Annotated in this window: 55 protein-coding genes and 2 pseudogenes (1 of these 57 running past the window's edge); 32 read left to right on the top strand and 25 right to left on the bottom strand. The window is 70.4% G+C overall.

Annotation, left to right across the window (positions count from 1 at the left end):
• The 3 genes in view from DEJ32_RS16325 to glgX are tightly spaced (at most 39 nt apart) and all read right to left on the bottom strand, a layout consistent with a single transcriptional unit that may run on beyond the window.
• Positions 1-164, bottom strand: partial view of a hypothetical protein gene (locus DEJ32_RS16325; RefSeq protein WP_181419503.1) — the 5' portion only. It extends 10 nt beyond the left edge of the window; only the first 164 of its 174 coding nucleotides appear in the window; its start codon is at positions 162-164; its stop codon lies beyond the left edge, outside the window.
• Between the two features lie 39 nt (positions 165-203).
• Complete coding sequence (locus tag DEJ32_RS13680; RefSeq protein WP_110825628.1) at positions 204-1,091, bottom strand: SDR family oxidoreductase; 888 nt, start codon at positions 1,089-1,091, stop codon at positions 204-206.
• Positions 1,092-1,125: 34 nt separating this feature from the next.
• Complete coding sequence (gene glgX / locus DEJ32_RS13675) at positions 1,126-3,144, bottom strand: glycogen debranching protein GlgX (RefSeq protein WP_110901657.1); 2,019 nt, start codon at positions 3,142-3,144, stop codon at positions 1,126-1,128.
• 137 nt (positions 3,145-3,281) lie between these two features.
• Here glgX and DEJ32_RS13670 point away from each other — a divergent pair, with 137 nt between their 5' ends.
• On the top strand, positions 3,282-4,289 hold the full coding sequence (locus DEJ32_RS13670) for an AraC family transcriptional regulator (RefSeq protein ID WP_220033031.1): 1,008 nt from the start codon (positions 3,282-3,284) through the stop codon (positions 4,287-4,289).
• Positions 4,290-4,372: 83 nt separating this feature from the next.
• On the opposite strand, the gene DEJ32_RS13665 is transcribed toward DEJ32_RS13670, so the two are convergent.
• From DEJ32_RS13665 to DEJ32_RS13655, 3 genes are read right to left on the bottom strand one after another with little or no spacing between them, the layout of a single operon-like run.
• A complete protein-coding gene (locus DEJ32_RS13665) occupies positions 4,373-5,146 on the bottom strand; it encodes a copper homeostasis protein CutC (RefSeq protein ID WP_110901656.1) in 774 nt (257 codons plus the stop codon).
• Positions 5,143-6,681, bottom strand: coding sequence for a M81 family metallopeptidase (locus DEJ32_RS13660; RefSeq protein ID WP_110901655.1), 1,539 nt, complete (start codon positions 6,679-6,681; stop codon positions 5,143-5,145). Before DEJ32_RS13660 ends, DEJ32_RS13665 begins: the two co-directional genes overlap by 4 nt.
• Positions 6,674-7,858 carry an ROK family transcriptional regulator gene (locus DEJ32_RS13655; RefSeq protein ID WP_110901654.1) on the bottom strand — a complete coding sequence of 395 codons (1,185 nt, stop codon included), beginning with the start codon at positions 7,856-7,858 and terminating at the stop codon, positions 6,674-6,676. Before DEJ32_RS13655 ends, DEJ32_RS13660 begins: the two co-directional genes overlap by 8 nt.
• Positions 7,859-8,046: 188 nt before the next feature.
• Here DEJ32_RS13655 and DEJ32_RS13650 point away from each other — a divergent pair, with 188 nt between their 5' ends.
• The 5 genes from DEJ32_RS13650 (at position 8,047) to DEJ32_RS13630 (ending at position 14,446) form a co-directional block, all read left to right on the top strand.
• Positions 8,047-9,843, top strand: a complete 1,797-nt coding sequence (locus tag DEJ32_RS13650) for a peptide ABC transporter substrate-binding protein (protein ID WP_110901653.1) — start codon at positions 8,047-8,049, stop codon at positions 9,841-9,843.
• 94 nt (positions 9,844-9,937) lie between these two features.
• A complete protein-coding gene (locus tag DEJ32_RS13645; protein WP_110825622.1) occupies positions 9,938-10,897 on the top strand; it encodes an ABC transporter permease in 960 nt (319 codons plus the stop codon).
• Entirely contained in the window at positions 10,894-11,790 is an 897-nt protein-coding gene (locus DEJ32_RS13640) for an ABC transporter permease (RefSeq protein ID WP_110901652.1), read from the top strand. The genes DEJ32_RS13645 and DEJ32_RS13640 overlap by 4 nt, the downstream gene beginning before the upstream one ends.
• The gene (locus tag DEJ32_RS13635; protein WP_110901651.1) at positions 11,787-13,532 is read left to right on the top strand and encodes an ABC transporter ATP-binding protein; all 1,746 of its coding nucleotides are present in this window, start codon (positions 11,787-11,789) and stop codon (positions 13,530-13,532) included. Before DEJ32_RS13640 ends, DEJ32_RS13635 begins: the two co-directional genes overlap by 4 nt.
• Positions 13,529-14,446: an ROK family protein gene (locus DEJ32_RS13630; RefSeq protein WP_110901650.1), complete on the top strand. Its 918-nt coding sequence runs from the start codon at positions 13,529-13,531 to the stop codon at positions 14,444-14,446. Before DEJ32_RS13635 ends, DEJ32_RS13630 begins: the two co-directional genes overlap by 4 nt.
• A 15-nt stretch (positions 14,447-14,461) precedes the next feature.
• On the opposite strand, the gene DEJ32_RS13625 is transcribed toward DEJ32_RS13630, so the two are convergent.
• Positions 14,462-15,664 carry an ATP-binding protein gene (locus DEJ32_RS13625; protein WP_110891200.1) on the bottom strand — a complete coding sequence of 401 codons (1,203 nt, stop codon included), beginning with the start codon at positions 15,662-15,664 and terminating at the stop codon, positions 14,462-14,464.
• Positions 15,665-15,810: 146 nt separating this feature from the next.
• On the opposite strand from DEJ32_RS13625, the gene DEJ32_RS13620 reads away from it, so the two are divergent.
• Positions 15,811-16,536 (top strand): phosphatase PAP2 family protein, encoded by a 726-nt coding sequence (locus DEJ32_RS13620; RefSeq protein ID WP_110901649.1) that lies wholly within the window; start codon positions 15,811-15,813, stop codon positions 16,534-16,536.
• On the opposite strand, the gene DEJ32_RS13615 is transcribed toward DEJ32_RS13620, so the two are convergent.
• Positions 16,517-16,975: an iron chaperone gene (locus tag DEJ32_RS13615; RefSeq protein WP_110901648.1), complete on the bottom strand. Its 459-nt coding sequence runs from the start codon at positions 16,973-16,975 to the stop codon at positions 16,517-16,519. The two genes, DEJ32_RS13620 and DEJ32_RS13615, sit on opposite strands and share 20 nt — an antisense overlap.
• Positions 16,976-17,029: 54 nt before the next feature.
• Here DEJ32_RS13615 and mgrA point away from each other — a divergent pair, with 54 nt between their 5' ends.
• The 6 genes from mgrA (at position 17,030) to DEJ32_RS13590 (ending at position 22,714) form a co-directional block, all read left to right on the top strand.
• Positions 17,030-18,073 (top strand): L-glyceraldehyde 3-phosphate reductase, encoded by a 1,044-nt coding sequence (gene mgrA / locus DEJ32_RS13610; protein WP_110825616.1) that lies wholly within the window; start codon positions 17,030-17,032, stop codon positions 18,071-18,073.
• 283 nt (positions 18,074-18,356) lie between these two features.
• Entirely contained in the window at positions 18,357-19,580 is a 1,224-nt protein-coding gene (locus tag DEJ32_RS13605) for an MFS transporter (protein WP_220032667.1), read from the top strand.
• A gap of 80 nt (positions 19,581-19,660) precedes the next feature.
• Complete coding sequence (locus DEJ32_RS16320) at positions 19,661-20,101, top strand: hypothetical protein (RefSeq protein WP_181420682.1); 441 nt, start codon at positions 19,661-19,663, stop codon at positions 20,099-20,101.
• A 52-nt stretch (positions 20,102-20,153) separates the two neighbouring features.
• Positions 20,154-20,759, top strand: coding sequence for a TetR family transcriptional regulator (locus DEJ32_RS16315; protein ID WP_181420681.1), 606 nt, complete (start codon positions 20,154-20,156; stop codon positions 20,757-20,759).
• 38 nt (positions 20,760-20,797) lie between these two features.
• The gene (locus DEJ32_RS13595) at positions 20,798-22,354 is read left to right on the top strand and encodes an FAD-dependent monooxygenase (protein ID WP_110901646.1); all 1,557 of its coding nucleotides are present in this window, start codon (positions 20,798-20,800) and stop codon (positions 22,352-22,354) included.
• Positions 22,355-22,357: 3 nt separating this feature from the next.
• Positions 22,358-22,714 carry a hypothetical protein gene (locus DEJ32_RS13590; protein ID WP_110891208.1) on the top strand — a complete coding sequence of 119 codons (357 nt, stop codon included), beginning with the start codon at positions 22,358-22,360 and terminating at the stop codon, positions 22,712-22,714.
• Between the two features lie 22 nt (positions 22,715-22,736).
• Here the strand turns inward: DEJ32_RS13590 and mnhG are convergent, their stop codons facing one another.
• From mnhG to DEJ32_RS13560, 6 genes are read right to left on the bottom strand one after another with little or no spacing between them, the layout of a single operon-like run.
• Positions 22,737-23,102 (bottom strand): monovalent cation/H(+) antiporter subunit G, encoded by a 366-nt coding sequence (mnhG, locus tag DEJ32_RS13585; protein WP_110901645.1) that lies wholly within the window; start codon positions 23,100-23,102, stop codon positions 22,737-22,739.
• Entirely contained in the window at positions 23,099-23,512 is a 414-nt protein-coding gene (locus DEJ32_RS13580) for a hypothetical protein (protein WP_110901644.1), read from the bottom strand. The genes mnhG and DEJ32_RS13580 overlap by 4 nt, the downstream gene beginning before the upstream one ends.
• On the bottom strand, positions 23,509-24,090 hold the full coding sequence (locus DEJ32_RS13575; RefSeq protein WP_110825608.1) for a Na+/H+ antiporter subunit E: 582 nt from the start codon (positions 24,088-24,090) through the stop codon (positions 23,509-23,511). Before DEJ32_RS13575 ends, DEJ32_RS13580 begins: the two co-directional genes overlap by 4 nt.
• Positions 24,087-25,820: a Na+/H+ antiporter subunit D gene (locus DEJ32_RS13570; RefSeq protein ID WP_110901643.1), complete on the bottom strand. Its 1,734-nt coding sequence runs from the start codon at positions 25,818-25,820 to the stop codon at positions 24,087-24,089. The genes DEJ32_RS13575 and DEJ32_RS13570 overlap by 4 nt, the downstream gene beginning before the upstream one ends.
• Positions 25,817-26,302, bottom strand: a complete 486-nt coding sequence (locus tag DEJ32_RS13565) for a Na(+)/H(+) antiporter subunit C (RefSeq protein WP_110901642.1) — start codon at positions 26,300-26,302, stop codon at positions 25,817-25,819. Before DEJ32_RS13565 ends, DEJ32_RS13570 begins: the two co-directional genes overlap by 4 nt.
• A complete protein-coding gene (locus DEJ32_RS13560) occupies positions 26,299-29,172 on the bottom strand; it encodes a Na+/H+ antiporter subunit A (protein ID WP_110901641.1) in 2,874 nt (957 codons plus the stop codon). The genes DEJ32_RS13565 and DEJ32_RS13560 overlap by 4 nt, the downstream gene beginning before the upstream one ends.
• Before the next feature lie 215 nt (positions 29,173-29,387).
• Here DEJ32_RS13560 and DEJ32_RS13555 point away from each other — a divergent pair, with 215 nt between their 5' ends.
• The 4 genes from DEJ32_RS13555 to DEJ32_RS13540 all read left to right on the top strand — a co-directional run bounded on the left by DEJ32_RS13555 (position 29,388) and on the right by DEJ32_RS13540 (position 33,211).
• Positions 29,388-30,008 carry a DedA family protein gene (locus DEJ32_RS13555; RefSeq protein WP_181420680.1) on the top strand — a complete coding sequence of 207 codons (621 nt, stop codon included), beginning with the start codon at positions 29,388-29,390 and terminating at the stop codon, positions 30,006-30,008.
• 94 nt (positions 30,009-30,102) lie between these two features.
• Complete coding sequence (locus DEJ32_RS13550) at positions 30,103-31,008, top strand: SMP-30/gluconolactonase/LRE family protein (protein ID WP_309146432.1); 906 nt, start codon at positions 30,103-30,105, stop codon at positions 31,006-31,008.
• Positions 31,009-31,025: 17 nt separating this feature from the next.
• Positions 31,026-32,177 carry a 23S rRNA (uracil(747)-C(5))-methyltransferase RlmC gene (gene rlmC / locus DEJ32_RS13545; protein WP_110825603.1) on the top strand — a complete coding sequence of 384 codons (1,152 nt, stop codon included), beginning with the start codon at positions 31,026-31,028 and terminating at the stop codon, positions 32,175-32,177.
• Between the two features lie 338 nt (positions 32,178-32,515).
• On the top strand, positions 32,516-33,211 hold the full coding sequence (locus DEJ32_RS13540) for a transglycosylase family protein (protein WP_110901639.1): 696 nt from the start codon (positions 32,516-32,518) through the stop codon (positions 33,209-33,211).
• A gap of 97 nt (positions 33,212-33,308) precedes the next feature.
• Here the strand turns inward: DEJ32_RS13540 and DEJ32_RS13535 are convergent, their stop codons facing one another.
• A complete protein-coding gene (locus DEJ32_RS13535) occupies positions 33,309-34,337 on the bottom strand; it encodes an LCP family protein (protein WP_110901638.1) in 1,029 nt (342 codons plus the stop codon).
• A gap of 81 nt (positions 34,338-34,418) precedes the next feature.
• Positions 34,419-34,832, bottom strand: a complete 414-nt coding sequence (locus tag DEJ32_RS13530) for a MarR family winged helix-turn-helix transcriptional regulator (protein WP_110891219.1) — start codon at positions 34,830-34,832, stop codon at positions 34,419-34,421.
• Positions 34,833-34,924: 92 nt separating this feature from the next.
• Here DEJ32_RS13530 and DEJ32_RS13525 point away from each other — a divergent pair, with 92 nt between their 5' ends.
• Positions 34,925-35,575 (top strand): GntR family transcriptional regulator, encoded by a 651-nt coding sequence (locus DEJ32_RS13525; RefSeq protein WP_110901637.1) that lies wholly within the window; start codon positions 34,925-34,927, stop codon positions 35,573-35,575.
• Positions 35,576-35,587: 12 nt separating this feature from the next.
• Here the strand turns inward: DEJ32_RS13525 and DEJ32_RS13520 are convergent, their stop codons facing one another.
• Positions 35,588-36,424 carry a YdcF family protein gene (locus DEJ32_RS13520; protein WP_181420679.1) on the bottom strand — a complete coding sequence of 279 codons (837 nt, stop codon included), beginning with the start codon at positions 36,422-36,424 and terminating at the stop codon, positions 35,588-35,590.
• 136 nt (positions 36,425-36,560) lie between these two features.
• On the opposite strand from DEJ32_RS13520, the gene DEJ32_RS13515 reads away from it, so the two are divergent.
• Positions 36,561-38,066: an LCP family protein gene (locus tag DEJ32_RS13515; protein ID WP_258369064.1), complete on the top strand. Its 1,506-nt coding sequence runs from the start codon at positions 36,561-36,563 to the stop codon at positions 38,064-38,066.
• A 61-nt stretch (positions 38,067-38,127) separates the two neighbouring features.
• Positions 38,128-38,910: an endonuclease/exonuclease/phosphatase family protein gene (locus DEJ32_RS13510; RefSeq protein ID WP_110901635.1), complete on the top strand. Its 783-nt coding sequence runs from the start codon at positions 38,128-38,130 to the stop codon at positions 38,908-38,910.
• Between the two features lie 22 nt (positions 38,911-38,932).
• Here DEJ32_RS13510 and DEJ32_RS13505 read toward each other — a convergent pair whose 3' ends face one another.
• On the bottom strand, positions 38,933-39,661 hold the full coding sequence (locus tag DEJ32_RS13505) for a hypothetical protein (protein ID WP_146234160.1): 729 nt from the start codon (positions 39,659-39,661) through the stop codon (positions 38,933-38,935).
• A gap of 144 nt (positions 39,662-39,805) precedes the next feature.
• On the opposite strand from DEJ32_RS13505, the gene DEJ32_RS13500 reads away from it, so the two are divergent.
• Together DEJ32_RS13500 and DEJ32_RS13495 are read left to right on the top strand one after the other, a co-directional pair.
• Entirely contained in the window at positions 39,806-40,012 is a 207-nt protein-coding gene (locus tag DEJ32_RS13500; RefSeq protein WP_110891225.1) for a hypothetical protein, read from the top strand.
• A 95-nt stretch (positions 40,013-40,107) separates the two neighbouring features.
• On the top strand, positions 40,108-41,019 hold the full coding sequence (locus tag DEJ32_RS13495) for an SDR family oxidoreductase (protein WP_110825594.1): 912 nt from the start codon (positions 40,108-40,110) through the stop codon (positions 41,017-41,019).
• 82 nt (positions 41,020-41,101) lie between these two features.
• On the opposite strand, the gene DEJ32_RS13490 is transcribed toward DEJ32_RS13495, so the two are convergent.
• Entirely contained in the window at positions 41,102-41,422 is a 321-nt protein-coding gene (locus DEJ32_RS13490; protein WP_110825593.1) for a hypothetical protein, read from the bottom strand.
• A gap of 208 nt (positions 41,423-41,630) precedes the next feature.
• Between DEJ32_RS13490 and DEJ32_RS13485 the strand changes: the two genes are divergently transcribed.
• Together DEJ32_RS13485 and DEJ32_RS13480 are read left to right on the top strand one after the other, a co-directional pair.
• Positions 41,631-42,323 (top strand): TetR/AcrR family transcriptional regulator, encoded by a 693-nt coding sequence (locus DEJ32_RS13485; RefSeq protein ID WP_181420678.1) that lies wholly within the window; start codon positions 41,631-41,633, stop codon positions 42,321-42,323.
• Between the two features lie 116 nt (positions 42,324-42,439).
• Positions 42,440-42,634, top strand: coding sequence for a DUF2795 domain-containing protein (locus DEJ32_RS13480; RefSeq protein ID WP_110825591.1), 195 nt, complete (start codon positions 42,440-42,442; stop codon positions 42,632-42,634).
• A 125-nt stretch (positions 42,635-42,759) separates the two neighbouring features.
• Here DEJ32_RS13480 and DEJ32_RS13475 read toward each other — a convergent pair whose 3' ends face one another.
• Together DEJ32_RS13475 and DEJ32_RS13470 are read right to left on the bottom strand one after the other, a co-directional pair.
• Positions 42,760-44,262, bottom strand: a complete 1,503-nt coding sequence (locus tag DEJ32_RS13475) for a threonine/serine exporter ThrE family protein (RefSeq protein WP_110891226.1) — start codon at positions 44,260-44,262, stop codon at positions 42,760-42,762.
• Positions 44,263-44,353: 91 nt separating this feature from the next.
• A complete protein-coding gene (locus DEJ32_RS13470) occupies positions 44,354-44,794 on the bottom strand; it encodes an OsmC family peroxiredoxin (protein WP_110825588.1) in 441 nt (146 codons plus the stop codon).
• 172 nt (positions 44,795-44,966) lie between these two features.
• On the opposite strand from DEJ32_RS13470, the gene DEJ32_RS13465 reads away from it, so the two are divergent.
• The 4 genes from DEJ32_RS13465 to DEJ32_RS16545 all read left to right on the top strand — a co-directional run bounded on the left by DEJ32_RS13465 (position 44,967) and on the right by DEJ32_RS16545 (position 48,433).
• On the top strand, positions 44,967-46,010 hold the full coding sequence (locus DEJ32_RS13465; protein ID WP_110901632.1) for an NAD(P)-dependent alcohol dehydrogenase: 1,044 nt from the start codon (positions 44,967-44,969) through the stop codon (positions 46,008-46,010).
• Positions 46,011-46,105: 95 nt separating this feature from the next.
• Positions 46,106-47,221, top strand: a complete 1,116-nt coding sequence (locus tag DEJ32_RS13460; RefSeq protein ID WP_110901670.1) for a type IV secretory system conjugative DNA transfer family protein — start codon at positions 46,106-46,108, stop codon at positions 47,219-47,221.
• 537 nt (positions 47,222-47,758) lie between these two features.
• A complete protein-coding gene (locus tag DEJ32_RS13455; protein ID WP_110901631.1) occupies positions 47,759-48,217 on the top strand; it encodes a hypothetical protein in 459 nt (152 codons plus the stop codon).
• An 84-nt stretch (positions 48,218-48,301) separates the two neighbouring features.
• On the top strand, positions 48,302-48,433 hold the full coding sequence (locus DEJ32_RS16545) for a hypothetical protein (protein ID WP_258369063.1): 132 nt from the start codon (positions 48,302-48,304) through the stop codon (positions 48,431-48,433).
• A gap of 163 nt (positions 48,434-48,596) precedes the next feature.
• On the opposite strand, the gene DEJ32_RS13450 is transcribed toward DEJ32_RS16545, so the two are convergent.
• The 3 genes and pseudogenes from DEJ32_RS13450 to DEJ32_RS16685 all read right to left on the bottom strand — a co-directional run.
• Positions 48,597-49,493, bottom strand: a complete 897-nt coding sequence (locus DEJ32_RS13450; RefSeq protein ID WP_146234159.1) for an exonuclease domain-containing protein — start codon at positions 49,491-49,493, stop codon at positions 48,597-48,599.
• A 55-nt stretch (positions 49,494-49,548) separates the two neighbouring features.
• Complete coding sequence (locus DEJ32_RS16690; protein ID WP_375342325.1) at positions 49,549-49,683, bottom strand: hypothetical protein; 135 nt, start codon at positions 49,681-49,683, stop codon at positions 49,549-49,551.
• Between the two features lie 117 nt (positions 49,684-49,800).
• Positions 49,801-50,462: pseudogene (locus DEJ32_RS16685) on the bottom strand (recombinase family protein); the annotation flags it as partial.
• Between DEJ32_RS16685 and DEJ32_RS13440 the strand changes: the two are divergent.
• Complete coding sequence (locus DEJ32_RS13440; RefSeq protein WP_181420677.1) at positions 50,461-52,047, top strand: SIR2 family protein; 1,587 nt, start codon at positions 50,461-50,463, stop codon at positions 52,045-52,047. The pseudogene DEJ32_RS16685 and the gene DEJ32_RS13440 sit on opposite strands and share 2 nt — an antisense overlap.
• 163 nt (positions 52,048-52,210) lie before the next feature.
• Here DEJ32_RS13440 and DEJ32_RS13435 read toward each other — a convergent pair whose 3' ends face one another.
• Positions 52,211-52,555: an Lsr2 family protein gene (locus DEJ32_RS13435; protein WP_110901628.1), complete on the bottom strand. Its 345-nt coding sequence runs from the start codon at positions 52,553-52,555 to the stop codon at positions 52,211-52,213.
• 154 nt (positions 52,556-52,709) lie between these two features.
• Here DEJ32_RS13435 and DEJ32_RS13430 point away from each other — a divergent pair.
• The 3 genes and pseudogenes from DEJ32_RS13430 to DEJ32_RS16405 all read left to right on the top strand — a co-directional run.
• A pseudogene (locus tag DEJ32_RS13430) lies at positions 52,710-53,707 on the top strand (YhcG family protein).
• Positions 53,708-54,099: 392 nt separating this feature from the next.
• On the top strand, positions 54,100-55,245 hold the full coding sequence (locus tag DEJ32_RS13425; RefSeq protein WP_181420676.1) for a GAF domain-containing SpoIIE family protein phosphatase: 1,146 nt from the start codon (positions 54,100-54,102) through the stop codon (positions 55,243-55,245).
• A 189-nt stretch (positions 55,246-55,434) separates the two neighbouring features.
• Positions 55,435-55,715: hypothetical protein (locus DEJ32_RS16405; protein ID WP_220033030.1), on the top strand; the 281-nt coding region annotated here is incomplete at its 3' end.

The raw sequence follows: 55,715 nt of genomic DNA, 5'->3' as shown, positions 1-55,715 counted from the left end.
GAGTCACCCTCGGCGGCGTCGTCCTCTTCGGGGTTGAAGTGCGACGCGTCGCCGACGAACCCGGCCGCGAGGCCCTCGGGCTCGTTGGGGACCGTGCCGTCGTCGCCCAGGCCGTCCGCCTTCGGCGTGCCCTCGGGGTCGTGCGCCGTGCTGTCGTTGCTCATCGTGTGCTCCTTCGCAGTGCTGGCCGGGTGCGACGACCGTCAGAAGGCGGGGGTGCCGCCGGCGATCGTGATCGTCGACCCGGACTGGTAGCTCGATTCTGGACTGACGAGGTGGACGTACGCCGCACCGAGCTCGGCCGGCTGACCCGGTCGGCCGAAGGGCGACTGCTGCCCGAAGGTCGAGACGGTCTCGGCGTCGTCGGAGCCCGGCTGCAGCGGGGTCCACACCGGACCGGGCGCGACCGAGTTGACCCGGATGCCCTTCGGTGCGAGTTGCTGGGCGACGGCCTCGGTGAAGAGCTTGATCGCGCCCTTCGACACCGCGTAGTCGATCTTGTCCGGCGACGGGGTCGATGCCTGGATCGAGCCCGTCGTGACGATCGTCGAGCCGGGCTCGAGGTGCGGCACGGCGGCCTTCGTCAGCCAGAACAGCGAGTAGATGTTCGTCTTGAAGGTCGAGTCGAACATCGACGTCTCGAGGGTGAGGATGTCGTCGTTGCTGTCCATCCGGCCCGCGACCATCACGAGCGTGTCGAGGCCGCCGAGCTCGTCGACGCCCTTCTGCACGAGGTCGATGCAGTACTGCTCGTCGGAGATGTCACCCGGGAACAGCACGGCCTTGCGGCCCTCGCCCTCGAGCAGGTCACGGACCTCCTCGGCGTCCTCCTGCTCGTCCGGCAGGTAGGACAGGACGAGGTCGGCGCCCTCGCGGGACAGCGCGATCGCGGCGGCGCGGCCGATGCCGGAGTCCGCCCCGGTCACGATGCCGCGGAAGCCCTCGAGCCGACCCTTGCCGACGTAGCTCTCCTCGCCGTGGTCCGGCTTCGGGTCCATCTTCCACGCGGCCCCCGGCAGCGACTGTTCCTGCTTCGGGAACGGCGGCACCGGGTAGAGGGTGGTCGGGTCCTTCTTCTCGTACTGGCTCATGGGGCCACTGTCCTCTCGGTCGGCTGACGGGGCTCTAGTGCAGTGCGGTGAACGAGGCGTCGCGGACGAGCAGGGTCGTCGCGTCGCCGTTCACGGCCTGGTCGGGGTCGCTCGACAGCCCGAGGGTCCAGGTGCCGCCGCCCGGACGTTCCGGCAGCGTGAACTCGACGGTCGTCTCCGAGGCGTTCAGCAGCACCGCGACCGAGTCGTCGCCCTCGCTGAGGACGAGGATCACGGCACGGTTGCCGCCGTCGGTCCAGTCGCCCTCCTCGAAGTCGTTCGCGTCGGCGCGGAGCACCTGCACGGTCGAGGGGGAGATGCCGGGCGCGGTGCGGTACCACTGCGGGCGCAGTGCGACGTGCTCCTTGCGGAACGCGATCGCGGCGGTGGTGAAGGCGAGCAGGTCCTGGTCCGCGGCCGCCCAGTCGAACCACGAGATCTCGTCGTCCTGGCAGTACGCGTTGTTGTTGCCGCCCTGCGAGCGGGCGATCTCGTCACCGCCCAGGATCATCGGCACGCCGGCCGAGAGCAGCAGGGTGCCGAGGAAGTTCCGGCGCTGGCGGTTGCGGTAGTCGTTCACGCTCTCGTCGTCGGTGGGGCCTTCGATGCCGCCGTTGAAGGAGGTGTTGTTGCTCTCGCCGTCGTTGTTGTCCTCGCCGTTCGCCTCGTTGTGCTTCTCGGCGTACATCGTGAGGTCGGCGAGCGTGAAGCCGTCGTGTGCGGTGACGAAGTCCACCGAGCAGAGCGGCGAGCGGCGCGACCCCTCGTACACGTCCGGGCTGCCGAGGACGCGCTGCACGGCGTCGCCGAGCGTGCCCTCGTCGCCGCGCCAGTAGCCGCGCAGGTCGTCGCGGTACTTCCCGTTCCACTCGGACCAGTCGGCCGGGAACCCGCCGACCTGGTAGCCCGCCGTGTCCCACGGCTCGGCGATCATCTTCACCTCGCGCAGGACCGGGTCCTGGTGGATGATGTCGAGGAACGCGGAGTGCTTCTCGGCCGCGCCGTCCTGGCGGGTGAGCGTCGTCGCGAGGTCGAACCGGAAGCCGTCGACGTGCATCTCCTCGACCCAGTACCGGAGCGAGTCGGTGATGAGCTGCAGCGCGGACGGGTGCGACACGTTGAGGCTGTTGCCCGTGCCGGTGGTGTCGAAGTAATTCGCCTCGTCGCCCTCGACCAGGCGGTAGTACGACTGGTTGTCGATGCCCTTGAAGGACAGCGTCGGGCCCATGTGGTTGCCCTCGGCGGTGTGGTTGTAGACGACGTCGAGGATGACCTCGAGGCCCGCGGCGTGCAGGGCCTTCACCATCTCCTTGAACTCCGCGACCTGCTGGCCGGCGGTGCCGGAGGCGGCGTACTCGTTGTGCGGGGCGAAGAAGCCGATGCTGTTGTAGCCCCAGTAGTTCCGGAGGCCCTTGTCCTGCAGGGTGGAGTCCTGCACGAACTGGTGGATCGGCAGCAGTTCGACGGCGGTGACGCCGAGGTCGGTCAGGTGCTTGATCGCGGCCGGGTGCGCGAGGCCCGCGTACGTGCCGCGGATCTCCTCGGGCACGTCGGGGTGCTGCTTCGTGAAGCCCTTGACGTGCACCTCGTAGACGATCGTGTCCGCGAACGGGGTGTCGAGGCGGGTGTCGCCCTCCCAGTCGAACGAGCGGTCGGCCACGACGGAGCGGGGCATGGCGGCGGCGGAGTCGGACTCGTCGATCTGGTCCGGCTCGTTCATGTCGTGGCCGAACAGCTCCTGGCCCCAGGCGTAGTCGCCGTCGATCGCCGTGGCGTACGGATCGAGGAGGAGCTTGGCCGGGTTGTGGCGCAGGCCGTTCGCCGGGTCCCAGGGGCCGTGCACGCGGAAGCCGTACTTCGTCCCGACGGTCACGTCCGGCACGACGTCGTGGAAGGTGTAGCCGGTGCGGTTCGTCAGCTCGGTCCGGTGCTCGGTGCCGTCGTCGTCGAAGCGGCAGAACTCGACGCGTTCGGCGGTGCTGGAGAAGACGGCGACGTTGGCGCCGCCCTCGACGAGGGTGACGCCGAGCGGGTTCCGTGTGGAAGAGGTCATGATCCGTTCTACCGGTCGCCGACTGAGCCCGCCGCCGATCCGCGTACCCCGGGCCCGGGCGTACCGCCCCGTGGCGACGGGCCTGGTCCGGCTCGGGGCCGCTCGCGATCGGTGCACGGGCATGGGAAGATCAGATCGTGACCCATCTCCACCCGGTACCGGGGAGCCCTGACGGGTTCCGTGCCGTGCGCCTCGAGGGCACCAGTGCGACCCGCCCCGCGGTCCTCGACGAGGCCTACGGCACCGGTGCCGGCATCGGGGACGAGCGGTCCGCGTTCCGGTACACCGGTGCGGGCGACGCCGACCTCACGCTGAGCGGCTCCGCGGTCGAGGGCCGGCGCTCCGGCACGATGGAGCCGCGACCGACGCACATCCTGTTCTGGATCGGCGACGGCACCGCGACGATCACGGACGAGGACGGCACCCGTGACGTGGTCCGGCCCGGCCGACCGTTCCTCCTCGCCGCCACCGCCCGCTACCGGTTCGAGGCCGCGACGAGCCGCGTCTCGATGATGCACCTGTCCGACCGGCTGCTCCGGGCGGCGCTCACCGCGGAGGGCACGCAGGTCGTCGGGCCGCTGCGGTTCCGCCGGACCACCGCGGACGCCGACCTGGCGGAGCTCCGGACCGTGCTGCAGTCCCTCGGGCGGACGATCACCGACCCGGACGTGGCCGGCAGGCAGCGGGCGGAGTTGAACGCCCGGGTCGCCCGGGTCGTCGTCGGCACCTTCCCGGTCGACGTGCCGGCGACCACGAGCAGCGAACGCCTGCGGGACGCCCTGACGTACATCCAGGAGCACGCGCACACCGTGGTCACGCTGGCGGACATCGCCGCCGCCGCGGGGATGAGCGCACGCGGACTCCAGCAGTCCTTCAACCGGTCGGTGGGCGTCTCCCCGCTCTCGCACCTGCGGAACGTCCGGCTCGACGCCGTGCACGACGAACTCGTGCGCTCGGAGCCGCTCACGGCGTCGGTCGCCGAGGTCGCACGGCGGTGGGGGTTCGCGCACCTGGGTCGGTTCTCCGGCGCGTACCGCGACCGCTTCGGCGAGCTGCCGAGTGCGTCCCTGCGTGCCGACCGCGGCGGCAGCGCGGACACCGACGGGGTGGTCGGCACCGGCACCGGCACCGGCGCCGGCTCCTGAACCGGCTCCTGGCTGCACCGGAGGCCGGGCGCGGTTCGTGTCGACCGGTCCCGGTCAGGGCACGCCGCCCGTCGCCAGCCCGGTCAGGCCCGGTACGCGTCCACCGCCGCCCGCGCTGCCCGGACGACCTCGGCGTCGGTCTCGAAGTGCCCGGTCCCGGTGTCCCCGGCGCCCATCGGGACGCCGCCGTGCGCGGTGTCGGCGAGGCGCTTGGCGGACAGGTGCACCGCCGCCGCCCCCGTGCCGAGCAGGACCGGGACGTCAGCGGGTGTGACCCCGGCGCCCGCCATCACCTGCACGTCCCCCGCCACGGCGACCATCCGCGTGATGGTGTCCGCGCCGACGAGTGCGGTCGCGGCGCCGCCCGAGGTGAGGACACGCGCGAAGCCGAGGTCGCCGAGGCACGCAGCCGCGGCCACGGGGTCGGCCGCGTGGTCGATCGCCCGGTGCAGGGTGACCTCCGCACCGGGCACTTCCGACCGGGCGACGTCGATGAACCGGGCGAGCGTGTCCGTGTCGAGCGTGCGGTCCCGGCGGAGCGCGCCGACGACGACGCCGGCGGCACCGGAGCGGAGGACGGCGACGAGCTCCCGCGCCATGAGGTCGACCTCGTTGGGGTCGTGCACGAACCCGCCCGGGCGGCAGCGCACCAGGACGTGCACCGGCGGTCCGACGGCGACGGCGGCCTCGACGAGCCCCTGCGAGGGCGTCAAGCCGCCGAGCTCGAGCGCGCTGCACAGCTCGACCCGGTCGGCTCCGGCAGCGCGCGCGATCGTGGCGCCGGTCGGTGAGGTGACGGCGATCTCGAGTGTCGGTGGCCTGGTCGGCGCCGGGGCCCGGCGGTCGTCGGTGCTCACGCGTGCACGAGCGGTCGGTCCGACGCGGGGATGATCCGGGCGTGCAGGTCCGGCGGCTCCGGGAACGTCCGGTCGAAGGGGAACACCGGCCGTTCGATCCGGTGGTGGCCCAGGCGTTCCAGGTCCTGGTCGACGCCACCGGGCGTGAGCGCGAGCATCCAGTCCGCGGCCATGTCGTACAGCTCGGGTTCGAGGTAGCCGATCTTCACGACGACCAGGTCGGCGCTCCGCGGGTCGAGGTCCAGGTCGGTGAAGTCGTGCTCGTGGTGGTACGGCTTCCGCAGCTCGGTGAGGACGGCGAAGACGCTGCCGACCTGCAGCACGACCTCGGTCCGGGCGTCCCGGTCGCCGTGCTTGACCGCGTGCACCCGTCCGGTCATCGTGAGCGGCCCGGCGTGCAGGTCGTCGACCTCGGCGCCGGCGGTCACGGTGACGGTCGCCCCGACGCCGGCCTCGACGCAGGCGGCGACCGCGGCGGGGCCGGGGACGCTGGCGTAGAGGACGACCGGGCCGTCGGCGCTCCGGAACTCCTCGCGGGCGAGCAGCTGCGTCAGCCCCCACGTCATGTCGCCCGAGCCGCCGGCGGTCGGGTTGTCGCCGGAGTCGGACACGAAGTACGGACGTGCGGCACCGGGGGCGAGGGCGGCGGCCAGGCACTCGTCGAACGTCCCGGTCGGGGCGACGAAGGCGAAGTCCTCGCGGGCGTCCCAGAACGCCCGCGCCAGACGCTCGGCACCGGCGGTGACGGTGGCCTCGTCCCACCCGGTGACGACGGTGACGGCACGGTTCCGCGGCTGGTCCGCCCAGGCGTACCCGACCCAGATCGCTGCGTCGAGCACGCCGTCGGTCGCCTCGACGTCGGTCACCTGTGCGTAGACGGACGCCGCGGGCTCGATCCGGGTGGAGGTCTTCTCGCCCGGCAGCAGGACCGGGACCGGAATCCACGCCTTCACCGGGCGCCGTGCTCCGGCCGGGCGGGTGGTGAGCACGTCGACCAGGTTGCGGACCGCGCGCTCCTTCGTCTCGAGGGCGTCCTCGTGCGGGGCCATCCGGTAGCAGGTGACGAGGTCGCACTGGTGGGCGAGCTCCCGCGAGACGTTGCCGTGCAGGTCCATCGACGCGGAGACGACGACGTCCGGTCCGACGACGGCGCGGATGCGCTCGAGCAGTGTCGCCTCGGCGTCGTCGAGCCCCTCGACCACCATGGCGCCGTGGATGTCGAACCACAGGCCGTCGATCGCGGTCTCGGCGGCGATCGCGGACAGCCGGTCGGTGATCTCGGTGCTGAGCTCCTCGAAGGACTCGCGGAGGACCACGCCACCGGGCAGCGCGTGCCCGATCAGTGCACCACGGAAGTCGGCCCGCTCGGACAGCGGCGCGAGGAAGTCGTAGCGCGCGACCACCTCGTCGCCGCGGTCCGGGTGGAAGGCGGCCGCCGGTGTGCGGGTCGGCGTGAACGTCGACGTCTCGATGGCCAGGCCGGCGATGGCGATGACCGGACGACGGGCGCCGGGGGTGGTTCCGGTGTCAGACACGGGTGCTCCTGTTCCTGGTGGTGCGCAGCGGGACGGGGGTGGACAGCTCCTCGAGCGACGCCGCCAGGCCGCGCTGCAGGGCGAACTGGCCGGCGCCGACGAGCCCGGCGTCGGCCCCGAGCGAGGCGCGCTCGATGACGAGGTGCTGTGTGACGAGCGGGTGGCAGCTCTCGTACAGCTGGCTCCGCACGGCGGCGACGAAGGGGTCGAGGGTGGAGAGGATGCCGCCGAGGGAGACGGCGTCCGGGTTGAAGAAGTTCACGTTCGCGGCGAGGACCTCGCCGAGGTACCGGCCCGCGAGCCGGACGGCACGGGTCGTCTCCGGGTGCGCCTCGGACGCCAGGCGGACGACGTCCTGGGTGGTCGCGACGTCGACCCCGGCCTCGCGGAGGATCCGCACGAGCGCGGCCCCGGATGCGACCGTCTCGAGGCACCCGGTGTTGCCGCACGAGCACGGGGTGTCACCGGCGGCGTCGATCCGCACGTGGGTGATGTCCCCGGCGGCACCGGTCGAGCCGCGGTACAGGTGCCCGTCGATGATGATCCCGGCGCCGATAGCCGACCCGGCCTTGACCGTGATCGCCTGGCGACGGGTGGCCGGCTGCACGGTCTGCTCGCCGGCGGCCATGCAGTTCGCGTCGTTGTCGATCGCGGCGGGCACCCCGAAGTGCTCGGTGAGCCACGCGGCGACGGGGAACCCGTTCCACCCCGGCATCCGGCTCGGCAGGTCGACGACCCCCGCCTCGACGTCGACGGGACCCGGGAGGCTCAACCCGACCCCGCGCAGACCGTCGCGTCCGCGTTCGGTCACGAGCGCGTCGAGGAGCTCCGCCAGCGAGGTCAGGCCGGCGGACGGGCCGTCGGCGAGGGCGAACGGGACGGTCGAGACGGACTCGAGCGCGCCTCCCGGCAGGACGATGCCGATCCGGACGTGCCCGCCACCGACGTCCGCGGCGACCGCGTACTCGTCCGTCCCGCCGATCCGGAGGACCTTGCGCGGGCGGCCGCCCGTGGAGACGTCGGTGCCCTCCTCGGCGAGGATGCCGTGCCCGAGGAGCTGACCGACCACGTGGGACACGGTCGACGGGGCGGCGCCGAGGAGTTGCGCGATCTCGGTGCGACTCGACGCCTGCCCGCTGGCGATGAGTTCGAGGACGCGGGAGCTGAGGTCCGGCACGACTTTCTCCAATCCGCGGCGACGGACGCGCTGACCGCCCGACCCGCCCGAGCCTACGGGGCGGACGGGTCGATCGACGCTTTCCGTCGATCCGCAGAAACACACTATTTACACGGGAACGTTTGTTTTTCCAACGACTTCGGCCATTGACTGTGCGGACCACGCCGACCCTCGCTCAAGGAGTCCACATGACCAAGCCCCGTCGCTGGGCCCTCTTCACCGGAGCCGCGCTCGCGGTGAGCGCACTGCTCGCCGGGTGTTCCGGAGGCGGTTCCGCCACCACCGGCACGAAGTCCGACGAGATCAACTACGCGTTGCCGGCGAACTTCACGCCGAACTGGATCCTGCCGATCGGCACCGCGGCGCACCTCAACACGAACAACGGCTCGATCGCGCAGTCGCTGTACGAGCGCTTGATCGCCTACGACGGGTCCACGGGCAAGATCGCGTGGAACAAGGCCGGGTCCGTCGCGACCGATGCCGACTTCGCCGACGACGGCAAGAGCGTCACGATCACGCTGGGGGACCGGCACTGGTCCGACGGCGAGGCGATCACGAGCCGCGACGTCGAGTTCTGGTTCAACCTCATCAAGGCGAACGCGCAGGACTGGGGCTCCTACTCCGAGGGCAAGGCCCCGGACAACTGGAGCTCGTTCACGACGGTCGACGACACGCACTTCACCATCGCGTTCGACCAGGCGTACAACCAGGACTGGATGCTCGCAAACCAGCTGAGCTACATCATCCCGCTGCCGCAGCACGCCTGGGACAAGACGAGCGCCTCGGCCGAGGTGACCGACGCCGACCGCACCCCGGCCGGCGCCAAGCAGGTGTGGAAGTACCTCAACACCGCCGCCGGCAAGATCGCCGACTACGACTCCGACCCACTGTGGAAGACGATCTCCGGCCCGTACGGCTTGTCGTCCTTCACGACCGCGGGGAAGGTCCAGCTCACCGCGAACGGCAAGTACGACGGTGGCGAGAAGGCGTCCATCACGACGGTCAACCTGCTGCCGTTCACCACCGCCGACGCCGAGACGAACGCGCTGCGCTCCGGAGCGGTCGACTACGGCTACATCAACGCCACCGACCTCGACCAGGAGGACTCCTTCACGGCGAAGGGCTACGAGGTCGACCCGTGGACCGGTTGGGCGATCACGTACATGCCGTACAACTTCAACAACCCGGACATGGGCGCCGTCTTCAAGCAGCTGTACGCCCGCCAGGCCGTGCAGATGTCGATCGACCAGGAAGCGCTGTCGAAGGTCGTCTTCAACGGCACCGCCACCTCGACGTACGGTCCGATCCCGCAGGCACAGGAGTCGGACTACGTCTCCGACGTGCAGGAGGACAACCCGTACCCGTTCAGCACGAAGAAGGCCAAGGCCTTGCTCACCAGCCACGGGTGGACCGCGAAGGGCGGCACCATGGTGTGCACCGACGCCGGCAGCGGCGCGGACCAGTGCGGCGAGGGCGTGGCCGAGGGCACGGAGTTCACGATGCAGGTGCTGTCGCAGTCCGGCTCCACCGTCACCGACAACATGATGAGCGCCGTCCAGTCGTCGCTCGCGAAGACCGGCATCGCCTTCACGATCAAGACCGCGCCGGTGTCGAGCGTCCTCTCGCAGACCCCGACCTGCACGTCGGACGAGGACAGCTGCGACTGGGACCTGTCGTTCTTCGGCACCGCGGGCAGCTGGTACTTCCCGGCGTACCCGACCGGTGAGTCGCTCTTCTCGACCGGTGGTTCGGCGAACTTCGGCAGCTACTCGAACGAGGAGGTCGACGCGCTCATCGACGCGACCACCACCTCGACCGACACGAGCGCCGTGCAGGACTACAGCGCCGCGGTCGCGAAGGACCTGCCGGTGATCTGGCTGCCGAGCCCGGACTACCAGATCTCCGTCAAGAAGAGCGGCCTGACCGGGTTCGACCAGGACTCGCTCGCGAACTTCCACCCCGCCCAGTGGAAGTGGAGCAAGTGAGCCGCTGACGCGGCCACTCCGGGAGGCTCGGTGCGCGCCCGTCGCGCACCGAGCCTCCCGGGTCCTCACCATCCACCCCGACGACGGAAGCAGCATGACCACTGCCCTCTACCTCACCCGCCGCGTCCTCCAGGCGCTCGCGGTGGTGCTCATCGTCACGATCGTCGTGTTCTGCCTGCTGCACGCGCTGCCCGGCGGACCCGCCCGCGGCGTGCTCGGCGTCGCGGCCACCCCCGCGCAGATCGCCGCGTTCAACCAGGCGCAGGGACTCGACCAGGCGCTCCCCGTGCAGTACCTCCGCTTCCTCGGGCGGCTGCTCACCGGCGACCTCGGCACCTCGTACACGCTCAACGAACCGGTGTCGCAGCTCATCCAGGAGCGCATCCCGAAGACCCTCGTGCTCACCGGGCTCTCGGCGGTGCTCGGGCTCGTCGTCGCCATCCCGGTCGGCATGTGGCAGGCAGCCCGACGCAACGGTGCGATCGACTACGCCGCCACCGCACTCGCCTTCGTGTTCTACTCGACGCCCGCGTTCTTCCTCGGGCTCGTGCTCATCGTCGTGTTCAGCCAGCAGCTGCCGTGGCTGCCGTCCCAGGCGCCGAGCGGCACGACCCTCGCCGAGGTGTTCCAGCAGCCGGCCGGACTCGTCCTGCCCGTGCTCACCGGCGCCCTCGCGATGATCGCCGTCTTCAGCCGGTACATGCGAGCCGCGACGCTGGAGAACCTGCAGGAGGACTACGTCCGCACCGCGCGCGCCGGAGGCTCGTCGACGGCGACGATCCTGCGGCGGCACGTGTTCCGGAACTCGCTGACCCCCGTGGTCGCGATGCTCGGCTACTACCTGCCGGTGCTGTTCGGCGGCGCGCTCGTCACCGAACAGCTGTTCAATTACCCCGGCATGGGGCTGCTGTTCTGGAACGCCGCCCAGACCTCGGACTACCCGACCCTGCTCGGCTGCGTCCTCGTGATCTCCGTCGCGACCGTCATCGGCACGCTGCTCGCGGACGTCGCCCAGTCCCTCATCGACCCCCGTGTGAAGGCAGGCCGCGCATGACCACCGTCCAGCTCGCGCCCGAGACCCCCGGCGCCCCCGTCACGGCCGCCGCCACCGGCTTCCGGCTCGCCGCGCGCCGGTTCCGCCACAAGACCCTCGCCGTGATCGGCCTGGTCGTGCTCGTCCTCATCGTGCTGTTCTGCTTCGTCGGGCCGTTCCTGTACCCGACCGACCAGACCCACACGATGCTCGAACAGGCGAACCAGCGCCCGGGCGGCGGCCACCTGCTGGGCACCGACGCCGTCGGGCACGACGTGCTCGGCCGGCTGATGTACGGGGGCACGGTGTCGCTGCTCGTCGGCATCGCCGCGGGTCTCCTGGCGACGGTCGTCGGCACGCTCTGGGGCTCGGTCGCCGGGTACGTCGGCGGCTGGGTCGATGCGACGATGATGCGCGTGGTCGACGCCGGCATCGCGATCCCGGCCCTGTTCATCCTCCTCGTCATCTCGGCGATCACGACCCCCGGCGTGTGGGGGCTCGTCGTGATCCTCGGGTTCGTGTCCTGGCTCGTGCCCTCCCGGCTCATCCGTGCCGAGACGCTGACGCTGAAGAACCGCGACTTCGTGCTCACCCTTCGCGCGATCGGCGGCTCGCACGCCCGCGCGATCGGTCGGCACCTGCTGCCGAACTCGGTCTCGACGATCGTCGTGGCCGCGACCTTCCAGGTGGCGGACGCGATCCTCCTGGTCGCCTACGTCTCCTACCTGGGGCTCGGCGTGCAGCCGCCGGCCACGGACTGGGGCGGCATGCTCTCGGCGGGCCTCACCGCCGCCTACTCCGGTCGCTGGTGGCTCATCGTGCCGCCGGGACTCGCCGTGATCCTCGTCGTCTGCGCGCTGAACGCGGTCGGCGACGGACTCCGGGACGCATTCGACGTGAAGGGCCGCGGATGACCGCCACCGAACCGATCCTGGCCGTCGAGGACCTCGGCGTGCACTTCCGCACCGAGTCCGGTGACGTGCACGCCGTGCAGGGCGTGTCCCTGACCGTGGCACCCGGCGAGACCCTCGCGCTCGTCGGTGAGTCCGGCTCCGGCAAGTCCACCGTGGCGCTCGCCGCGATGGGGCTGCTCTCCGGCAACGCGACCGTCACCGGCAGCGCCGTCGTCGACGGGCACCAGGTCGTCGGCGCCGCCGAGACGGCCCTCCGCGGGCTGCGGGGGAAGACCGTCTCGATGGTGTTCCAGGAGCCCGCGACCGCACTCGACCCGCTCACCCGGGTGGGCGCGCAGATCGCCGAGGTCATCCGGAACCACCGGCAGGTCTCCGCGGGGGACGCCGCCCGCCAGGCTGTCGACCTGCTCCGCCGTGTCGGCATCCCGTCGCCGGAGGAGCGCGCGAAGGCCTTCCCGTTCCAGCTCTCCGGCGGGCAGCGGCAGCGCGTCGTCATCGCGATGGCGATCGCGAACGAGCCGGCGCTCCTCATCGCGGACGAGCCGACCACCGCGCTCGACGTCACGGTGCAGGCCGAGATCCTGGAACTCCTCCGGGCGCTCGCCGCCGACACCGGCACCGGCGTGCTCCTCGTCACCCACAACATGGGCGTCGTCGCCGACTTCGCCGACCGGGTCGCGGTGATGCTGCGCGGGCGGATCGTCGAGACCGGCGGCGTCGAGGACGTGCTCCTCCGCCCGCAGCACGAGTACACCGAGCGGCTGCTCGCCGCGGTGCCGCGGCTCGAGACGGCGGCGTCGGCGCAGGACGCCGCCGGGTCGTCCGCACGCCGCCGAGAACCGCGGCGTGCCGAGGTCACCGAGGCGTCTCGCGTGCCCGACGCTGCCGCGCCATCGGACGGGAGGCCCGACCGCACCCCGGTGGTCGACCTGCGCGACGTGTCGGTCACCTTCGGCCGCGGCGCCCGCGCCGTGCACGCCCTCCGCGGCATCGACGTCGAGGTCCACGCGGGGGAGACCGTCGGTCTGGTCGGCGAGTCCGGCTCCGGCAAGTCGACCGCGGCCCGCGTCGCCCTCGGCCTCGTCCGACCCACCGCCGGCAGCGTCCGGCTGTTCGGGTCCGACCTCCGCCGCACCCGGGGCCGCGACCGCCGCGCGCTCCGGTCCGGCATCGGGGTCGTCCTGCAGGACCCGGTCGCCTCGCTCGACCCGCGCATGTCCGTCGCCGATTGCATCGCCGAACCGCTCGCCGTCCACCGCCGCGGGACGTCCTCGGCCGACCGACGCCGCCGGGTGGACGAGGTGCTCGACGCCGTCCGGCTGCCGCGCTCCCTCGCGACACGGGCCCCGCGGGAGCTCTCCGGCGGGCAGCGTCAGCGGGTCAGCCTCGCCCGGGCGCTCGTGCTCGACCCACGGCTGCTCGTCGCCGACGAACCGACCAGTGCGCTCGACGTCAGCGTGCAGGAGGCCGTGCTCGAGGTCCTCACCGAGCTGCAGGGCGACCTCGGCTTCGCGTGCCTGTTCGTCTCGCACGACCTCGCCGTCGTGCAGCAGTTCGCCGAGCGCGTCGTCGTGATGCGGGCCGGTGCCGTGGAGGAACAGGGGCCCACCACGTCGACGCTCCTGCACCCGACCACCGACTACACGCGACGGTTGCTCGCCGCGGTGCCCGTCCCCGACCCGGTGGTGCAACGGCAGCGCCGGGCCGAGCGCCTGGCCTCCCTCGCCGCGGTGGCACCGTGACGGGCGCGGTCCTCGCCGGCATCGACGTCGGCGGGACGAACACGAAGGTGCTCCTCGCCACCCCCGACCTCGGGGTCCTCGACCGCATCGACCTGCCGACTCCCGCGCACGACGGTGGGGACGCGATCCTCGACGCGGCCGAGGCGGCGGTGCGGTCCCTGCTCGACCGGCACCGGGCCTCCTTGGCGGGGGTCGGGGTGGGCGCCGCCGGTGTCGTCGACCCGACCACGGGCACCGTGCTCGTGACCGCGAACTCGTTCACGGGATGGGCCGGCTACGGCGTCACCGACGCCGTCGCCGCACGGCTCGGGGTCCCGGCGACCCTCGACAACGACGTGAACGCGTTCCTGCTCGGTGAGGTCGCCGCGGGGGCGGTCGCCGGGGAGCCCGACGTCCTCGGCATGACGCTCGGCACCGGGGTGGGCGGTGCGCTCGTCCTGGGCGGGACGCTGTTCGGCGGGCCGCACGGTGCCGCGGGGGAGATCGGCCACGTCCCCGGCTTCGGTGACACGGTCTGCACCTGCGGGGCGCGCGGGCACCTCGAGACCGTCGCCGGTGCCCGGGGCATCGCCGACCGGTACGCCGAGCGCACCGGTCGCCGGATCGGGACGCACGAGGTCGCCACGGCGGCCCGCGCGGGCGACCGGGACGCGCAGGACGTGTTCGCGACCGCGGGGTGGGGCATCGCCCGGGCCGTGCTGCTCACCGCCGGCATCCTCGACGTGACGACCGTCGTCATCGGCGGCGGGGTCGCCCGGTCGTGGGACCTCCTCGAACCGGCCGTCACGGCGGCGCTCGCGGCCGAGCCCCCGGTCAGCGGGGCGGCGATCCGCGTGGAGCAGTCGGTGCTCGGCGCCGACGCCGTGGCGCTCGGGGCGGCGGCGCAGGTGCGGCGGGTCGTGCTCGGGGGCTGACGCCTCAGCGCGGTTTCACGCCCGGACGGTGCGGTGGATGAAGTCGGCCATGCCGGGCACGGTGAAGGCGAGGTATCCCCGGTCCGGAGCGTAGACGTGCCCGTTCTTGATGAGCTCGTTCCGTGAGACCGAGAGGTCGCTCGTTCGTGTCTTCCCGGTACGCGTCACGAGGTCCTGGATCGCTGACGGCCGTCCGTCATCGACTGCCATGGCCTGCATGAGTTCGCGCTGCTTGGGCGTGGCCCGGTCCCAACGCGACTGGTAAAGCCCCTGATCGACTTCGTCCCGTGCTCGGAGCACTCCGGCCGCCGCCGATTCTGCATCGATGCGGTCCTCGACCGACCGTGCGTCCCACACGTGCTTGCCGCACGCCTGCGCGAAGTAGGGGTATCCCTGGATGGACTCGACCGCGAGGTCGAGCGCGTCGTCTGCCCACTCGACGCCTGCTCGCTCCGATGGGTCGGTCAAGGCGAACCGAGTCTCTGCGTCGGTGAGGAGGTCGAGCCGCCGGTAGTCGTACAGGCGTTCCGCGTAGCTCGTTGCGTCGGCGAGTACCGACGGCAGCGACGGTAGTCCGGTGCCGATGAAGAACACGGGCACCGGCCACGACTCCTGGCCGAGAGCGTGCAGTGCCAGGTTCACGGCGTTGAGGTCGTCCTTGGGCGCTTCCTGGAGTTCGTCGATCGCGATGAGGAGTCCCTGTCCGATCTCCCGGAACGCGAGGCCGACCTCTCGCAGGAGATCCTCGAGGTCACGCTCGAGGTCACCGCTGTCAGCGACACCAGCAGTCGGGGCGACGTCGAACCCGAAGTTGTAGGTGCCACTCGGATCGACGCTGATCTGGAAGGAGCGGAACGCACCCAGAGCACGTCGGAACTTCTCCGCCACGGCGGTTCCGAGAGACACCGTGCCGCGGAGCGTCGAGTGGAGCTGTCGGACGACACCTTGCTGGAGACTGCGTTGCCGAGACGCTTCGAGTTTGACGACCGACCAACGCCCGGTCTCGATCGCCCGACGGGCGACCTCGTTCAGCAGGACTGTCTTGCCGACTCCTCGAAGTCCGGAGACCACCACTGGCCGGGCGCCTTCGGCCGTCTCGAGCGTCTCTGCGAGGGTCCGCTCGATGCCGGCGAGCAGCGCATCGCGGCCGGCCAGTACCGGCGGGACGCGACCCGCGCCCGGCTTGAAGGGGTTGATGACGTGTGCACTGCCACTCACTCGGTAAGCCTATCTCAGTGCGTATAAGCAATCTCCTTATACGAGCTCAGAAGACCTTACCGGTTCCCCCCAGGGCTGAGCGCTCTCTGATCTCCGCCCGCTGGTCTCCCGGCTCGGCCCGGTCGGTCGACTGGGAGCATGGCCGGATGACCGATGCGCCGCTCGTGACGCCTGCCCGCCGGAAGCCCGCGCAGCGCGGCATCCTCGTCCCGACGCCCCATCCGCTCAGCACCATCGCGATCGCGGTCGGCGCGGTGGTCCTCATCACGATCGTCGGCTTCGTGCTCGGGGACGTCGACCTCGGGCTCGCGCGGGCGCTCAACGCGCTGCACGTCGGCGCGCTCGGGGCGTTCACGACCGCGGTCTACCACGTCATCAGCCCGGTGCCGGCGATCGGCATCACGATCGTGGTCACGGGCGTCGTCTGGCTCGTCCGTCGGGACGTGCGGCCGGCGGCGGCGTTCGCGGGGACGGTGGCGATCACCTGGGTGCCGTCCGACCTCGTGAAGGAGTTCGTGCAGCGGCCCCGTCCTGACACGTCCGCGCTCCCGCACCCCTTCGCGACGCAGCCGGACCCCTCGTACCCGAGCGGGCACACCGTCTTCGTCGTCGCGTTCGTGATCGCCCTGGCGTGGGTGCTCCGGGACACGCGGTGGCACCGACTCGCGGTGGTGCTCGGCTCGGTCGTCGTCATCGTGGTCGTGCTCGCGCTCACGATCGACGCGGTGCACTTCCCGACGGACACGGTCGCCTCGGTGCTGTGGGCGCTCGCCGTCGCGCCGGCCGCACGGCTCGTCTGGGTGGACCTGGCGATGCCGCGGCTCCCGGTGCTGCGCCGCGCCGAGTACGGGCTCAGCCGACCGCGCGCCTGATGAGCTCGGCGACGGTCCGCTCGTCGTCGAGCGAGAACTCCGGCGTCACCGAGAACGACGTCGGCCAGAACGACCCGTCGTCGAGCGCCGCCGCGTCCTGGAACCCGAGGGTGGAGTACCGCGCCTTGAACTTCGCAGCGTCCTGGAAGAAGAACACCACCGAGCCGTCCTTCGCGTACGCCGGCATCGCGTACCAGAGCTTCGGCGCGAGGTCGGGAGCGACCTCGAGCGCGATCCGGTGAATCCGCTCCGCCAGGCCGCGGTCCGGCTCGGGCATCGCGGCGATCTTGTCGACGACGGACTGCGCGTCGAGGGCGGCCTTCTCGGCCTTCGAGGTCCCGCGCTTGCGACTGGCCTTCACCTCGGCCGCGTGCTCGCGCATCGCGGCGCGCTCCTCCTCGGTGAAGGTGCTGTCCGAGGTCTCGTCGCGTGCTGCCATGGCGGGTCCCTTCGTCGGTGGGCATCACGGTAGCGCCGTGGCAGGCTCGGGTCCATGACCTACATCGCTGCCGACGACCGCTACGACTCGATGACGTACCGCCGCACCGGCCACTCCGGCCTCGACCTGCCGCTGCTGAGCCTCGGCTACTGGCACAACTTCGGCGACGACGTGCCCTTCGAGACGCAGCGCGCCGTCAGCCGCCGGGCGTTCGACCTCGGCATCACCCACCACGACCTCGCGAACAACTACGGCCCGCCCTACGGTGCCGCGGAGGTCAACTTCGGCCGGCTCATGCGCGAGGACTTCGCCCCGTACCGCGACGAGATGGTGATCTCGACCAAGGCCGGTTGGGACATGTGGCCCGGCCCGTACGGCCAGGGTGGCGGTTCCCGCAAGTACGTGCTCGCCTCGCTCGACCAGTCGCTGCGCCGGACCGGCCTCGACTACGTCGACGTCTTCTACTCGCACCGGCTCGACGCGTCCACGCCGCTCGAGGAGACGATGGGCGCCCTGCACACCGCCGTCCAGCAGGGCAAGGCGCTCTACGTCGGCATCTCCTCGTACGACGCCGACCGCACCCGCCAGGCTGCCGCGATCCTCCGGGACCTCGGCACGCCGCTGCTCATCCACCAGCCCTCGTACTCGATGCTCAACCGCTGGATCGAGACCGAGGGACTGCTCGACGCCGCCGGGGAACTCGGCTTCGGCGTGATCGGGTTCACCGCCCTCGCGCAGGGGCTCCTCACCGGCAAGTACCTGAACGGCGTGCCCGACGGCAGCCGGGCCGCAGCGGGGAAGTCGCTCGACCCGTCGACGATCACCCCGGAGGTCGTCGAGCACCTGAACGCGTTGAACGCCGTCGCGGAGGCGCGTGGGCAGAGCATGGCGCAACTCGCGCTCGCCTGGGCGCTCCGCGACGAGCGCGTGACCTCGCTCGTCATCGGGGCGTCGCGCGTCGAGCAGCTCGAGGACAACGTCGCGGCGCTCGCGAACACGACGTTCTCCGACGAGGAGCTCCGCACCATCGACGAGCACACCGTCGGCATCGCCGACGTCGACCTGTGGGCGGGCGCCCGCGCCGGCGAGGTCTCCTGATCCGACGCGGGCCGTCCCGCGCCGTTCCGAAGTGTCACCGACGCACCTGCATTTCGACACCTAGGACGCCGGGTGTCGACGACCGGTCGGAACGGATCGACCGCGGGAATCGCCGGACGGGAGGCTGGGCACCAGCCCGGAACGCGCCTCCCGTCCGGCGGGTACCCTGGACAGGCAATCCAGCAACAACCGTGTATCTACCGGACGCCGGCACCCCGGCGGACAGCGGCGGCACCCGATGGGTCCGCCCGACAGGGGCGGGCCGAGAAGGCACACCCCCACCATGCTCCAACCGCGTTCCACCAGCGCGTCCCTGATCACCCTCGCCGGGCGGTCCTACTTCCCCATCGCCTTCATCGCGCGGCTCCCGTTCGCGATGATGGTCGTCGGCGTCCTGACCCTCGTGGTCGCCGCTCGCGACTCGGTCGCCCTCGGTGGCGTCAACTCCGCGTCCGTCGGCATCGGCTCGGCGCTGTTCGGTCCGCTCGTCGGCGCCGCCGCGGACAAGTACGGCCAGCGGGCGGTGCTCGTCCCCGTCGGGCTCGCCAACGCGGTGCTGCTCGGGGCGCTCCCGTTCGTCGTGCAGAGCGCCGCGCCGGACCTCGCCGTCCTCGCGATGTCCTTCCTCATCGGTGCGAGCGCACCGCAGGTCGCGCCGATGTCGCGTACCCGGCTGGTCGCGATCATCCGCAACCGCATGGACCCGAAGCGGCACGAACGGGTCCTCAGCGGCACGATGGCCTACGAGTCCGCGGCCGACGAGACCGTCTTCATCGTCGGGCCGTTCCTGGTCGGTGTCCTCGCGAGCGCGATCGCGCCGTGGGTCGCCGTGGCCGGGGCCTCCGTGCTGACCTTCGTCTTCGTGACGGCGTTCGCGCTGCACCCCACCGGTCGGCTCACGATCGCGCACGCGTCCGACCCCCGTCCCGCGCCGGCCCGGGAGCTCCTCCGGCCCCGTCTGGTGGTCGTGGTCGTCGGCATCCTCGGCATCGGGTTCTTCTTCGGGTCGACCCTGACCTCGCTGACCGCGTTCATGGCCGACCACGGCGGGTCGTCGCGCGCCGGCCTGCTCTACGGGCTGATGGGCATCGGCTCGGCCGGGCTCGCGCTCGGGTCGGCGGCGTTCCCGCGGGCCTTCCGGCTCGGCTGGCGGTGGCTGGTGTTCGGCGCCGTGCTCCTGGGCTCGGCGATCGTCTTCGCGACCGCGGACTCCGTGCTCGCGGTCGGGATCGTCCTCGCGGTGATGGGCATCGGCATCGGTCCGACCCTCGTCACGCAGTACAGCCTCGGGTCCGACCGCTCGCCGGTGGGCCGGTCGGCGACGACCATGACGATCCTCGGCTCGGCGGTCATCGTCGGACAGTCGATCGCCTCGGCCGTGGTCGGTGAGGTCGCGGAGCGTGCGGGTACGCCCGCTGCGATGGCGTTCCCGGCGATCTCGGCAGCCGTGGTCGTGTTGGCCGCGGTGGCGAACCTGGTGCTGTCCCGTCGGGTCAGCGTGCGCTGACCCGAGGGCGCTCGGGTACCTGCGCCGGTTCTCAGCCGACGGGCCTCCTCCCGCAGAGCGGTCGTCGGGATGATGAGCCCGTGCGTCGCATCACGGTCGTGGGTCTCGGGTCCGTCCTCGCCGTCCTGGTCGCCGCGGGCGTCGTCGTGTGCGTCCCTGGCAGATCGGGGCCGTCCGCGCCGCTCCCACCGGCCGGCGCCTCGGCGAGCACGGTGGGCCGGGCCTTCCTGGACGCCGCCGTCCGCCGCGACTGCGACGGGATGCGGGCGCTGTCGAGCCCCGACGACACGAGCTGGTGCCCTGCGAGCCTGTGGGCCCGGTGGACCGGCGAGGGTGACCCGACCATGCACTCCTGGGGAGGACTCCGGGACGTCTCGGCTCCTGCCGACGCCGGCCGGTGCTTCGTGTACTCCCTCCGGGAGTCCGGGCTCGTCGGGATGGCGACGGGGGAGGGCACCTGGGGGTTCTGCGAGCGGCACACCCGGCACGGATGGCGGATCGTGTCCGAGGGCCAGGCCTAGTTGCCCATCAGGTAGATTTGCCCAATGGGCAAGTTCGGTCTACGTTGGCGGCATGGCAGACGAGGTCTCGTTCCGTGAGCAGAAGAAGGCAGCGATCCGTGACGCGTTGAGCGTGACGACAGTGCTGCTCGCCCGGGAGCACGGGCTCGACAACATCCGTGTCGAGGACATCGTCGGCAAGGTCGGGGTGTCGAGACGGACGTTCGGGAACTACTTCTCGAGCAAGGAAGACGCCATCGCAGACCGCCACGTGCAACGCGTCCGCGCGGCGGCCGTCGAGCTGCTGCAGCGGCCGCGCGAGGAGCCGCTGTGGACTGCTGTCACGGAGGCGCTGCTCGCTCCGTACGAGGCGGAAGAGACGACGGTCCCCTCGCAGGAGGAGCAGAGCGGGCTGCTCGCAGTGCTGTCGACGCCAGGCATGCAGTCCGCCGTCGACCGAGGTGCCCGCGCAGCGAACGCCGTCTTCACGAGCGCCATCGCGGCGCGCTCTGACGCAGCACCGGATGACCCCGTGCCGGGTCTGGTGTCCGCCGCGGCGCTGTCGACCCTGTTGACGACGCTGGAGTCCTGGGCGGCGCGCGCAGAGCCGCAACCCCTGCAGCCGTTCCTCCGAGCTGCGTTCCGACTCCTCGGCGACGGTTTCGACCACCTCCGCTGACCACTGTTCCCACGGATTCCGGCAGAAGGAAGATCACCATGTACGACGTCGTCATCGTCGGAGGCGGACCTGTGGGCGTCTTCGCCGCCTGCGAGCTGAAGCTCGCGGGTGCGAACCCCCTCGTCCTCGAACGCCTCCCCGAGATCAACCAGTGGGACAAGGCGCACGGCTTGACCGGACAGGTCATCCGACTCCTGGACCACCGCGGCTTGTTCGAGCAGTGCGCTGGGACGGCCGTCCCGGCGCCTGCGCCGAGCTTCTTCTTCGGAGCACTGCCCCTTCCCCTCCACGTGCTCGGCGACCACAACCCGATGTACCTGCTCCACATCAACCAGCGTGACCTCGAGCGCGTCCTGAACGACCGTGCGGCAGAACTCGGTGTCGAGATCCGTCGCGGCGTCGAGATGCGCTCCTTCGCGCAACACGACGACACCGTCACCGTCGACGTGGTCGACGCCGCGACCGGTGCGGAGCGGACCCTTTCGGCGCAGTACCTGGTGGGGAGTGACGGGGCGCGGAGCACTGTCCGGAAACGCTCCGGTATCGGCTTCCCCGGCAACACCGACGAGCACATCGTCGACCGCACAGCGCTCATCGCCCCGACTCCGCAGCTGACACCCGCCGGCCCCGGGAAGGTGCACGTCGCCGGTCTGGGGGAGATCGCCGAGAGCTTCCACCGCACCGAGACCGGCGTCGTCACCATCGCCCTCCGCGACCCGGAGCACCCGCTGGTCTACACCGCCGAATGGGAGGACCACCCCGACCGCAGCTTCCCCGGCGACGGAGCAGCCATGACGCTGGCCGAGATGGAGGACAGCCTGGAGCGCGTCCTCGGTGTCCGCGTCGACCTCCAGGCGCCGGCCGCCGGCGAGCCGACGTTGCTGCGCCGTCTGACCGGTCGGAACACCCGCGTCGCCGACCGCTACCGCGACCGGCGGGTGTTCCTGCTCGGTGACGCCGCACACGTGCACTCCGCCGCCGGCGGACCCGGCCTGAACCTCGCACTGCAGGACGCGGCGAACCTCGCCTGGAAACTCGCCGCCGTCCTCCACGGCTGGGCCCCCGCGGGTCTGCTCGACACCTACGAAACCGAGCGCCGCCCGCTCGGGCAACGCGTCTTCATGCAGACCCAAGCACAGACCGCGCTTATGGCGCCCGGCTCGGACGTCACCGCCCTCCGCGACCTGTTCGCCGAGATGCTCACCGACACGACCACCGTGCAGCGCATCGCAGACCTCCTCGCCGGGTCGGACGTCCGCTACGACATGGGTTCGATGGACCCCGACGGCCCCACCGGACGGTTCGCGCCGTCGACGACGGTCGAGCTCGTCGACGGGACCACCCGCAGGATCCCGGAACTGCTCCGCGACGCCCGCCCCGTCCTGCTCGACGCGACGGGCGGACACCGCGACACCATCGCCCCGTGGCATGACCGCGTCGACCACGTGCCACTGGCCACGACGCACGGACAGACCTCGATGCTGGTTCGACCCGACGGCTTCATCGCCTGGTCCGACACCGACCCTGCCTCCCTCACCGAGGCGCTCTCCGCCTGGTTCGGAACACCCGAGCACAACTCCACCGGAACGGTGTGAAGCGTGGACCTCGACGTCATCGGAGCCGCGATCGTCTCGATCAGCGGTGCGCTCTTCGCGACCGCTTCGATCTGGTGCCTGGTCGGCCTCTTCCTCAGGACCCGCGGGGAGTCCGTCCTCCCGGCAGCTTCCAGAGCCCACCTGTCCACGTCGGCATCGACGGTCGTCGCCGGGCTCGTGGTCCACGTCATCGGCTTCTTCCCCGAAGCCTTCGTGCTCGTCTACGCGGGTGCGACGTCGACGCTCGTCGCCGTCGCCGTCGCACGGACGGCGGAACGCACCACTCCCGCCCGGGTCGCGGGACCGGCACTCCTCACGGCGAGCGGGATCGTCACGCTCACGATCGGGCTGCTCATCTGACCGCTGCCGTCCGGGACGGCGGTCAGGCCTCGGTGTCGTCGACCAACAGGTCGTCGTGGCGGTAGTCGCCCGAACGCAGCCCGGCCCGGGCGATCATGTGCGTCGACACCGGCACGAGTGCGAGCTGGAACACCATCGCCGGCAGGACCACCCAGAGCGCCGTCCACGTCCACACGGCGACGACGACCGCCGCCAGACAGCAGGCGAGGCCGAGCACCTGCGGCTTCGACATCGCGTGCAGCCGGACCAGCGGGTCCGGGAAGCGCACGATGCCGATCGCCGCGGCCAGGGACAGCGATGCCCCGACGAGCAGCAGCGCGAGGGCGATCCAGGCGCGGATCCCGGCGGCGTCGAGGAACGCCTGGAGCATGTCCGTCATCTCGGTCATCGCTGGCCTCCTGCGGTGTGGCCGTGGTCGTCCTCGGCCGCTGCGTCGTCGGCCTGGCCGGCGACCGCCGCTTCGTCCGCTGCCTGGACGGCATGCTCCGGCGTGGTGGCGTTCATGCCCTCGTCCTCGGGGTCGGTGGAGGGCGTGACGGCCCGCGCGACGGCGACGGTCGCGAAGACACTGGTCGCGGCGATGACGACGAGCACGGGGACCGCGCTGAGGTCCTGCCGGATGACGATCGCCGCGGCGATGACGAGCAGCACGGTGGTGAGCACCATGTCCGACCCGATCATCCGGTCGAGGATCGTCGGTCCGCGCACGATCCGGCCGACCGCGAGCGCGAGGGTCGCGCCGAGGAGCAGCAGCACGAGGGCGACCCCGACGGCCATGACGACGACGGCGGCGCTCACCGGGTCACCTCCGGCAGCGGCTCGGACAGCTCGGACACGTCCTGCTGCGACCCGATCGCCCTGATGACGAGCGCCTCGATGGTCATCGCTTCCCGACGGGCGTGGTCCACCTGTCCGATGCGCTCGGTGTCGAGCACGTGCAGCAGCAGGCGTCGGCGCCGCAGGTCCTCGTCGATGACGTAGGAACCGGGGACGAGCGAGATCGCGATCGTCGACAGCGTGAACGTCATCTCCGAGGTGGTGTGCAGCTGCACGAGGACGATCGAGCTCTTCCGCACCCCTCGCGGCCGGACGGCGACCCAGGCGACCCGGAACGACGCCGCGACGACGTACCCGGCCCACACGACGAGGAACCGGAGCACGTGCAGGACGGAGAACCGTGCGGACAGCGGGACCGGTGGCAGCGGCAGCAGCTGCGTGACGAGCAGCGCGACGACGATCCCGCAGAGCAGGGTCAGCGGCGTCCAGTTGCCCCAGAGCAGCGCCCACAGCACGGTCAGGCCGGCGACCAGGGGCACGTCGTACCGCCAGGCCAGGGCCATCCGGCGCGCGTTCGTGTAGCGGCGGGCGTCGCTCATCGCTCGTCACCTCCGAGCACGGCCTGCACGTAGCGGTCGGGCGACTCGAGGGACTCGGCGGCGCGGGTCGCGTACCCGTAGAGCGGACCGGCGACGACCGTCAGGGCGACCGAGCCGAGGACGGCGACCGTCGTCACCGCGACCATCATCCGCGGGAGCGAGGACCGGGCGTGCTCGGAGGACGGGGCGTCGCCCGTGCTGTGGGCGTCGGACCGCGTCGGGTCGTCGAGGGTACCGATCGAACCGTCCCCGGCCGGGGCGCGGACGACCGCGCCGGGCACGCCGGCGGGGGCCGTGCCTCCCGTCCGCTCGTCCGTCGCGTCCTCGGGCACGGTGACCGGGGCGGGCTCGGGTGCCCGGAGGTGCTCGTGCGGCTCGGCGACGCTGGCGTGCGGTGCGGCCGCCTCGGCGGCGGGCTTCGGCCGCCAGAAGGCGGCGTCCCAGACGCGCATCAGCGCGTACAGGGTCAGGAGGCTCGTCACGACCCCGGCGCCGATGGTCACGTAGGCGAGTGGCGAGCCGTCCTCGGCTGCCGCGCGGAACAGGCCGAGCTTGCCGATGAAGCCGGAGAACGGCGGGATCCCGCCCAGGTTGAACGCGGGGACGAGGTAGAGCGCCGCGAGCAGCGGGGCCGCCGTGAGGAGACCGCCGAGTGACCGCGTCGACGTCGTGCCGCCGACCCGCTCCATGAGCCCGGAGACGAGGAACAGTGTCGTCTGCACGACGATGTGGTGCACCGTGTAGAAGACCGCCGCCGCGGTGCCGACCACCGACCCGAGCCCGATGCCCATCACCATGAAGCCGATGTGGCTGATCAGGGTGAACGACAGCAACCGTTTCACGTCCGTCTGCGACACCGCGCCGAGCACGCCGACGATCATCGTCAGCGTGGCGACCACGAGCAGGACCGTGTTCAGCTGGGGCCGGGGGAAGATGATCGTCTCCAGCCGGATGATCGCGTAGATGCCGACCTTCGTCAGCAGGCCCGCGAACACCGCCGTCACCGGCGCCGGGGCGGTCGGGTACGAGTCCGGCAGCCAGAACGCGAGCGGGAAGACCGCTGCCTTGATGCCGAACCCGATGAGCAGCATGGTGTGCAGCAGGAGCTGGACGTGGTCGGGCAGGTCGGCCACGCGCTCGCTGATCTGGGCGATGTTCACCGTGCCGGTCGCGCCGTAGACCAGGCCGATGGCGGCGAGGAAGATCGACGACGAGATGAGGCTCGTGATGATGTAGGTCGTGCCGGCGCGGACCCGCTGCACGCTGCCGCCGATGGTGATGAGCACGTAGCTCGCGACCAGGAGCATCTCGAACGCCACGTACAGGTTGAACAGGTCACCGGCGATGAACGAGTCGAGGACGCCCGCCGCGAGCACGAGGTACGTCGGGTAGAAGATCGTGACCGGTGCGTCCTCGTCGTCGTCCGCCAGACCCTGGCCGATCGAGAAGAGCAGGACGACGAGCAGCACCGACGCCGACACGGTCAGGAGCAGGGCGCTCAGGCGGTCGACCACGAGCGAGATCCCGTACGGCGCCTGCCACCCGCCGACCTGCACGACGATCGTGCCGTGGCGGTCGACGAGCACCATGAGCGTGACGGCGACCGCGACGGCGATGACGAGCACCGCGACCGTGATGGCGCGCTGCAGCTGCTGGTGCCGGAGCAGCCCGAGGGCGACGGCGGCCCCGAGGAGCGGGACGAGGACGAGGAGCGGGACGAGGGCGGTCACGGGCGGGCCTGCTCTCGGTCGGTGTCGTGGGGAGCGCTGACGTGCGGGTCGTCCTCGTCCTCGGGGGCCTTCGGGTCGCGCGGTGCGGCGTCGTCCTCCTCGGCGAGCTCCGGGTCGTCGTCGGCGGGGTCCTGGCGGTCCTGCCGGATCGCGACGTCGGCCTCGTCGACCTCGACCTCGTCGGCGCGGGACAGCCGCCAGGAGCGGTGGATGAGCGCGAGCAGGAACGCGCTCACCGCGAAGGTGATGACGATCGCGGTCAGGGCGAAGGCCTGGGGGAGCGGGTCGGCGATGCCGTCCGCCGACTTCCCGATCGGCGGGTCGCCCGCGGCACCCGACATCGTCAGGAGCAGCAGGTTCAGCGCGTTGCCGAGCAGCAGGAACCCGAGCAGCATCCGGGTCAGGGAGCGTTCGAGGAGCAGGTAGACGCCGCACGAGAACAGCACGGCCATCGCGATGACGAGGACGAGGGTGACGGTCATGCGTTGGTTCCCTCCATGGTGTCGGCGGCGGGTGTGCGGCGGTCCTCGATGCGCTGGCGGTCGACCTCGGCGCCGAGCGAGCGGAGGACGTCGAGCACGAGTCCGACGACGACGAGGTACACGCCGATGTCGAAGAACGTGGCGGTGACGAACTCGACGTGCCCGAGCACGGGGACGGTCGCCTCGAAGAACTCGGAGTACAGCGCCTCCTTGCCGGCGACCATCGGGACGATCGCCGTGACCGCCGCCGTGGCGACGCCGAGCCCGAGGAGTCGTCCGGCCCGGATCGGGGCCGCCGCGCCGAGTTCGGCCGGTCCGCCGGCGAGGTACCGGGCGGCCAGGGCGATGCCGGCCACCAGTCCGCCCGCGAACCCGCCACCGGCCGAGTTGTGCCCGGCGAAGAGCAGGTAGAGCGACAGCACGACGAGCCCGTGGAACAGCAGCCGGACGACGATGTCGAGCAGGGCGGAGCGGCCGGTGGGGATCGCTGCGCTCGTCGGCAGCCAGGCGCGCGGTTCCCCGTCGGCACGGTCGTCGCCGTTCGCCACCCCGGCCGGCATGTCCCGCAGGCGGGGCAGGGTGTCTTCGCGTGACTTCACGAAGATGAGGCTCGCGACCCCGGTCGCGGCGGCCACGACGACGGTGAGCTCGCCGAGTGTGTCCCATCCGCGGAGGTCGACCAGTGCGACGTTGACGACGTTGAGCCCGTGGCCGAACGAACTGGTCAGCGCGGGCAGGTCCGGCCACAGCGGTCGGGCGGTACGGGCCGAGGCGGCGACGATGACCACGGTCGCCAGGGTGACGCCGGCGAGGGCCGCGAACAGCGCCCGGAGGACCCGGAAGCGCGAGGGGTTGGCGGTGCCGATCTTCGGGGGCAGGCGTCGGAGCACGAGCACGAAGGCGATGAGGGTGACGGTCTCCACGACGAGCTGCGTCAACGCGAGGTCGACGGCGCCGTGCAGCAGGAACAGGATCGACGTCCCGTACCCGGTGACCCCGACCAGCACGGCGGCGGCGAACCGGGTCTTCGCGGCGAGCACGGACACCGCGGCGGCCGACATCACGACGACCACCGGGAGTTGCCCCCACGTGTCGGCGAAGCGGACGTGGAACTCCCACGGGCCGCCGACGACGAGGTTCAGCAGCGCGCCGGCGACGAAGACCGACAGGATCACCGTCAGGTAGTACGGCAGCGAGCCGCGCTGCAGGCTCGCGGTGAGCCAGGTCGCGAACCGGTCGAGTGCCCGCATCAGGCGGCGGTAGGTGCCCGACGCCGAGGGGGACCCGGCCAAGCGGTGCTGCACGGCCTCGACCCGGGCGCGGACGAGGAACAGCGCGATCCCGGCGACGAGCGTCAGCGCGGAGAGGCCGAGCGCGGGCTCGAGCCCGTGCCAGAGGGCCAGGTGCGGGACCTCGCCGGAGCCGTGCCGCGCGGTCTCGGCGGCGGACTCGAAGCCGTGCGCGACGAACGGGGTCGCGAGGCCGAGCACGAGTCCGGTGACGCCGAGCAGCGACGGGACGACCCCCATCCCGTGCAGGGCGTGCGGCTCGGTCTGCGGGACCCCGGCCTTGCGGGCGAAGGTGCCCCAGAAGAACCGGCAGGAGTACGCGACGGTCAGGGCCGAGCCGACGGTGATGCCCACGAGCGCGGTCCAGGCCCACACCGCGTCCGTGCCGTGCAGCTCCTCGACGAAGCCGGTGAGCACGGCCTCCTTCGCGACGAACCCGACGAGCGGCGGGATCCCGGACATCGACGCGAGCGCGAGCACGGCGACCGCGGCCAGCCAGGGGAGGCGTCGGCCCAGACCGCTGAGCTTCCCGAGGTCGCGGGTGCCGGCGACGTGGTCGACCGTCCCGACGACCAGGAACAGCGTCGACTTGAAGGTGGCGTGCGCCACGAGCAGCACGACGCCGCCGAGGGCGATCTCCGGCGCTCCCCACCCGGCGGCGAGCAGCAGGAAGCCGAGCTGGGCCACGGTGCCGTAGGCGAGCAGGAGCTTGAGGTCGGTCTGCCGGAGCGCCCGGTACCCGCCGACGAGCATCCCGAGCACACCGAGGATGGTGACCGTCTCACGCCAGCCGTCGAGCAGCGCGAACGCCGGGGCGAGGCGCGCGACGAGGTAGATCCCCGCCTTCACCATCGCCGCCGCGTGCAGGTACGCGCTCACCGGGGTCGGCGCGGCCATCGCCGCCGGCAGCCAGAAGTGGAACGGCACGATCGCGGACTTCGTCAGCGCGCCGACGAGCACGAGCACGACGGACACCGACACCGCGGTGCCGGTCGGGGGAGCGGCGATGATGCCGGACAGTGAGGTCGTCCCGGCGGCGACCGAGATCACCACGAGGCCCGCCAGCATCGCGAGCCCGCCCGCGGTGGTCACGACGAGCGCCTGCATGGCCGCTGCGCGACTGGCCCGCTTCACGGCGTCGTGGCCGATGAGCAGGTACGAGAAGACCGTCGTGGCCTCCCACAGGACGAACAGCACGATGACGTCGTCGGCGATCACCAGGCCGTACATCGACCCGGCGAACGCGGTCAGCACGCCCGCGAACCGACCGAGCCCGGGCTCGTCGGCGTCGAAGTACGAGGCGCAGTAGACGAGCACGAGTGCGCCGACCGCGGTGACGACCAGTGCGAGCACCCACGACAGGGCGTCCACCCGGAACGCGAGGTCGAGTGCGAGTTGCGGGATCCACCGCACCCGCTCCGTGACACCGCCGCCGAGTGCGGCAGGGGTCTGCGTCACCGTCAGGACGGCGGCGGCCGCGGGTGCGAGGGCGGCGACGAAGAAGACGCGGCGCCCGAGCAGGGGGGTGAGTGCGGGGACGACGAGTGCGATGACGCCGAACGCGATGAGGACGGTGGACAAGCGGACACCTCCTCGGGGGTCGGGCTGCAGTCCGGCTCTCTTGGTTCCTCACAGCCTACGGAGAGGCGGATGAGCAGAGCCTGTACGGGCGGACAGGATGGGCCGAGCCGGAGCAAACTGATCCCTTCCGCGCATCCGTCCGGTGCAGCCCGGCCTGCCGATCTGGGATGATCGGACGGACGGTGCCGATCTCGCGCGCCGCGGAGGGTGACCCGGTGGACGCAGCAGAACAGGTGGTGCTCCAACTCGTCGGCACCCCGTGGGCGTTCCTCGCCGTCGGTGTCGTGCTCGCCGTCGGCAGCGTCGCGGTGTTCCTGCCGAGCCAGGCGATGGTGGTGGCGATCGGCACGCTCCTGGTCGGTGGCGACGGCGGGCTCCTGCCGGTGCTCCTCCTCGTCGTCGCGGCGACGACCGGCATGGTGCTCGGTGACCTCGGGCTCTACCACCTGGCGCGCTCGGCGGACCTCGGATCGAAGTCCTGGTTCACGCGGCCGAAGGTCAGGAAGGCGCGGGAGGCCATCGACGAGCGCTACCGGTCGGCACCCGGGCGCATCGCGGTCCTCGGCCGGTTCATCCCGATGGGCCGGCTCACCACGAACCTCGTGGGTGCCGACAGCGGGCTCGACGCCCGGCGGTTCCTGCTCGCCTGCCTGCTCGCCGACGTCGTGTGGGCCGCGTACTGCGTCGCGATCGCGGCGGCGACCGGGAGCTGGAGCCGCGACCAGCCGTTCCTCGTGACGGTGGTGGCGGTCGTGGCGTCGATCCTCCTCGGACTCGGCATCTCCGCGGTCGAGAAGGCCCTGCGCCGGCGGAGCGAAGCGGTCGCCGCGCGCTGAGCGCGAGCGGCGGCCGACCAGCCGCGACGGACTGGATGCCGCACGGACGCGCGCCCGTAGCGTGGTGGGACCGTCCGCGTCCGGAGGAGGACCCGTGCCCGATCTGCGCACCGCCGAGCTCGTCCCCGACCCCACCGCGCTCGAGACCCTCGACACCGGCAGCACCTGGGCCGAGGGTCCGTGCTGGATCCCCGCGACCCGGACGCTCCGCTGGTCGGACATCCCCGGCGACCGGATCATGCAGTGGTCCGCGGCGGAGGGCACGGTGTCGGTGTACGCCGACGGCGTGGAGTACACGAACGGCCGGACCCTCGACCGGGACGGATCGGTGGTGCAGTGCTCGCACGGGCTGCGCCGGGTCGAGCGTGACCGGGACGGCACCGTGACCCCGATCACGTCGTCCTGGGGAGGGGTCCGCTACAACTCCCCGAACGACGTCGTCGTCACCCGGGACGGCAGCGTCTGGTTCACCGACCCCGCGTACGGCATCACCCAGCCCCGCGAGGGACACCCGGGCGTGCGGGAGTACGGCGACCACTGGGTGTTCCGCTGCGGACCCGCCGGCGAGGACCTCCGCCCGGTCGTCCTCGACGTCGACGAGCCGAACGGCCTGGCGTTCTCGCCCGACGAGCGCGTGCTGTACGTCGCGAGTTCGGACCGTACCCGCCCGGTGATCCGCGCGTACGACGTCGTGGTGGACGCCGACGCGGCCGGAGCCCCGGCCGTGCGGGTGAAGAACGGCCGCGACCTCGTGCGCTTCGCTCCGGACGAGGGCGTGCCGGACGGCATCCGCGTCGACGAAGCCGGACGGATCTGGTCGTCCTCCGCCCTCGGGGTGGTCATCAGCTCCGCCGACGGGGTCCGGATCGGGACGGTCCCGGTCCCCGAGGTCGTGTCGAACCTCTGCTTCGGCGGCGACGACGGCCGCACCCTCTTCATCACGGCGACGACCTCGGTGCACCGCATCCGGACCACGACCCGGGACGCCGCCCGCCGCTGACGTATCCTGACCCGGCCATGCAGTGCGACTACTTCGACCGCGGGGTGTGCCGGTCGTGCACCCTCATGGGTCAGCCATACGGCGACCAGGTGCTCGACAAGGAACTCCGGACGCGGGAGCTCCTCCACGACGCGGTCGAGGCCGCCGGCGGCCCGGGAGCGGTCGAGTGGCTCCCCGCGGTCACGAGTCCGGAGTCGGGGTACCGCAACAAGGCGAAGATGGTGGTCGGCGGCTCCGTGCAGCACCCCACCGTCGGGATCCTCGACGACCGCCAGCGTGGCGTCGACCTGCGGCACTGCGGGATCTGCACGCCGGGCATCCAGCGGGCGCTCCCGGTGCTCGCCGACTTCGTCTCGACCGCGGGGCTCATCCCGTACGACGTCCGCCAGCGCCGTGGTGAGCTGAAGTACGTGCTCGTCACCGAGTCGCCCGACGCCGAGCTCATGGTGCGCTTCGTCCTCCGCTCGGAGGGACAGCTCCCGCGCCTCCGCGACCATCTCGACGTGCTCCGACGGGTGCTGCCGCAGGCGGTCGTCGTGACCGCGAACCTCCTGCCGGAGCACAAGGCCGTCACGGAGGGGGACCGGGAGGTCGTGCTCACCGAGCAGCAGACCCTCCCGATGCGCCTCGGTCCCGTGACGATGCACCTGCGCCCGCAGAGCTTCTTCCAGACGAACACGGCCGTCGCGACGCAGCTGTACGCGCAGGCGTCCGCGTGGATCGACGAGGTCGACCCGGCGTCAATGTGGGACCTGTACTGCGGGGTCGGCGGGTTCGCCCTGCACGCGGCCCGGCCGGGTCGCGCGGTGACCGGCATCGAGACGAGCCGGGAGGCGATCGTGTCCGCCAAGCAGTCCGCCCGTGAGGCGGGTCTGGCCGACGTCCGGTTCGCCGCGGACGACGCCACGGCGCACGCCCTCCGCGCTCGTCCCGGCGCCACCCCGGAACTCGTGGTCGTGAACCCGCCCCGGCGCGGCATCGGTGCCGAGCTCGCGGGGTGGTTCGAGGCGTCGGACGTCCGGCACGTCGTGTACTCGAGTTGCAATCCGGTCACGCTCGCGCGTGACCTCGCGGCGATGCCGTCGTACCGGTTGCGGCGGGCGCGCGTGCTCGACATGTTCCCGCAGACGGGGCACCTCGAGGCCGTGACGCTGCTCTCGCGGGCCTGACGGCCGGGAGGCGCGGTGCGGGCCCGTCCGGGGCCTCCCGTCCGCCTCGCACATCGTCGGGCTGGGATTGCCAGGGAACTCGGAAGGTCGTGTACCCGGGTACACCCCGATCGCCGTAGGAGCGGCGATCGTGACACCCAGGTTCCGCCGAGGGGTACATACCACTGATGGGCAGAACCATTTGTCTCGGTTTGATAACGAGCCAGAGTTTCCTATGGTGGCCGACCGTGACACCGGCGCGGAGGCTGCCCCCGGTGACGCCATCAGACTGACCGCGATCGGTCGGGGTGGGCAGCCGGCGTCGGGAACGACGAGTGCGGCCCCGGTGGAGCAACGACATGAAGAACCACACCCGAACCCGCGCCCTCGTCGGCGGACTCGCCTTCGCCGGCCTCGCCGCGACGGGCGTCGGTCTCGCGGCTGCACCGGCGAGTGCGGCCAGCGGCTCGACCTGGGACGCCCTGGCAGCATGCGAGGCCAGCGGCAACTGGGCCGCGAACACCGGCAACGGCTACTACGGCGGACTGCAGTTCACGCAGAGCACCTGGGCCGCCAACGGCGGCACCGGCAGCCCGGCCGCCGCGAGCCGCGAGACGCAGATCGCGGTGGCCGAGAACGTCCTCGCCTCCCAGGGCTGGGGCGCATGGCCGGCCTGCTCCGCGAAGCTGGGCCTGAGCGGCACCACCGGCGTCGCTCCGGCACCGGTGCCGCAGCCGGCCGCGCCGGCACCGGCCCCCGCCGCCCCGGCGGCCCCCGCGCAGCAGGCGGCCCCGGCCCAGCCGGCGGCTCCCGCACCGGCCCCGGCTCCGAAGGCCGCCCCGAGCACGCCGGCTCCGTCGGCGACCTCGAGCAAGCCGGCCGCGGTGCCCACGAGCGGCAAGACCGTCAAGGTGGTGTCCGGCGACACGCTCGACACCATCGCGACGAAGCTCGGCATCGACGGTGGTTGGAAGCAGCTGTGGGCGGCGAACACGTCGACCATCGACGACGCCAACCTCATCTACGCGGGGCAGACCCTGCAGCTCCCGGCCTGACGTCCAGCGTCACGCAGCCGATCGGAAGCGCCCCACGACCTCGGTCGTGGGGCGCTTCGTCGTCCCCGGCCCGAAGGCCCCGGACGGCCGTGTCGCCTCAGCCGGTGGCCGCGGTCCGCCCTGCCGCGTGCCCCGCGAGCCACCCTTCGACGTCGTCGGACCGCAGGGCGATGGTGAGGCTGGTCAGTTCGGCACGGTCGACTTCGACGTAGCTCTGGCCGTCCGGGCTGGTGCCACCCCCGGCGGTCGGGAGCGTGAACGTCTCGAGGTCGTGCGGCCGGATCCGGCGGAGGGACCAGCCGAGGTCGACCAGGGTGGGGAAGGTGAGACCGGGGTCGACGGAGAGGTACGCGCTCGTCGAGCTCACGAACCGCTGCACGGCCCCGGGATCGGTCAGGGTGTCCGCCGACAGGACCCGCTCGAGGAGCGCGCGCATGAACGCCTGCTGGTTGCGGACCCGGGTGTGGTCGGCGTCCGGGAAGGCGTAGCGCTCCCGCACGAACGTGAGCGCCGCGGCGCCGTCGAGCTCGTTCGGTCCCCGGACGAAGTGGTGTCCGCGGGCGTCGAAGGTCGCGGGGGACTGCACCGTCACGCCGCCGAGGGCGTCGGTCATCCCGACGAACCCGGCGAAGTCGATCTCGGCGACGTGGTCGATCCGGACCCCGAGGAGCTGTTCGACGGTCTGCACGGTCAGTGGGACACCGCCCCACGAGTAGGCGGCGTTGATCTTCGCCCTGCCGTGTCCGGGCACCTCGACCCAGGAGTCGCGGAGGATCGACATCAGGGAGACGTGTCGGCGGTCGGCCGAGACGTGCGCGAGCATCAGGGTGTCGGAACGGCCACCGCCCACGCCGTCGTGCTGCGGGTCGAGCCGCTCCCGTGCGTCCGACCCGATGAGCAGGACGTCCAGTGCGTCCCCGTCGTCGTGCGGCCGTCCTCCGCTCGGGAAGGGGTCGTCGAGCACGGTGCGTCCCGCGTCGTACCGCTCGGCCAGGCCGCCGATGAACACGCTGGCGACGACGGCGAGCACCGTGGCGACCGCCGTGAGGGACCCGACGGTCGCCAGCAGTGCGACGAGCAGCGGGCGGCGCCGGATGGAGCGCGCTGCGGCGCGGCGTCCGGTCACGAGACCCCCTGGGGACAGGTCGGCCCTGGTGCCGACCCGTCCAGGGTGTCATATTCCAGACGTCAGACACAAGTACCAGCGTCAGGGTGGGGTCGGCCGCGTCCCTGCGAGGATCGCGCCGAGGCGACGGCGCAGCTCCGGGTCGTCCGGCAGGACCTCGCGCTCGATGTGCCGTGCGGTCTCCCACATCTCCCGCCCGCGCTCGGTGACCGTCACCACCCGGCGACGCCCGTCCTCGGGATGGGGTCCGCGGACGACGAGGCCGTCCCGTTCGAGCCGCTCGAGGGTGCGCGACATGGTCTGCGGCTGCACGCGCGCGGTCCTCGCGATGACGTCCGCGCCGGTCGGGCCGTTCCGGAGGGCGATGTCGAGCGCGATGAGCGCCGCGTGGGGCAGGCCGATCGCCCGGAGTCGTTCGTCCCACTCCCGTTCGACGGCTCGTGCAGCGGCCGCCAGCAGTCGCCCGATCGGCCACCGGGAGGGCTCGTCGTCCATGCCGCGAGTCTACGGTCGGGCGGTCCGCTTCCTCCGGCGCGCTGCCGTCGCGCCTCTCGCGCCGACCCCGTGACATGTGACACGCTGAGCGCATGCCAGTGCCCTCGACCCAGCCCGCTGCCGAGCGCAAACTCCTCCGTGACACCGTGCAGGACAGGATCCGGGACGCGATCATGGACGGCACGCTCGAGCCGGGCGAGCGGCTGAACGACGACGACCTCATCGCCTGGCTCGGCGTCTCCCGCACTCCCATCCGAGAGGCTCTGGCCGAACTCGCCCGCGCCGGTCTCGTAGAGATGGCCCCGAACCGCTACACCAAGGTCGCCGCACCCAGCGCGGCCGAGCTGCTCGACGCCTACCAGACGCTCGGCGTGATCTACGGCGGCGTCGTCCGGCTCGCGGTCCCGCGCTTCACCGACGCCGAGCGCCGCCGGGTGGTCCGGACGCTCGACGACGTGCTCGAGCGCCTCGGCGAGGGCCAGCAGGCCGAGGTCGCCCACGACGGCGCGGACCTCTACGCGATGTGGGCGGAGGCCTGCGGGAACGCGTCCCTCGCCCAGCTGTGCCGGGCCACCACCGACGGACTCGCCTTCCGGTTGCGGGTCCCCGAGCTCGCCGAGGTCGTGCCGCCCGAGGCGGTCACGCCCCGCGTGCGGGAACTCCGCGACGCCGTCGCGGCGAACGACCCGATCGCCGCGGAGCTCGCCATGGAGGCCGCCCACCTGCTGCCCACCAGGAACTGAAGCGGCCGGCACTCAGCGGGGCAGGACCCCCGTGGCGAGCCCGAGCGACCAGAGTGCGACGATCGCCACCACCGCCGCGAGGTGCCACCAGCGGTGCATGACGAGCACGGCGGCGAACTCCCGCAGGAACGCGCTCGGGACCGCCTGCCGTGCCGTCGGGGCGCCGAGCACGCGGGCGTCGAGACCGGTGCGCCGGGCCGTGATCGCGGTGCGCATCACGTGGTAGTCGTTCGTGACGACGAGCGTCCGCCCGTCCACCCCGGCGTCCTGGAGGACCGCGGAGGAGAACCGGAGGTTCTCGCGGGTGTTCCGGGAGCGCGGCTCGCGGAGGACGAGGTCGGCGGGGACACCGTGCCCGACCAGGTACCCGGCCATGGCGTCCGCCTCGGTCCGGTCCTCGTCCGCGCCCTGCCCGCCGGACGCCACCACGACCGGGGTGCGGCCGGCGGCGTCCGACCGCCGGAACACCTCGACCGCGCGGTCGAGCCGGGACCGCAGCATCGGCGACACCTGCCCGTGCACGAGCCCGCACCCGAGCACGACGAGCGCCTCGGCCTGCTCGGACACCCGCACGTGCCCGTACGCGAGCGCGGCGCCGAGGAACACGAGGAAGGCGACGGCGACGTACCCGGCGACCGCCAGGACGAGCACGAGGACCGCCGAGCTGGTCGGGGTGTCGACCCGCGCGAGCACGACGACGAGGGCGTCGAGCGCGAGCAGAACGGTCCCGGCGACGAGTGCGAGGAGCCTGGTCAGGCTGCGGGCACCGCGGTGGAGGGCGCGGACGCCGTTTCCGACCAGGAGCACGGCGACCAGGGCGCAGCACACGGCGAGGACGGACAGGAACACCCTGCGACCGTACTGGGCGACCATGTGCGGACCGCGCCCGCCGCAGGGCCGCGAGCGGGGCCTCCCGGAGGGGTCCGTACAGCTCGTCCAGCCGGAACCCATGTCATCCGCGAGCCCCACCGTTATGGTTCTCCCCGTGACGAACGCACCCGAGGAGACCAGGCCCCGCCGTGCCGACCGCGCCGTGCCGCCCCGCCACGGGCGCCGGAAGCGCCACTGGGGAGCCGTCCTCCCTGCGGTGGCAGGCGTCCTCACCATGGCCGTGCTGCTGAGCGGTGGGTACGCGGCCTACGCGTACAACCGGCTCGCGAGCAGCGTCACGAAGGTCGACGCGATCGGCAGTGCGCCGCCGGCGGAGGACGACGTCGACGGCAGGGCGATGAACATCCTGCTCGTCGGTGACGACCACCGACCGGACAACGCCACCCCCGAGCAGCTCGCCGAGCTCAGCACCGAGTCGGACGGCGGCGCGACCAACACCGACACGATGATCGTCCTGCACATCGCCGCCGACGGCCGCAGCGCGACGATGATCTCGTTCCCGCGTGACTCGTACGTCGACATCCCGGACGTCGGCAAGGGCAAGCTCAACAGCGCCTTCGAGTACGGCACCCGCGACGGCGGCGGCGACTCCGGTGGTGCGAGGAAGCTCATCGCCACGATCCAGGACCTCAGCGGGCTGACGATCGACCACTACGTGCGGGTGTCGCTGCTCGGCTTCTACGAGATCGTCAAGCAGCTCGGCCCGGTCAACGTCTGCCTCAACCAGCCCGCCAAGGACGCCTTCTCCGGCGTCGACCTGCCCGCCGGGGTCTCGCAGCTGGACGCCAAGCAGGCGCTGTCCTTCGTCCGCCAGCGGCACGGCCTGCCGGGAGGCGACCTCGACCGCCAGGTCCGACAGCAGTACTTCCTCTCGCAGGAGGCGCGCAAGATCCTGTCGGCCGGCACGCTCCTCAACCCGGTGAAGACCACGAAGATCATCGACGCGATCGGTGACTCGGTGGAGACCGACCAGGGCCTCGACCTCCTCGCGCTCGCGCGGCAGATGAGCAACCTCCGCCCGTCGAACATCAAGTCCGCGACCATCCCGATCCTCGGCACCCCGACGGTCTACCCGAACGGGTACGCGCTCTCCGTGGTCGAGGTCGACACCGCCGGCATGCCCGCCTTCGTCCAGGGCCTCGTCGGGGAGCCGCCCGCGTACACCGATGCGAAGGCCGCTGACCCGGCGTCCGTGTCCGTCACCGTCACCAACGGAAGCGGTGTCACCGGCGCCGCGGCCACCGCGAGCGGCGTGCTCACCAGACGCGGGTTCCAGGTCGGGACGCCCGGCTCCTCGGCGACGACGGCCACGACGATGGTCCAGTACCCGGCCGGCCAGGAGGCCCAGGCCAAGGCCGTCGCGTCCGTGGTCCCCGGCGCGGTCCCGGTCCAGAGCACTGCGGTGCAGGGGGTCACCCTGGTCCTCGGCACGGACGGCGCGATGCCCTCCGCTCCCGCTGCGGCGCAGCCGTCGGAGGAGGCCCAGCCGTCCCAGCCGTCGGAGGAGGCCGAGGCGTCGAAGCCGGCCGAGCCCGCGGAACCCAGCCCCTCGTCCACCGCGGTGCACGAGTTCGGCCAGGAAGGCGTCTGCATCAACTGAGGGTGGCACACCGACGCACGACGGGCGGCGGCGCCCCGGTGCCTCCGGGTAGGTTCGACGGGTGACCAGCACCGCGCGCCCGATCACCCTCATGACCTACAACATCAAGAACCCGGACCCGGCGCACGACTGGCCCGCTCGCCGCCCGGTCGTCCTCGACCTCATCCGCCGGCACGACCCGGACCTGGTGTGCGTGCAGGAGGCGTTCGACCACCAGATGGACGACCTCCGCGCCGGGCTGCCCGACCACGCCGACATCGGTCAGGGTCGCGAGGGCGGCACGGCGGGCGAGCACGCCGCCGTGTTCTACCGACGCGACCGCTTCCGTCCCGCCGCGTCGGGGTCGTTCTGGCTGTCCGACACCCCGGACGAGCCGGTCTCGAACACGTGGGGCAGCAAGTACCCGCGCATCGCGAACCACGTGGAGTTCCTCGATGCGGAAGGCCCGGCCTTCACGCTGCTGACCACGCACCTGGACCACGAACCGGGCCCGCACGGGGACGAGGTCCGCGGGCGCAGCGCCGCGCTGATCGTCCAGCGGCTGTCGGTCGTCGACGGACCGGTCGTGTTCGCCGGCGACTGCAACGAGCCGTCCGGGTCCGGTCCGGCGTCGCGGGTCTTCGCCGAGGCCGGGTACACCGACGCGTGGATCGTCGCCGGTGACCCCGAGGACCGGACGGCGTCCTACAACGAGTGGCAGCCGCCGGTGCCGAGCGGGGAGCGCATCGACTGGGTGCTCACCCGCGGGGTGGCCGGTGTCGACCGCGTCGTGATCGACCACGACGGCCCCGAGAGCTGGTTCGCGAGCGACCACTTCCCGGTCGTGGCGACGATCCGCATCTGAGCGGGGCGGCGACGTCGGGCGGTCAGCAGCCCCGCGTCGCGCGGACCGGCATCGGCGACCCGATGACGGTCACGGTGGACTCCTGCGTCAGGACGGACACGCCGTTCTCGCCGGCGCCCTTGCGCTCCGACGGCCACCCCGGAGCGAGTAGCAGCTGCCAGGCCTCGGCGTCCTCGGAGCCCAGCGACTCGCGCTCGTCCGCCGCGGCGTCCTCGATGCGGGAACGGACGTCGTCGCCGACCTGCACGCCGTGCGGACCAGAGAGTTCGACGGAGGTGCCGAGCCGGGAGCGGACGTGGTCGCGCAGGACCCGGATCTCGACGCGGTTGCCGGCCGCTGCGGGCTCGCGCAGCGCGGCGACCCGGAGGGCTCCGCCCCAGGTCGAGGTCGTGCTCGCCGGGACGCACCGACCGGCGTCGCCGACCGCGGTCTGCGTGCGCGCCGGCGTGCCGAGCAGCCGGTTCAGGACGCCGACCGTGTGCTTCGCGTCACGCATCGAGACGACCGAGACCATGCGGTCGTCGGCGCGCAGGACGATCGACTCGGCGGCGAGTTCGACCGAGTCGACGGTGCGGAGCGCGGCGCCGGACACGGGACGCCAGCTGGGGACCGGAGTGGACGTCGCGGTCGGGGTGGCCTCCGCCGCCGCCGCTCGGCCCGCGTCGTGACCGGGCAGACGGTCCACGGAGGCGCCACCCGCCACGAGGGCGAGCACCACGGCGCCGATCGCCGTCACGGTCCTGGGAGTCACCCGCTCGACGGTAGCCGCCAGCGCCCTGGTGGACGACGGGTGTTACCGAAACGGAGCCGCACCGTCACCGGACCGTGACATTCCGGGCCTGCGGTCCCGCCGGGTCCCGGACGCGGCCGGGGACCGTCGCGTAGCGTCGTCGACATGGCGGAGTACGTGGTGGACAGCACGGGTGACAACGCGGCGCACGGCGTCGACCTCGTCGACGGCGACGCGCCGCCCGTGCGGATGATCGTGCACGGTGACCTGCCCGACACGCTCGACCACGACGGCCGGACCTGGGCGCGCACGGGCGACGCGGAGGACCAGGGCGACGACGCGCCGCCGATCACGGTCTACCGCCCGCTCTGAACCACAGCCGGCCCGGCCCGGACGTGATCCGGACTGCGCGGCGGGGGACAGCCTCCTGAGCGGGGGCGGGTGCGCGGGTGCGTACCGTCTGGCGCATGACGGACCAGCGGATCGACCAGTACACCATGCAGGACCCGACGAAGCTCTACGCCGACAAGAAGCCGGACGAGCAGTACCTCGAGGGTGCCGGCACCGACGCCGAGATGGCGGAGAACGTGCCCGCCGACCACGGCGAGGACACCTACCGCGGCTCGGGTCGACTCGAGGGCCGCAAGGCGCTCATCACCGGCGGCGACTCGGGCATCGGTGCCGCCGTCGCCATCGCCTACGCCCGTGAGGGTGCCGACGTCGCCATCGGCTACCTCCCCGAGGAGCAGGAGGACGCCGACCGCATCGTCGCCCTCATCGAGGCAGCCGGTCGCAAGGCCGTCGCGCTGCCGGGTGACATCACGGACCTGGCGTTCTGCGAGCAGCTCGTCGCGTCCGCCGTCGAGCAGCTCGGCGGTCTCGACATCCTCGTGAACAACGCCGGCAAGCAGCAGAACGTCGACGACATCACGAAGATCTCCGACGAGGAGTTCGACGAGACGTTCAAGACGAACGCGTACGCCACCTTCCGCATCACGAAGGCCGCCGTGCCGCACCTCAAGCCGGGTTCGACGATCATCAACACGACGTCGATCCAGGCCTACGCGCCGTCGCCGCACCTGGTGCACTACGCCGCCACCAAGGCGACCGTCAACAACCTCGCGAAGGGCCTCGCCGCGCAGCTCGCGCCGAAGGGCATCCGCGTGAACGCCGTCGCACCGGGTCCGATCTGGACCCCGCTGCAGCCGGCCGGTGGCCAGCCGTCCGACGCGCTGCCGTCCGCGGGTGAGCAGACCTACCTCGGCCGCTGGGGTCAGCCCGCCGAGCTCGCGCCGGCGTTCGTGTTCCTCGCGAGCGGCGAGTCGTCCTACGTGGTGGGCGAGACGCTGCACGTCGACGGCGGCATGCCGACGCCGTAATCACTGCTCGGCGGGACGCCGACACGACGGGAGGCCCTCGGCTCTGCAGCCGCGGGCCTCCCGTCGTCCGGGCACCCGACGATCAGTGTGTCCCGCAGGTCCGCGCCATCGTCTCGAGGAGTTCCCGGGCGGCGAGGGCCGCCGCGAGCTCGACCTCGACGGGGTTGATGCCGACGGCCTCCTCGAACTCGCGGCGCCGGGCCTGCAGTGCCACGGGCACCTCGGGGCGTTGCGGCAGGACGGCGATCGCGGCGGCCGCGGCCTCGAAGGCACCGTCGGGACGGCCGAGGTGCTCCCACATCGTGCGGACGTCGTGCGCCACCTGCTCGGGCGTGCTGCCGAACTCGAAGCCCGCGGAGGCCATCGTCGCGAGTCCGTGGGCGGTGGAGTCGTTCGGGGACATGGCGGCATCGTCACACATCCGGACGGGACACGCCCGTGCCGGACACCGCCGCTCGCCGTACTCCGTTGTCCCCCATCTTGCCGACCCCCGTACCGGGGATGCTCGTCGCCCGCGATCTACGGGAGGATCGAGGTGCGGACAGGACGTCCGCACCCCCGGACGCCTCGGCCACGACCTGACCGTGCTCGTCCCGGACACGGAGGGCACGATGCTCGAGGACACCAGCGCCGACACGATGGCCGCAGCTGCGGCCGCGGCGACCCTGCACCTGCGGATCAGGATCGTCGGTGCGACCGTCGACCTGCTCCGTGACATCCCCTTCCACGAGGCGCGACCCGAGCACGTCGCCGAGCGGCTCGACATCAGCACGTCCGAGCTGCACCAGCACTTCCCGTCGTGGGACGGCCTCGTCCTGGCCGCCCTCGACCGGTGGAACGGCGCGCGGATGGACGAGGTGACGCGCGAGGTCGGTGACGGCAGCACCGTCGAACTCCTGCGCGCCATCGTCGCCTCGAACGCCGAGGACCCCGCGCTCATGCGGTTGCTCGTCGCCCTGCTCAGCGTGGCCGGCAACCCGGAGCACCCGATGTCGAGCTACCTCCGCTCGCGTTACCAGCTGTTCTTCGCGCAGGTGAAGCGCGGCCTGGAGCACGACATCGCCCTCGGCCGTGCGCCGCACACGATGGACCCCCGCCGCGGTGCTGAGCAGCTCATCGCCCTGTACGAGGGGCTGCAGCTGCAGGCGCTCCTGCGCAGCGAGCTCGACCTCGTCGCGGCCTTCGACCGCGCGGTGGCGCGGCTCGAGCGCGGCTGGATGGAGCGGTACGAGGCGCAGGCACAGCGTCGGCTGTCGACCTGGTCCGACGTGTCCTGGTCGGACGACGAGAACTGGTCGGTCTGACGCTCGTCGCCGACGTCCGGCGCTGACACGGCGCCGGCTGGCCGCTGCCCGCATCCGCTGGGTCGGTGCCGAGGGAGCTCCGGGTAGGCCGGGAGGCCCAACGGAAGGAACCGATCGTGGCAGCACCGAACCCCATCCAGATCCAGAAGTACCTGAGCGGCATCGACTACCCCGCCTCGAAGGACGACGTCGTGTCGACCGCCGAGAAGGAGAGCGCCCCCGACGACGTGCTCGAGGCGCTCCGTGCGATCCCGGACGGTCAGTACGACGGCCCCACGGACGTGTCCAAGGCCGTCTCGGACGCGAACTAGCGCGCCACCGCCGGGCCCGCAGGGGCAGCATCCGCGCTGAGCGACAGCGCACGTGGGATCGACCCCGTGCGGTGTCGCTCAGTGCGAACGGCGGGCAGTGTGTGCGGGCGCGGGCGTCGGACGCGTCACCATCGCGGGACGGACCCGTTCCCGGGGTCGTAGCCGGAGTCGCGGATGACCGGCAGCGCGGTGGTGTCGCTGTGTACCGAGTGCACATGGATGCGGCGGCCGCGACGCAGGGCGCGACGTGCCCCCGGCGTCGCGAAGAGCCCGCCGAGCACGAGCCCCGCGCCGATGGCGAGCGCCACGGTCACCGCCGACCCGAAGTCGAGCACCGAGCTGGACGACCCGCTCATCACGTTGAGCAGGGCGTTCGACACCGCGACACCGGGCAGGAGCGCGCCGCAGAAGGCCGGCACCGCGATCGCCGCGACGGCCGTCCGCATCCGCACCGCGGCGTACGTCGAGAGCACGCCGAGCAGCACCGAGGCCAGGAAGGTCGCCCCGAGCAGCGGGAGCCCGAACGCCTTGAGCTGCCAGAGCGCCGCCCCCGCCGCCACGGAGAGCACCACCGCGACCGGGATCACGCGGGCGCTCGCCTGCTGCACGAAGCAGTTCGCCCCGGCCGAGACCACGGTCAGGGACAGGGACGCCCACAGCGGCAGGGCCTGCGTGACGATGCCGGACGGGTCGACCTCGAGCCGCAGCCAGTGCGTCATCGCGATGCCCGCCGGCACCCCGACGACGATCGCCGCGATGAGCATCCCGATCGTGAAGGCCCGGGCCACCGCCATCGCCCGGAACCCGGAGATCGCGTCCTGCGCCCACGTGACGAGTTGCACGTGCGGGAGCAGGAGCACCACGAGGGCGGCCACCATCGTCGCCGCGCCGGTCGGGGTGAGCACGTCCGCCCAGATCGCGAGCGTGCCGATCACCGAGGCGACGGCACCCTGGGCACCGGAGACGAAGAACTGCGGGTAACCCCGTCCGGTCAGCCACCGCCCCGACACGATGATCCCGAGCATGAGGACGAAGGCCCCGACACCCGCCCGCCAGCCACCACCGGCCTGCATCGCGATCGAGGTGCCGAGCACGGAGAGCCCGACGTCGGCGAGCCACGTCGGCCACCGCGGCGGCATCCGGAGCACCGCGACGAGGGCGCTCACGGCGCTGGTCATGTCGCGGTCGTCGTGGATGACGTCGTCGACGATCTGGTTCGCCCACGCCAGCCGCGCCAGGTCCGCGCCGTCGGACCGGGTGCTGCGCACCTTGACGAGCGGCGGACCCTCCACGGGGGAGTACTGGATCGTCACCGCGCTGCCGGAGAAGTCGAGGTCGAGCGGCGCGAGGTTCCACTTCGTCGCGACCGCGATCACCGCCGTCTCGACGCTCCGGGTGTCGGCACCGGACGCGAGCATCACCTCGGCCAGGTCGAGACAGAAGTCGACGATCTGGCGGGCGGAGTACTGCTCCCGCAGCGACCTGGTGTCCGGCGCGACGTGCTCGTAGATGGTGCCGCGGAGCCGTGCGCGGATGTCCCGCATGTCGTGCTGGGCGACGCTCCGCGCCTTCGATCGCGGTCGGGGTGGACGGCCCGGCCGCGGGCCGGGCAGGAGCGGTTCGGCCATCAGACCATTGTGCATCCCACCCGTGGGGAGACGGACGGGAGGCTGTCCACCGGTCCGGTGGACAGCCTCCCGTCAGTGCGTTGCTCGGCGCTTACTGCTCGAACGTCGCGTGCAGCTCGATGTCGACGCCGGTGAGGGCCTTGCTGACCGGGCAGGTCGCCTTCGCCTCGTCGGCCGCCTTCAGGAAGGCCGCCTCGTCGATGCCGGAGACCTCGCCGGAGACGGTGAGGACGATCCCGGTGAGCTTGAAGCCGCCGGCCGAGTCCGGGCCGAGCGAGACGTCGGCCTTGACGTCGAGGGACTCGACGGTGCCGCCGGCCTCGCCGAGGATCGCCGAGAACTGCATCGCGTAGCAGGACGAGTGCGCTGCGGCGATGAGCTCCTCGGGGCTGGTGGTGCCGCCGGCCTCGTCAGCGGCGCGCTTCGGGAAGGACACGTCGTAGGTGCCGACCTTCGAGCTGGAGAGTTCGACCTGGCCGGAGCCGTCGTTCAGGCCGCCGTTCCAAGCAGTGCGTGCGGTGCGCGTGGGCATGGCCGCTCCTTTCGTCGGGGTGCGGGCCGGATGCGACCCTCGTGGCCGAGTCAACCGGAGAACGACCGTTCTCGCAACCGATGCACAGGCGGGACGCAGGATGCCACCGCTGCTCGTCCCACGGCCCCCGCACCCGCTCCGCCGAGATGGACGACAGGTGTAGCTTTGCGGCATGCGTGCAGTCGTGTTCGAGCAGTACCAGACGTTCCCCTCCCTCACCGAGGTCGAGAAGCCCACGCCCGGGCCCGGCGAGGTGCTCCTCAAGGTCGCCGGTGCCGGTGCGTGCCACTCCGACGTCGCCGTCTACCGCGAGTTCCAGGAGGGGCAGCCCGGCGCACAGCGGCCCGGGTTCGTCCTCGGGCACGAGAACTCCGGCTGGGTCGAGTCCGTCGGGGAGGGCGTCACCGGCTTCGCGGAGGGCGACGCGTACCTGGTCTACGGGCCGGTCGGCTGCGGGCACTGCCGGTACTGCTCGAAGGGGCAGGACACCTACTGCGAGAACGCCGCCACGAACCCGTACATGGCCATCGGCCTGGGGCGCGACGGCGGCATGGCGGAGTACGTGACCGTCCCCGCCCGCAACCTCGTGCCGCTCGGGGACGCCGACCCGGTCGCCGCCGCACCCCTCAGCGACGCGGCCCTCACGCCGTACCACGCGATCAAGAACTCCCTGCCGAACCTGGCCGGCGGCGGGAAGTACGCGCTCGTCGTGGGCCTGGGCGGCCTCGGGCAGATCGCCGTCCAGATCCTCACCGCGCTGACCGGCGCGACCGTCATCGCGACGGACATGAAGGAGGACGCCATGGCGCGCGCTGCCGAGCGCGGCGCGATCACCGTCCCCGGCGGTCCCGACCAGGTCGCGCGGATCCGTGAGATCACCGGCGGGAAGGGCGTCGACGCGGCGTTCGACTTCGTCGGCGCGACCCCGACCATCAAGACCGCGCAGGCGTCGATGGCCGTCGGCGGCCGCTTCACCGTGGTCGGCATCGCCGGCGGCACCACCGAGTGGGACTTCTTCTCGACGCCGTACGAGTCGACGATCACGAACACCTACTGGGGCACCATCGAGGACCTGCACGACGTCGTCGCCATGTACCGCGCGGGGCAGATCGAGCCGGACGTCGAGCGGTACGCCCTCGCCGACGCGCTCGAGGCGTACCGCAAGCTCGAGGCCGGCGAGCTGTCCGGCCGCGCGGTGGTCGTCCCGACGCTCTGACCGATCGGGAAGGGCACCGTCGAGTGGACGGGGCTGGCGACGGTCCTCTCGGTGATCGTCGCGGCCCGCTCAGCAAGGGCACGCGCTTCGGGAAGATGCTCTACGCATCGTGGGAGGACGTCACGATCGGCATCGCCGGCCCCCGCGTGGGGAAGACGACCGCGCTGGTCGTTCCGGCAATCCTCCCCGCTCCCCGCGCCCTGTTGACGACGTCGAACAAGCCCGACACCGTCGAGACGACCCGGAAGCTGCGCGACGAGGTCGGCACGACGTGGGTGTTCGACCCGCAGCAGGTCATCGACGAGGAACCCACCTGGTGGTGGAACCCGCTCGCCTACGTCACCGACGACACCACGGCCGCGAAGCTGGCCGGGCACTTCGCCGCCGGCTCCCGCGAGCCCGGGGACAAGGGCGATGCGTACTTCGACCCCGCCGGCAAGAACCTCCTCGCCGGCATGCTGCTCGCTGCCGCCCTCGACGGCCGCGCGATCACCGACATGTTCACCTGGCTGACCGACCCCGACAACCGCGAGATGGTGTCGGTCCTCCGGAACGGTGGCTACCCGCTCGTCGCGGACGCCGTCGAGTCGGAGACTCGCGCCCCTGAGCGGCAGCGCGCCGGTGTGTACGGCACGGCTCGGAAGATGGCGGGCTGCCTGCAGAACAGCCGCATCGGCCGGTGGCTGACGCCCGTCGGCGGGAACATGCGCGGCGACCGCCGCCCGCAGTCCAACCCCGACGAGTTCGTGCGCGGCACCGACACCCTCTACTCACTCTCGAAGGAGGGTGAGGGCACCGCCGCACCGTTGGTGACCGCGCTGACGGTCGCCGTTGTCGAGGCAGGCGAGCGCCTGGCGAAGACGCAGCCCGGCGGCCGCATTGCCACGCCGCTGCTGTGCATCCTCGACGAGGCCGCCAACGTGTGCCGGTGGAAGGATCTCCCGGACCTGTACTCGCAATACGGGTCGCGCGGGATCCCGATCATGTCGATCTTCCAGTCCTGGTCCCAGGGCGTCGACGTGTTCTCCCTCGCCGGCATGCGGAAGCTGTTCAGCGCCGCCAACGAGGTCGTGTACCTCGGCGGTGTCAAGGAGGTTGAGTTCCTGCGCGAGCTGTCAGGGATGGTGTTCACCTGGGCTGTTTGGTTCTCGTACACAGCTCAGACCGGCTGGGTCGCCTCCTGCCCTGGCTGGCCCCGTACGGCGTCGTAGGATTTCTCATCCTCGGCGCCATTGCACAGCCGTTCTCGCGGACCGCGCTTGCCGTCGACGTACCCATAGGGGTGCAGGTCCTCTGGGTTCTCTGCTCTAGCTACGCCAGCACACGGCGGCGTACCAGTACGAAACTGGAGTGTGCGTGGGGCAGGCCGTCGACTTGCGGCTCGCGAAGTAGTGCTCCGTTATGCAAGGGGAAGACGAGACGCGCGCGAGAATAAGCCACCTCAGCCAGCCTTCGAGCAGGGCCGAAGCAGTGCGGTCGCACGCCTACGGAAGCTGCTGCGATCCAGTCACTCAGAGTGGCCGAGTGGCCGAGTGACCGAGTGACCGAAGAGTCGAAACACGACCAGACGCAGCCCGGTTGCCGATCGCCGATGGGCGTTCCATATGGGGATCGTCTAGCGGACGTCCTCGGCCATGGCGTCGTCCGTGTTCATCGGGTCAGTACAGCTCCCGCTTCACAATTCGCCGTGCCTCGACCGTGCCGGAACAGAATCTCAACTATCCTTCGTGCGACCAGGAGGACTACCAATGAACGACGCGTTGGCGCCGCATCCGAACCTCAGCGGACCCGACAGGCCGAAGCGGACGCTCGGGTGTGGCGCGGTCGCGAGCATCGGTTGCGGAGGAATCGTGCTCATCTCAGTACTCTTCGGCGTGCTTTCGACGATCGGCAACGGTAGTGACGATGACGCCAGCGCTGGGGCGGACGACAGCGCCTCGAAGTACACGCAGACGTGGGGCAAGCAGTACTCCGACACGACCTGCTCCGACTGGAACGGTGAGATGACTGGGCAGCAGCAGTTCGCCGCGGCCGCCGATATCCTCACCTCAGCGCGCAACAAGATCGATGACGGCACCGGGTTGCCGTCAGATGCACTGGTCCGCGAGTTCGAGGGCGGTATTACCACCGTTTGCGTCGAACCCACGATGACCCTGACCGACGCAACTTACGGCCTTTACGCGACCGAGCCGCGCTTCCACCCGTGAAGAACGCTCCGTGAGCCCGCATGTGGCCACAGCGAGTACAGAGCTCGGAACCGCAGGACTCACCACTCAAGCGAGGAGCAGAACATGGGACGACCGAAGGACGACTGGACCGAGCAGCTGATGAACGAGGAGATGGACTCCCTGGGTGAGGGGGCGCGGCGCGAAATGCTCAACTACGGAGACAGTGACGACGACCCCACGCCCGAAGGCTCTTGACCGCGTCACTTAGCTGGAGAAGCGTGCTTGTCGAGCGCCGAGAGGGCCGTCGCGATGCTCGGAGCGGTCATCTGCTGGTCACCGAATGCATCGCACTGACTTAGCTGACCAGTGCAGCGGAACGGCGGGGCTACACGGTTGTTGAAACGGGGAAGACCGTTCCCTATGGGACGGCGACGATCTCGAGGAAGGTCTGCTCAGTCACGATTTCGATCGACTGGCCTGTGGCGGCGAGGTCCTTGGCTCGCTGAACCTTCCCGCTGAGGGTGGTTCCGGAACGCAGGGTTGCGGGATCGAAGCCCCCCATCACGACGAGGGTGGTCTTCTTGGTCACGTTGTTTGCAATGACCGCTCCGAACGAAGCGACCAGTGTCTGTGCTTCGGTGCGGGTGTAGCTATCGAGGTCGCCGGAGAAGCAGACCACCTCGCCGAACAGGGGATGAGCTGGGTCAGCCTCGGCAGCCGGCTGAGGGAGGTCGGCCTTGCGCTGATACGGGCGCCCAGCCCGCGCGGCGCTCTTCGACCGCGTGGGCACTGCCGCCCACAGTTCCTCGACGCTGTCGATTCCTTGCTCCTCAGCGATCCGCAGGATGATCAACGCACACGCGAGCGAGTCAGCGCCGGCTTCGTGGTGGTGGAAGTCCGGCAGGGCAAAGTGTTCAACGACCAGGGGAAGCCGATGGCTGGGCAGCTTGCAGTGGTGCCGTACGACTGCAAGCGCATCCAGGAAGTTCAACTGCGGGTCGGGGGTCTCGGTGAGGGCGTTTGCTGCGTTGTAGACCCCCTTGTCGAAGGGGCTGTACGCGACGACGGGAAGCCCGTTCGTGACGGAGCGCAGATGCTCGAGCGTTTCAGGCCATGTTGGTGCGCCGTCGACGTCGTCCGGGCCGATGCCGTGCAGGTAGGTGTTTGTGAAGTCCAGCCCGGTGGGCGGTTCGACGAACCAGGAGGTGGTGGACTGCACGACCCCATCGATGACTCTGGTGATTCCAACGGCACAGACCGAGGCGCGGTCGAAGTTGGCCGTCTCGAAGTCGAGGGCGACGAAGCTCAGCGTCATGCTCGAAGCATAGGTGAGCACATCTCGCTCGACGGTCCCCAAACGGCGTCCTGCGTTACGCCGCCGCTGCCTCGCCGTCTGCTGCAGCGGGGGCAATGGGGACGGCGGGGAGCGCCAGCATTCGGTAGAGGGTAGTCCGATCGATGCCGAGATCGCGAGCGACGGCAGCCTTCGGGACTCCCGTGCTCACAAGTCGGTGTGCCTCGGCGATCTGGACGTCGGTCAGCTTGCGAACACGGCGTTCGCACTTGCCGGCGGTTCTGGCGATGCGGATGCCCTCGCGTTGCCGCTCGCGGATGAGAGTGCGTTCGAACTCGGCGAAGGCGCCGAGGAGGTTGAGCATGAGCCGGCCGATCGCATCGTCGGTGTCGCGGCTGTAGATTTGCTGCTCCTTGACGAACTCGACCGACGCTCCCTTGGCGGTGATCTCGTCGACGATGTCGCGCAGGTCCCCGAACGCGCGAGCCTGTCCATCGATGCGACTCGGACCGTGTCACCATCGCGGACGTAGCGAATGCAGTCGAGTAACGCTGCTCGGTCAGTGCGGGAGTCGCCCGACACCTTCTCCTCGAACACGCGATCAACGTCTCCGATTGCCTCGAACTGCCGGTCGAGGTTCTGATCCGTCGAACACACCCGCACGTAGGCGACAGTCTGCGTCTTGTGTTGCACCACGTCTAGACCCTCGCGCACATCTGCAGCAGAAGGTCTAAGAGGGACCCCAGAACCACACAAAATCGCTACTCCTACCTCTGTTGCGTTGGGGTATACCTCAGCACCACACCATCGAATGCAGCCCACTCGAGCATGCACATACGTCCGCTTCGGTGAGCCTCCTAGCGGCGATGCCAGCGGCTCCGTACCGCCGGGGACGCCCAGAGCTCGCCGGACGGAACCGAAGCCATTGAACCCGACATAGCACCGATTGAGCGAGTCTTCGTCAACCTCATGTGGAATGATGCGGTCCATGGTCGTAGAAGATGATCTCCTCGCACATCTCGCGAAATTCGAGACCGCACCTTTCCTGTTCGTGGGAAGCGGGTTATCTCGCAGGTACTTATCTACGGATGACTGGATGGGCTTGCTCCGACGGTTCGCGGAGAAAACCGATTACCCGTTCGAGAGGTATCGCGCGGATGCGAGCAAAGATGCGGGACAAATGGCTTCGGCGATAGCGGCTCGTTTCAACCCCATTTGGTGGGAGTCTGACCTCTATCGAACGAGCAGGGGTAGATTTCCCGATCCCGAGACTGCGCAGTCACCCTTAAAGATCGAGGTTGCGAAGCATTTAGGCGAAGCGGTAGCGAGCATTCCGCAGTCGGGAAAGCTTTCCGATGAATTGGCGTTGCTGAGAAGTGCAGTTGTTGAAGGTATTATCACTACCAATTATGACACGCTGCTGGAAACCTTGTTTCCAAGCTTTACGGTTTACGCGGGTCAAGACGAGTTGCTTTTCAATAATTCTTTCGGAATTGGGGAAATATTCAAGATTCACGGCAGTTCGGACATACCTGAAAGCATCATTCTAACGGCCGAAGACTTCTCGCGCTTCAATGACCGTAATAAATACCTGGCGGCGAAGCTGCTGACGATATTCGTAGAGCACCCCATCGTATTTCTCGGCTACTCACTACCGGACCCAAATATCCAGGAAATTTTACTGAATATTGCAGAAGTGCTTACGGCTGAAAATTTCAGCAAGCTCCAAGATCGACTGATATTCATTCAGTGGTCCCCGGAGCCCATTGTGAGCGAAATGATCCATACCTTCCATTCTGTTGATGGAAATACGATTCCCATCATATCCGTGCCAGTCGATGATTTCGAGGGAGTTTTTCGGGCGCTGAGTGGGCTAAAGCCGCGCCTACCAGCTGGCGTTCTGCGGCGCGTCAAGGAGCAGGTCTACGACCTCGTTTCTACGAGCGAATCAAAAGGAACGCTCCTCGTTCGGGATCTGAACGAGGACGTCGACCCGGCCCAGGTCGAGATTGTTATTGGCGTTGGAGTCCGTCAGAAGCTCGCTCTACAAGGTCTTGTGGGGTGGGACCGAAAACAAGTTATGTTTGAGACACTCGAGCATAACCTTTCGGGCAATCAGGAAGCAATGCAGACGGTCGCCCGTGATGTGCTCCCGCAACACCTATCAGGTTCAACAAATTGCACGATATTCTACTATCTTGCTGGAGCGGGACGCCTTGATTCTCATGGCAAAATAACTGACCCAAGCGGCTTGCACACTCGAGTAATTGGCCGTGCGGCCGATGCGGGTGGCCATCTGCGCTTCCCGGAAGGTCTTCCCAAAAAATACGCATTGCTCGGCAAGCGCTTCGACTCCTTCGAGGCAATGTCTGCTGAAGTGGATCCTCAAACTTGCTTGCAAGTGCTTCAGGTCATCGAACTCGAAAAGGTCGACGAAGAACACCTGCGCGGTTACCTGCGGCGACACTATGAAGAAACTCCGGGCGGAAAGCCAACGACTCTCTGGGCGAAGGCGGTCTGTATCTACGATGCTATCGCCTTTGGTTCATTGAGAAAGCAAGAAGCTGCCGTATAGCTACGCTCTGTGAATCTCTCGACCGTTGAGTAGCAATCAGTTGCTGTCGGCGGCGGCGGCCGTCGCTGATTCGCGCACTGACATAAGGGGCGACTATCGGCGCGATCAGCAACGGCCGGCGACCCCGAGGGGTGGCCGGCCGCTGTCGTGTGGGGGAGTGGCGTCAGTGTGCGGCGTCGTACGCGTCGCGGACGGCCTGGCTGATCCGTCCACGGGATGAGACCTCGTGGCCGTTAGCTGCAGCCCACTCGCGGATCTTGCCAAGCTCCTCCGAGTTCCCGCGCTTGGGGGCACTGCCGGAGGAGGTGCGGCCGCTGCGGTTGCCGGTCTTGCGGGCGGCGGCGATGTAGTCGGAGAGCGCTTCGCGGAGCTGGTCCGCGTTGTCGTCGGTGAGGTCAATCTCGTAGTTGGCGCCATCGAATCCGAAGGACACGGTGCGACCCTTGCCGTCTTCAATGTTCTCGCCGGTCAGGTCGTCGACGAGCTGCGTGGTGACTTTCTGCGCCATGGGTACTGCTGCCTTTCGTAGTGGGGGAGGTACACCTCTACTGTGACATATCCAGAGCAGGTCGGGTCGCCCGGGCTGATTGTCGGCGTCACAAAGTGCTGGTGCAGAATGGTTACCGATGACTCAAAGAGCACCAGTTCCGTCCGGGTACGCCATGGCTTTGGCAGAACTCAAGCGGCAAGTGAGGGAAGCGCGTTTCTCTGCGCAGCGACGCGTCAACACTGAACTAGTGCGTCTCTACTGGGGGATCGGGTCGACGATTCTGCAGCGGCAGGAGCAAGAAGGCTGGGGGACCAACGTCATCGGTAGGCTCGCAGAAGATCTCCGTGCCGAGTTCCCGGAGATGAAGGGCTTCTCGCGCGCCAACCTCTTCTACATGCGTCGTGTCGCCGCTGCGTGGCCGGACGAGCAAGTTGTCCAACAGCTTGTTGGACAACTTCCCTGGGGGCACATCACCGTGCTCCTCGACCGGCTTGACGACCAGGAGATCCGCGAGTGGTACGCCGCACAGGCCGTGCATCACGGCTGGTCTCGGACGTCCTCGAGCACCACATCCGTACTGACGCGCACGCACGTCTCGAGGCGGCGCCGTCGAACTTCGCTGCGACGTTGCCAGCAGGGGAGTCGGACCTAGCGCAGCAGCTCACAAAGGATCCGTACGTCCTGGACTTCCTCGCGCTCGAGGGCGATGCAAAGGAGCGGCAGCTTGAGCAGGCACTCGTCGATCGCATCATCGACACACTGCGTGAGCTGGGGGAGGGGTTCGCGTTCGTGGGCCGGCAAGTGCACTTCGATTTCGACGGGGACGACTTCTTCGTCGACCTGCTGTTCTTCCACGTCGAGCAGCTCCGGTACGTCGTTATCGAGTTGAAGACCGGCAAGTTCAAGCCGGAGTACCTCGGACAGCTCGGCTTCTACGTCGCCCTCGTCGACGACAAGCTCCGCCGGTCGCAGCATGCCGACACCGTTGGCTTGCTCCTCGTCGCAGACAAGAACGACGCCGTCGTCCGGTACTCACTCGGCGCACACCAGACACCGATCGGCGTCGCCAGCTACGACCTCCTCCCGCCAGCGGTGCAAGCAGCGCTGCCCTCGGAAGCGGACCTCGTGCAAGCCCTCGAGCAGCCACCCACCGACTCCCCGCCGACTTAACCGACGTCGCGGACCGGGCCTGCTTGGCAAGCGTGTGTGTCCAGAGCTTCACCAGCGCTGCGGCCTGCTCGGCGGCTGCCGTCCAGTTGAGCGTCACGTCAGAAGAAGCGGCGTGGAACTTCGCTCGCGCTCTTGCACTGCGCTCAGCATCAGTGAACCGAGGCTTCTCGAGCCCGACGATTGCAGATAAGTAATCCGGCACTATCGCTTGCAATCGGGCGCTGGTACCTGTTCTTGGGCGAGTTGCGTGGTGGTGAACGCGCTAGCTTGCATGTCGCTATCAGAGTGCTAGCAGTGTGCTTGCATTGCCACGGTGCCGGGTTTGGACTCGAGCGCCCGATGACGCGCTTACAGTGGCTGCTGTGGATGGGGTGACGGCTCGGGCAGCTCTCGTGCACGAACTCGACGTCATCGGAGGTGACCCGGCTGAGCGGTTCGACCGTGTTGCTCGGCTGACGCGAGACGTGTTCGGTGCGCCGATGGCGTTCTTGAACCTGATCGACGACGACACCGTCTACACGCTCACCCCGCAGACATCGACTGTTACGCGGGAAATACCCGCGAGCGAGAGCTTCTGTGCGGAGACCGTGCTTCATGACGAGCCGACGTTGGTACCGGATGCTCGCGCTGATGACCGGTTCGCGGCGCTGCCGGTAGTGCAGACGCTCGGAGTGCGCTTCTACGCCGGCGCACCCGTCAGCGTGCGGGGCACCCGCGTCGGGTCGTTGTGCGTTGTGGACACGCATCCGCGGGTTCTGTCGGACAGTGACGTCGTCCTACTGCAAGACCTCGCGACGTGGGCGGGCCGGATCCTCGGCGATGACGGCAGCGACACTGGTTCGGGAACCGAGATCAGCGTTCTCGCACCTGGTCCGCTTCAGCTTCCCGGCTACGACCTCCGCGCCGAAGTGATCCCGTTCAGTGGTGCCAGCGGCGACTTCTACGACTGGACGCCCACGATCAATGGTGCCGCGATCACCCTCACCGATGTGATGGGCAAAGGCGTGGAGGCGGCCAAGCACGCCGCCTCCATCCGCGCGGCGTTCCGCGCCCAGGACCAGGAACGTCCCGCCGCCGACGTGATCAGTGCCACGGACCGAGAAATCGGCCCGGCGCTTGTGCGAGCGGATTCGTTCGCCACCGCGTTCCATGCGCACCTCGACACCGCCACAGGTTGGGTGGACTTCGGCGATGCCGGTCATGGCATCGCGATGCACCTCTCAGCGCACGGGCAACCGATACGGCTGCTTCGATCACGGGACCTCCCACTCGGGCTGCATCCCGGCGCGATGCGCCACTCCTCTGGATTCCTGGTCCTGCAACCCGGCGACGCGCTGATCGTCTGCAGCGACGGCGTCCTTGACCTGTTCGACGGGACACTCGCCTCGCTCGATCAACTCGCCGAGATGTACTGGGCTGCTCCGGACGACTTCCTTCCTCGAGTCCGTGCACTCGTTACCGAACGCAGCCCTGACGACGATGTCACCACCCTCGTTCTCGCGCGGCACTTGGCGCCAAAACAAGACGCGGCGAGCTGACAAGGACAACGAGGCATCTCGCGGCTGGTCGCGGGCATCGCGGTCAAACCCAGCGGCGTCATGCTGCTTTCCTGCCTGCCCTCGAGCGATCCTGACAATTTCTTGAGGACCTCTCGCGCGCTTGGCCGACGAGGCGTACCGTGCCGCTCAACCACTCTACGTGCGCAGCCGAGATCAGGAGGTGAGCGCATGGACGCGTCGATGCGTCGACCCCTGCGGGCAGTGATCCGGTGGGCCCTTCTGGGTTCCGGGATCGCTGCGGCGGTCGTGCTGCTCTCGCTGCTCCTGGGCGCCCGCCCGGCCGCAGCGGCGGAGGGCAAGCTCCTCGGGGTCTCGCCGAGTGGCGTCACGTCAAGTGTCGGTGGGGCCGTGCAGGGTGTCACGGGCGGTGTCGGCCAGGTGCTCGACAGCGCCGTCGCACCGGTCCGGAGCTGTCTCTTATACACATCTCCGAGCCCACGAGACATCTC

This window comes from Curtobacterium sp. MCPF17_046 (assembly GCF_003224295.1).
In the GTDB taxonomy this organism is placed as follows: Bacteria; Actinomycetota; Actinomycetes; order Actinomycetales; family Microbacteriaceae; genus Curtobacterium.
Note: the sequence above shows the minus strand (reverse complement) of the source record. Positions and strands in the feature narration are given on the sequence as shown.

Bases quoted from the DNA above. Each gene is read 5' to 3' on its own strand.
- DEJ32_RS13680 (WP_110825628.1), bottom strand. From the start codon at position 1,091: ATGAGCCAGTACGAGAAGAAGGACCCGACCACCCTCTACCCGGTGCCG.
- glgX (WP_110901657.1), bottom strand. From the start codon at position 3,144: ATGACCTCTTCCACACGGAACCCGCTCGGCGTCACCCTCGTCGAGGGC.
- DEJ32_RS13650 (WP_110901653.1), top strand. From the start codon at position 8,047: ATGACCAAGCCCCGTCGCTGGGCCCTCTTCACCGGAGCCGCGCTCGCG.
- DEJ32_RS13645 (WP_110825622.1), top strand. From the start codon at position 9,938: ATGACCACTGCCCTCTACCTCACCCGCCGCGTCCTCCAGGCGCTCGCG.
- DEJ32_RS13640 (WP_110901652.1), top strand. From the start codon at position 10,894: ATGACCACCGTCCAGCTCGCGCCCGAGACCCCCGGCGCCCCCGTCACG.
- DEJ32_RS13635 (WP_110901651.1), top strand. From the start codon at position 11,787: ATGACCGCCACCGAACCGATCCTGGCCGTCGAGGACCTCGGCGTGCAC.
- DEJ32_RS13620 (WP_110901649.1), top strand. From the start codon at position 15,811: ATGACCGATGCGCCGCTCGTGACGCCTGCCCGCCGGAAGCCCGCGCAG.
- DEJ32_RS13615 (WP_110901648.1), bottom strand. From the start codon at position 16,975: ATGGCAGCACGCGACGAGACCTCGGACAGCACCTTCACCGAGGAGGAG.
- mgrA (WP_110825616.1), top strand. From the start codon at position 17,030: ATGACCTACATCGCTGCCGACGACCGCTACGACTCGATGACGTACCGC.
- DEJ32_RS13605 (WP_220032667.1), top strand. From the start codon at position 18,357: ATGCTCCAACCGCGTTCCACCAGCGCGTCCCTGATCACCCTCGCCGGG.
- DEJ32_RS16315 (WP_181420681.1), top strand. From the start codon at position 20,154: ATGGCAGACGAGGTCTCGTTCCGTGAGCAGAAGAAGGCAGCGATCCGT.
- DEJ32_RS13595 (WP_110901646.1), top strand. From the start codon at position 20,798: ATGTACGACGTCGTCATCGTCGGAGGCGGACCTGTGGGCGTCTTCGCC.
- mnhG (WP_110901645.1), bottom strand. From the start codon at position 23,102: ATGACCGAGATGACGGACATGCTCCAGGCGTTCCTCGACGCCGCCGGG.
- DEJ32_RS13575 (WP_110825608.1), bottom strand. From the start codon at position 24,090: ATGAGCGACGCCCGCCGCTACACGAACGCGCGCCGGATGGCCCTGGCC.
- DEJ32_RS13565 (WP_110901642.1), bottom strand. From the start codon at position 26,302: ATGACCGTCACCCTCGTCCTCGTCATCGCGATGGCCGTGCTGTTCTCG.
- rlmC (WP_110825603.1), top strand. From the start codon at position 31,026: ATGCAGTGCGACTACTTCGACCGCGGGGTGTGCCGGTCGTGCACCCTC.
- DEJ32_RS13540 (WP_110901639.1), top strand. From the start codon at position 32,516: ATGAAGAACCACACCCGAACCCGCGCCCTCGTCGGCGGACTCGCCTTC.
- DEJ32_RS13530 (WP_110891219.1), bottom strand. From the start codon at position 34,832: ATGGACGACGAGCCCTCCCGGTGGCCGATCGGGCGACTGCTGGCGGCC.
- DEJ32_RS13525 (WP_110901637.1), top strand. From the start codon at position 34,925: ATGCCAGTGCCCTCGACCCAGCCCGCTGCCGAGCGCAAACTCCTCCGT.
- DEJ32_RS13500 (WP_110891225.1), top strand. From the start codon at position 39,806: ATGGCGGAGTACGTGGTGGACAGCACGGGTGACAACGCGGCGCACGGC.
- DEJ32_RS13495 (WP_110825594.1), top strand. From the start codon at position 40,108: ATGACGGACCAGCGGATCGACCAGTACACCATGCAGGACCCGACGAAG.
- DEJ32_RS13490 (WP_110825593.1), bottom strand. From the start codon at position 41,422: ATGTCCCCGAACGACTCCACCGCCCACGGACTCGCGACGATGGCCTCC.
- DEJ32_RS13485 (WP_181420678.1), top strand. From the start codon at position 41,631: ATGCTCGAGGACACCAGCGCCGACACGATGGCCGCAGCTGCGGCCGCG.
- DEJ32_RS13475 (WP_110891226.1), bottom strand. From the start codon at position 44,262: ATGGCCGAACCGCTCCTGCCCGGCCCGCGGCCGGGCCGTCCACCCCGA.
- DEJ32_RS13470 (WP_110825588.1), bottom strand. From the start codon at position 44,794: ATGCCCACGCGCACCGCACGCACTGCTTGGAACGGCGGCCTGAACGAC.
- DEJ32_RS13465 (WP_110901632.1), top strand. From the start codon at position 44,967: ATGCGTGCAGTCGTGTTCGAGCAGTACCAGACGTTCCCCTCCCTCACC.
- DEJ32_RS13460 (WP_110901670.1), top strand. From the start codon at position 46,106: ATGCTCTACGCATCGTGGGAGGACGTCACGATCGGCATCGCCGGCCCC.
- DEJ32_RS13455 (WP_110901631.1), top strand. From the start codon at position 47,759: ATGAACGACGCGTTGGCGCCGCATCCGAACCTCAGCGGACCCGACAGG.
- DEJ32_RS16545 (WP_258369063.1), top strand. From the start codon at position 48,302: ATGGGACGACCGAAGGACGACTGGACCGAGCAGCTGATGAACGAGGAG.
- DEJ32_RS13450 (WP_146234159.1), bottom strand. From the start codon at position 49,493: ATGACGCTGAGCTTCGTCGCCCTCGACTTCGAGACGGCCAACTTCGAC.
- DEJ32_RS13440 (WP_181420677.1), top strand. From the start codon at position 50,461: ATGGTCGTAGAAGATGATCTCCTCGCACATCTCGCGAAATTCGAGACC.
- DEJ32_RS13435 (WP_110901628.1), bottom strand. From the start codon at position 52,555: ATGGCGCAGAAAGTCACCACGCAGCTCGTCGACGACCTGACCGGCGAG.